This is a genomic window from Belnapia sp. AC561 (assembly GCF_979252845.1).
In genome coordinates this window covers 112,283-157,064 of the sequence record NZ_CEEDBP010000011.1, presented here as the reverse complement: position 1 = coordinate 157,064, position 44,782 = coordinate 112,283, and the positions used below count along the sequence as shown (strand labels likewise).

Annotated in this window: 44 protein-coding genes (1 of these 44 only partly in view); 25 read left to right on the top strand and 19 right to left on the bottom strand. The window is 69.8% G+C overall.

Annotation, left to right across the window (positions count from 1 at the left end):
- Both AC0IW9_RS11945 and AC0IW9_RS11940 read left to right on the top strand, forming a co-directional pair.
- Positions 1-199, top strand: a 199-nt coding sequence (locus AC0IW9_RS11945; RefSeq protein WP_471648471.1) for a hypothetical protein, incomplete at its 5' end; no start/stop codon positions are given.
- Positions 200-1,709: 1,510 nt separating this feature from the next.
- Positions 1,710-2,174, top strand: coding sequence for a cupin domain-containing protein (locus AC0IW9_RS11940; protein WP_471648470.1), 465 nt, complete (start codon positions 1,710-1,712; stop codon positions 2,172-2,174).
- A gap of 77 nt (positions 2,175-2,251) precedes the next feature.
- Here AC0IW9_RS11940 and AC0IW9_RS11935 read toward each other — a convergent pair whose 3' ends face one another.
- Positions 2,252-3,181, bottom strand: coding sequence for a 3-hydroxyacyl-CoA dehydrogenase (locus AC0IW9_RS11935; protein ID WP_471648469.1), 930 nt, complete (start codon positions 3,179-3,181; stop codon positions 2,252-2,254).
- 94 nt (positions 3,182-3,275) lie between these two features.
- On the opposite strand from AC0IW9_RS11935, the gene AC0IW9_RS11930 reads away from it, so the two are divergent.
- The 5 genes from AC0IW9_RS11930 (at position 3,276) to AC0IW9_RS11910 (ending at position 7,466) form a co-directional block, all read left to right on the top strand.
- Positions 3,276-3,551 (top strand): hypothetical protein, encoded by a 276-nt coding sequence (locus AC0IW9_RS11930; protein WP_471648468.1) that lies wholly within the window; start codon positions 3,276-3,278, stop codon positions 3,549-3,551.
- On the top strand, positions 3,551-4,339 hold the full coding sequence (locus AC0IW9_RS11925; protein WP_471648467.1) for a hypothetical protein: 789 nt from the start codon (positions 3,551-3,553) through the stop codon (positions 4,337-4,339). The genes AC0IW9_RS11930 and AC0IW9_RS11925 overlap by 1 nt, the downstream gene beginning before the upstream one ends.
- Entirely contained in the window at positions 4,336-5,439 is a 1,104-nt protein-coding gene (locus AC0IW9_RS11920; RefSeq protein ID WP_471648466.1) for a toxic anion resistance protein, read from the top strand. Before AC0IW9_RS11925 ends, AC0IW9_RS11920 begins: the two co-directional genes overlap by 4 nt.
- A 78-nt stretch (positions 5,440-5,517) precedes the next feature.
- Positions 5,518-6,495, top strand: coding sequence for a Bug family tripartite tricarboxylate transporter substrate binding protein (locus AC0IW9_RS11915; protein ID WP_471648465.1), 978 nt, complete (start codon positions 5,518-5,520; stop codon positions 6,493-6,495).
- 5 nt (positions 6,496-6,500) lie between these two features.
- Complete coding sequence (locus AC0IW9_RS11910) at positions 6,501-7,466, top strand: tripartite tricarboxylate transporter substrate-binding protein (protein ID WP_471648464.1); 966 nt, start codon at positions 6,501-6,503, stop codon at positions 7,464-7,466.
- Here AC0IW9_RS11910 and AC0IW9_RS11905 read toward each other — a convergent pair.
- Positions 7,463-7,909: a hypothetical protein gene (locus AC0IW9_RS11905; RefSeq protein WP_471648463.1), complete on the bottom strand. Its 447-nt coding sequence runs from the start codon at positions 7,907-7,909 to the stop codon at positions 7,463-7,465. The two genes, AC0IW9_RS11910 and AC0IW9_RS11905, sit on opposite strands and share 4 nt — an antisense overlap.
- A 241-nt stretch (positions 7,910-8,150) precedes the next feature.
- On the opposite strand from AC0IW9_RS11905, the gene AC0IW9_RS11900 reads away from it, so the two are divergent.
- The 3 genes from AC0IW9_RS11900 to AC0IW9_RS11890 are packed head-to-tail and all read left to right on the top strand — an operon-like array spanning position 8,151 to position 11,409.
- Positions 8,151-9,212, top strand: coding sequence for an alcohol dehydrogenase (locus AC0IW9_RS11900; RefSeq protein ID WP_471648462.1), 1,062 nt, complete (start codon positions 8,151-8,153; stop codon positions 9,210-9,212).
- Entirely contained in the window at positions 9,209-10,609 is a 1,401-nt protein-coding gene (locus tag AC0IW9_RS11895) for a cytochrome P450 (protein ID WP_471648461.1), read from the top strand. Before AC0IW9_RS11900 ends, AC0IW9_RS11895 begins: the two co-directional genes overlap by 4 nt.
- On the top strand, positions 10,606-11,409 hold the full coding sequence (locus tag AC0IW9_RS11890) for an SDR family NAD(P)-dependent oxidoreductase (protein ID WP_471648460.1): 804 nt from the start codon (positions 10,606-10,608) through the stop codon (positions 11,407-11,409). Before AC0IW9_RS11895 ends, AC0IW9_RS11890 begins: the two co-directional genes overlap by 4 nt.
- A gap of 6 nt (positions 11,410-11,415) precedes the next feature.
- On the opposite strand, the gene AC0IW9_RS11885 is transcribed toward AC0IW9_RS11890, so the two are convergent.
- Together AC0IW9_RS11885 and AC0IW9_RS11880 are read right to left on the bottom strand one after the other, a co-directional pair.
- Positions 11,416-12,057, bottom strand: a complete 642-nt coding sequence (locus tag AC0IW9_RS11885; protein WP_471648459.1) for a nitroreductase family protein — start codon at positions 12,055-12,057, stop codon at positions 11,416-11,418.
- Between the two features lie 17 nt (positions 12,058-12,074).
- Positions 12,075-12,587, bottom strand: coding sequence for a cupin domain-containing protein (locus tag AC0IW9_RS11880; protein WP_471648458.1), 513 nt, complete (start codon positions 12,585-12,587; stop codon positions 12,075-12,077).
- Positions 12,588-12,689: 102 nt separating this feature from the next.
- Here AC0IW9_RS11880 and AC0IW9_RS11875 point away from each other — a divergent pair, with 102 nt between their 5' ends.
- Positions 12,690-13,289 (top strand): cysteine dioxygenase family protein, encoded by a 600-nt coding sequence (locus tag AC0IW9_RS11875; protein WP_471648457.1) that lies wholly within the window; start codon positions 12,690-12,692, stop codon positions 13,287-13,289.
- Between the two features lie 177 nt (positions 13,290-13,466).
- Here the strand turns inward: AC0IW9_RS11875 and AC0IW9_RS11870 are convergent, their stop codons facing one another.
- Positions 13,467-14,201 (bottom strand): hypothetical protein, encoded by a 735-nt coding sequence (locus AC0IW9_RS11870; RefSeq protein ID WP_471648456.1) that lies wholly within the window; start codon positions 14,199-14,201, stop codon positions 13,467-13,469.
- A gap of 204 nt (positions 14,202-14,405) precedes the next feature.
- On the opposite strand from AC0IW9_RS11870, the gene AC0IW9_RS11865 reads away from it, so the two are divergent.
- Positions 14,406-14,666 carry a DUF3297 family protein gene (locus AC0IW9_RS11865; protein ID WP_471648455.1) on the top strand — a complete coding sequence of 87 codons (261 nt, stop codon included), beginning with the start codon at positions 14,406-14,408 and terminating at the stop codon, positions 14,664-14,666.
- A 69-nt stretch (positions 14,667-14,735) separates the two neighbouring features.
- Here AC0IW9_RS11865 and AC0IW9_RS11860 read toward each other — a convergent pair whose 3' ends face one another.
- The 12 genes from AC0IW9_RS11860 to AC0IW9_RS11805 all read right to left on the bottom strand — a co-directional run bounded on the left by AC0IW9_RS11860 (position 14,736) and on the right by AC0IW9_RS11805 (position 27,558).
- Positions 14,736-15,728 (bottom strand): branched-chain amino acid ABC transporter permease, encoded by a 993-nt coding sequence (locus tag AC0IW9_RS11860; RefSeq protein WP_471648454.1) that lies wholly within the window; start codon positions 15,726-15,728, stop codon positions 14,736-14,738.
- Between the two features lie 3 nt (positions 15,729-15,731).
- The gene (locus AC0IW9_RS11855) at positions 15,732-16,616 is read right to left on the bottom strand and encodes a branched-chain amino acid ABC transporter permease (RefSeq protein WP_471648453.1); all 885 of its coding nucleotides are present in this window, start codon (positions 16,614-16,616) and stop codon (positions 15,732-15,734) included.
- A 35-nt stretch (positions 16,617-16,651) separates the two neighbouring features.
- Positions 16,652-17,878: an ABC transporter substrate-binding protein gene (locus tag AC0IW9_RS11850; protein ID WP_471648452.1), complete on the bottom strand. Its 1,227-nt coding sequence runs from the start codon at positions 17,876-17,878 to the stop codon at positions 16,652-16,654.
- 19 nt (positions 17,879-17,897) lie between these two features.
- Entirely contained in the window at positions 17,898-19,127 is a 1,230-nt protein-coding gene (locus AC0IW9_RS11845; RefSeq protein ID WP_471648451.1) for an ABC transporter substrate-binding protein, read from the bottom strand.
- A 22-nt stretch (positions 19,128-19,149) separates the two neighbouring features.
- Positions 19,150-20,379: an ABC transporter substrate-binding protein gene (locus AC0IW9_RS11840; RefSeq protein ID WP_471648450.1), complete on the bottom strand. Its 1,230-nt coding sequence runs from the start codon at positions 20,377-20,379 to the stop codon at positions 19,150-19,152.
- A 62-nt stretch (positions 20,380-20,441) separates the two neighbouring features.
- Positions 20,442-21,665: an ABC transporter substrate-binding protein gene (locus AC0IW9_RS11835; RefSeq protein ID WP_471648449.1), complete on the bottom strand. Its 1,224-nt coding sequence runs from the start codon at positions 21,663-21,665 to the stop codon at positions 20,442-20,444.
- 14 nt (positions 21,666-21,679) lie between these two features.
- A complete protein-coding gene (locus AC0IW9_RS11830; protein ID WP_471648448.1) occupies positions 21,680-22,420 on the bottom strand; it encodes an ABC transporter ATP-binding protein in 741 nt (246 codons plus the stop codon).
- Positions 22,413-23,189 carry an ABC transporter ATP-binding protein gene (locus AC0IW9_RS11825; protein ID WP_471648447.1) on the bottom strand — a complete coding sequence of 259 codons (777 nt, stop codon included), beginning with the start codon at positions 23,187-23,189 and terminating at the stop codon, positions 22,413-22,415. The genes AC0IW9_RS11830 and AC0IW9_RS11825 overlap by 8 nt, the downstream gene beginning before the upstream one ends.
- A 166-nt stretch (positions 23,190-23,355) precedes the next feature.
- Complete coding sequence (locus AC0IW9_RS11820) at positions 23,356-23,940, bottom strand: amino acid synthesis family protein (RefSeq protein WP_471648446.1); 585 nt, start codon at positions 23,938-23,940, stop codon at positions 23,356-23,358.
- Positions 23,941-24,080: 140 nt separating this feature from the next.
- Positions 24,081-25,247 carry a radical SAM protein gene (locus tag AC0IW9_RS11815; RefSeq protein ID WP_471648445.1) on the bottom strand — a complete coding sequence of 389 codons (1,167 nt, stop codon included), beginning with the start codon at positions 25,245-25,247 and terminating at the stop codon, positions 24,081-24,083.
- A gap of 131 nt (positions 25,248-25,378) precedes the next feature.
- Complete coding sequence (locus AC0IW9_RS11810; RefSeq protein WP_471648444.1) at positions 25,379-26,362, bottom strand: lysylphosphatidylglycerol synthase domain-containing protein; 984 nt, start codon at positions 26,360-26,362, stop codon at positions 25,379-25,381.
- Positions 26,359-27,558: an amidohydrolase family protein gene (locus AC0IW9_RS11805; RefSeq protein WP_471648443.1), complete on the bottom strand. Its 1,200-nt coding sequence runs from the start codon at positions 27,556-27,558 to the stop codon at positions 26,359-26,361. The genes AC0IW9_RS11810 and AC0IW9_RS11805 overlap by 4 nt, the downstream gene beginning before the upstream one ends.
- An 87-nt stretch (positions 27,559-27,645) precedes the next feature.
- Between AC0IW9_RS11805 and AC0IW9_RS11800 the strand changes: the two genes are divergently transcribed.
- The 7 genes from AC0IW9_RS11800 (at position 27,646) to AC0IW9_RS11770 (ending at position 36,296) form a co-directional block, all read left to right on the top strand.
- The gene (locus AC0IW9_RS11800; RefSeq protein WP_471648442.1) at positions 27,646-28,071 is read left to right on the top strand and encodes a MarR family winged helix-turn-helix transcriptional regulator; all 426 of its coding nucleotides are present in this window, start codon (positions 27,646-27,648) and stop codon (positions 28,069-28,071) included.
- Positions 28,072-28,137: 66 nt separating this feature from the next.
- Positions 28,138-29,010, top strand: coding sequence for an FAD binding domain-containing protein (locus tag AC0IW9_RS11795; protein ID WP_471648441.1), 873 nt, complete (start codon positions 28,138-28,140; stop codon positions 29,008-29,010).
- Positions 29,007-31,691: a molybdopterin-dependent oxidoreductase gene (locus tag AC0IW9_RS11790; RefSeq protein ID WP_471648440.1), complete on the top strand. Its 2,685-nt coding sequence runs from the start codon at positions 29,007-29,009 to the stop codon at positions 31,689-31,691. Before AC0IW9_RS11795 ends, AC0IW9_RS11790 begins: the two co-directional genes overlap by 4 nt.
- Entirely contained in the window at positions 31,688-33,163 is a 1,476-nt protein-coding gene (locus tag AC0IW9_RS11785) for a 6-hydroxynicotinate reductase (protein ID WP_471648439.1), read from the top strand. The genes AC0IW9_RS11790 and AC0IW9_RS11785 overlap by 4 nt, the downstream gene beginning before the upstream one ends.
- Positions 33,148-33,993, top strand: a complete 846-nt coding sequence (locus AC0IW9_RS11780) for a UPF0280 family protein (RefSeq protein WP_471648438.1) — start codon at positions 33,148-33,150, stop codon at positions 33,991-33,993. Before AC0IW9_RS11785 ends, AC0IW9_RS11780 begins: the two co-directional genes overlap by 16 nt.
- 60 nt (positions 33,994-34,053) lie before the next feature.
- On the top strand, positions 34,054-35,130 hold the full coding sequence (locus AC0IW9_RS11775; protein WP_471648437.1) for a mandelate racemase/muconate lactonizing enzyme family protein: 1,077 nt from the start codon (positions 34,054-34,056) through the stop codon (positions 35,128-35,130).
- Positions 35,127-36,296 (top strand): benzoate/H(+) symporter BenE family transporter, encoded by a 1,170-nt coding sequence (locus AC0IW9_RS11770; protein WP_471648436.1) that lies wholly within the window; start codon positions 35,127-35,129, stop codon positions 36,294-36,296. Before AC0IW9_RS11775 ends, AC0IW9_RS11770 begins: the two co-directional genes overlap by 4 nt.
- 7 nt (positions 36,297-36,303) lie before the next feature.
- Here AC0IW9_RS11770 and AC0IW9_RS11765 read toward each other — a convergent pair whose 3' ends face one another.
- Positions 36,304-37,278, bottom strand: a complete 975-nt coding sequence (locus AC0IW9_RS11765) for a Bug family tripartite tricarboxylate transporter substrate binding protein (protein WP_471648435.1) — start codon at positions 37,276-37,278, stop codon at positions 36,304-36,306.
- Positions 37,279-37,339: 61 nt separating this feature from the next.
- On the bottom strand, positions 37,340-37,816 hold the full coding sequence (locus AC0IW9_RS11760; RefSeq protein ID WP_471648434.1) for a glycine zipper domain-containing protein: 477 nt from the start codon (positions 37,814-37,816) through the stop codon (positions 37,340-37,342).
- Positions 37,817-37,985: 169 nt separating this feature from the next.
- Between AC0IW9_RS11760 and AC0IW9_RS11755 the strand changes: the two genes are divergently transcribed.
- From AC0IW9_RS11755 to AC0IW9_RS11730, 6 genes are all read left to right on the top strand, one after another.
- Positions 37,986-38,555 carry a chromate transporter gene (locus tag AC0IW9_RS11755; protein ID WP_471648433.1) on the top strand — a complete coding sequence of 190 codons (570 nt, stop codon included), beginning with the start codon at positions 37,986-37,988 and terminating at the stop codon, positions 38,553-38,555.
- Entirely contained in the window at positions 38,548-39,084 is a 537-nt protein-coding gene (locus AC0IW9_RS11750; RefSeq protein ID WP_471648432.1) for a chromate transporter, read from the top strand. Before AC0IW9_RS11755 ends, AC0IW9_RS11750 begins: the two co-directional genes overlap by 8 nt.
- Before the next feature lie 88 nt (positions 39,085-39,172).
- A complete protein-coding gene (locus tag AC0IW9_RS11745) occupies positions 39,173-41,239 on the top strand; it encodes a 3-hydroxyacyl-CoA dehydrogenase NAD-binding domain-containing protein (protein WP_471648431.1) in 2,067 nt (688 codons plus the stop codon).
- Positions 41,240-41,358: 119 nt separating this feature from the next.
- On the top strand, positions 41,359-42,561 hold the full coding sequence (locus AC0IW9_RS11740) for an acyl-CoA dehydrogenase family protein (protein WP_471648430.1): 1,203 nt from the start codon (positions 41,359-41,361) through the stop codon (positions 42,559-42,561).
- Between the two features lie 5 nt (positions 42,562-42,566).
- A complete protein-coding gene (locus AC0IW9_RS11735; protein ID WP_471648429.1) occupies positions 42,567-43,709 on the top strand; it encodes an acyl-CoA dehydrogenase family protein in 1,143 nt (380 codons plus the stop codon).
- 117 nt (positions 43,710-43,826) lie between these two features.
- On the top strand, positions 43,827-44,782 hold the 5' portion of the coding sequence (locus tag AC0IW9_RS11730; RefSeq protein ID WP_471648428.1) for an ABC transporter substrate-binding protein. It continues 262 nt past the right edge of the window; the window shows 956 of its 1,218 coding nt (coding positions 1-956); it begins with the start codon at positions 43,827-43,829; the stop codon falls past the right edge of the window.

Sequence of the window (44,782 nt, the reverse complement as noted above, 5' to 3'; positions counted from 1 at the left end):
CGGCGGCGGCGGATTGGAAGATAGGTTCGATAGACAACATGCAAATTCCCGATTCAAATTTTATGTGAAAAGCGACACAGGAAATGTGAATAAAACCTATTTCTTAGACATTAAACGACAAGCCAAATGCAAATTTTGCCAGCGCATCGCAAATGCATCCGACACTTCAAACCAGCTACCATCATTTCCTACACCGTGATTTGCGCCCATGCATGAGCATTGACACTCATGGCCGACTGCATTCATACAAGCAGAGGCGCATTTTTCTATCTCTCGAAAAGGCTGTATCACATAGACCTTACCATATTTATGTAAGCTCCTATTGACTAGATCATTGAACCAAGATTTTGGGACCTCCCAGTAGTTTCCTTCCTTAATCCATTCCGGTGATAGTCTGTTATCGGATTTAATCCAGTTTCTATTCGTGACCTCGTATGGAACTCGAAATCTAATTTTTTCTCCCTTACCTCCTCGCCTAAGAAATACCGGTATCAGTTTTTGCTCCCAGATCTCAGATAAATTTGCGTCGGAATGTTTCATAACGCAGCATTCTCCGCCAAACTACGCTTACCAATATACCATTTTCGTTATGTCATCAATATGATACTTCTAATCAAAAAGCGCTTCGCTACGCAAATTTGGAAAATGCAGACTATTAAGCGGACGCATCACAAATTTGTGATGCATTAACTTGCATCGCCTGCATCTTCTAAATTATAGATTAGTCATCCAGATGACTTCGGTCTTCTTTGATGAAGCCTGATGCTCAGTGCAGGGCCATCCGTGTTTAGGGATGAGTTTGGAGGCCTCAAATGGGGCCTAATTCGCAACAGAGGTTTTTGCAGATGCTTATCCTTCAAACGTTTGCGTATTTCAGGCGGAAACCGAATAGGCCCCAAGCTAGGCGTCACATCGATCGAACAGCATTTGGCTGATATTATCTTTATGCCGCATTGACAGCAACCATCTTTCCTAACATGAGTATCAGGAATACCAGAAACCACAACAACCTTGCTGTGTTTCAGGCAATATTTGCAGCGAATAATTAATATTTCCTCGGTCATTGTAGCCCTCTTCGGTGATAACAATTAATATATATCGCATTATATCCACTAAGACAAATAATATTTATATCTTTTTAATAGAGCCGCGTAAACGTTTTCCGTTTTCCGCCACCATTCGTGTAGTTCTCTGCAAATAACTGTCATTTGCAGAGAACTAAAACCCAGGCTTTTGGTGTTACTACAGAAAAAATAAATACGTATACAATAATGGAATGACTTTGCTGATCGTAGTAATTTTATTTCATTTAACTGCATTTTTCTGCACTCAATATCATTTTCAGATATAGCATCTGGGCTTTTTAGAATAAAATTAATAGTGCTATAAGTTTAAATAAAAAATTGCATTTGCCGTAAATGTCCTCAAGCATAAACCACTCGAACTAACACCGGTCCAGGCCGGGTTCCGGCCTAGTAGGTGGGTCCGGGAGGGCAAAGCCCTCCTGGCCGTGGCTGCCCCTGCCCCGGTGGATGCCCGGGTCAAGCCCGGCCATGACGTGTTGCGACTTACCCCTCGTGTTGCGGCCATGCCGCGAGAATCGACGAAGCGACCGGAGGCCAGCACGCCTCAATCCTCCCACCCCCCTATTCTCATGCCAACGAAACCAATTTACCGTCCGCTTCGGCAAGCCAACGAAGGAGGACGCCGTGCCTGGGACTGCCGACGCCAGAAGCCTCTGGTTCCTGAATGGCCATGTCACCGTGCATCTCGCCATGGCGGATCACGCGGGTGGCTTCTCCCTCACCGAGCACCGGATGCCCCACGGCTTCGGGCCGCCCTATCACGTGCACCACGAGGAGGATGAGACCTTCTACCTGCTGGAGGGCGAGCTCCGCTGCAAGCAGGCGGAGACCATCCGGCAGGCCAAGGCCGGCGATGTCGTCCACCTCGCCCGCGGCATCCCGCACGGGTTCCGGGTGCTGTCGCCGGGTGGCGCGCGGGTGCTGATCGTCAGCACCGGTGGCTTCGAGGCGATGATGCGGGCCTGCTCGGTAGTCGCCCCCTCGGTGAGCCTGCCCGAGCCCCGCGAGCCGACGCCGGAGATGCAGGCCCGGCTGGCGCAGATCTGCGCCGAGAACGGGATCGAATTGCTCGGCCCGCCGATCGACTGAGCGAACCCGGACCGGTCCAGGCCGGGTTCCGGCCTGGTGGGTGGGTCCGGGAGGGCAACGCCCTCCCGGCCTTAAACCTACCCCCCCTGCCCCTTCTTATGCGCCACCAGCGCCATCAGCCGCCGGTCCCGCCAGCCGCTCCGCCCGGCGATCCCCTCCAGCGGCAGTGCTGCCCGCCGGTCCTCCGTCACCCGCTCCACGGTCGCCGCGTCGTAGTCGTAGGGGGTCTGTTCCTCGGTGATGCCGCCCATCAGCGGGCCGAAGCGCTCGACGTAATCCGCCACGCCGCCGGGGGCGTTGAGGTCGATGGTCTCGAAGGGCCCCATGAAGGACCAGCGCAGGCCGAGGCCGTCCTTCACGCAGGCGTCCACGTCGGCCGGGGACATCACCCCGTCCCGCACCAAGCGGAAGGCCTCCGCCACCAGGGCCGCCTGGAGGCGGTTGAGGACGAAGCCGCGGGTCTCCTTCAGCGCCACCACCGGGACCTGGCCGACGCGGTCCATCAGGGCGCGGGTGCGGGTGATGACGGCCGGGTCGGTCCAGGGGGCGCCGACGAGTTCGACGAGGGGGATGAGGTAGGGCGGGTTGACCGGGTGGGCGACCAGGCAGCGGCCGCGGCCGCGCAGATTGCCGGTGAAGTCGCTGGCCGGGATGCCGCTGGTGGAGGAGGCGAGGATGGTCTCCGGCGGGCAGAGGCGGTCGAGCTCGGCAAACAGGTCCTGCTTGGGGCCGAGGCGTTCGGGCCCGTTCTCCTGCACGTGGGTGGCGCCGGCGACGCAGGCCTCCAGCGTCTCGGCCGCGGTGATGCGGGCGGCGATGGCGGCGGGGGCCTCGGTGACGAGGCCGGCGGCATGGAGGTCGGCCAGGCTTTCGGCGATGAGGCCGAGGGCGGCGTCGGCCACGCCGGGCGCCTTGTCCCAGAGGGAGACGGTCAGGCCGGCGCGGGCGAAGACCATGGCCCAGGCCCGGCCGATGAGCCCGGCGCCGACGACTGCGATGTGATCCATTGTGGTTCCCCCGTTGCGTTCCGTTGCATCCGGCCGCTTGATCCTGGCCCCGCCGGGGGCGATGTAACGGCCTGAGATGATGGAACGCAATGCGATGACGGCTGACAGTCCACCGGGCGGTCCTTGGGGCCGTCCTGCCGCGCCGCAGCCCGGCGCCGAGGGGGATGGCCGGTTCACCGGCCGGCTGGGGAGCAGCCTGGCCGGACGGTTGCGGGCCGGGGGCCCAGGGGATGGTGCGGGGGGTGGCGCGGGCGGCCTGCCGCTGACGACGCCGCTGGTCTGGGCCTGGGGTGGCGTGCTGCTGACGGCCTCGACTTGGCTCGTCGGCGTGATCGCGCTGTTCCGCGGCTTCGCCGGGCTGTTCGACTGATGGTGGCGGAGGTCGCGCGCGGCGCCCTGGGCGCCTGGGTCGGGTTGCGGACGCGCTGGCGGGGCCTGGCGCTGCCGATCTTCGCCTCGCCGCTGCTGCCCTCGGCCTTGCTCTTCGCCATCGGGGACGACGACCGGGCGGCGCTGGGCTCGGTGCTGGGCTTCGGGGCGAGCCTGCTGGCGGCGCGGGTGCTGCGGCGCGGGCGGTCGGGGGATGCGAAGCGCGCCTCCTGGCTGATGGCGGTCGGCACCGGGCTGGCGGCGAGCATGGCGGGGGAGATGGGCAGCGTGATGCCCTTCGTCTTCGGCGCCGGGGCGCTGTTCGGCACGCGGATGATGTACCAGGCGCTGCCCGAGGTGGCGCCGCCCCCGCCGCCGCCGCAGCCGGAACCCGCGGTGGTGCCGGCGGCGCCGGACCGGGCCGCGGGCGTGGTGGCCGAGAGCCGGGCGCGGCTGGCGCGGATCGAGGCGGTGGCGGAGCGGCGGGCGGACCCGAAGCTGCGCGGCGTGGCGGCGGCGATGGAGGGGGTGCTGGACGACCTCTCCCAGCATCCCGACCGCCTGCCACAGGCGCGCCGCTTTCTCGCCGTGCATCTGGACGGGTTGGAGCGCATCACCGCGCGGCTCGAGGCCGGGGCGGCGGCGCCGGAAGGCCTGCCTCCCCTGCTGGACGAGCTGACCCGGACCGCGGGGGAATTGCGGGAGAGGCTGTCGCGGGAGGAGAGCGCGGCGCTCGAGATCCAGGTGAAGGTCCTGTCGGACCGGCTGCGCGAGGAAGGCTACCGATGAGCAATACGATCCAGACGACGCCCGAGGTTGCCTTGGAGCCGGTGCTGCCGCCGCGGGAGGCGGAGGTGGCGAAGCTGGCGGCGCGGCTCGACATCGCCGATCCCGCCAGCATCCTGCGCTTCGGGCAGGAGGCGCAGAACCGCGCGACGGTCGCCGCCGATGCGATGCTGGAAGGCGCCAAGAACCGCGAGGCGGGCGAGGCGGGCGTCACGCTGTCCACGCTGATCGGCACGCTGCGCGGCTTCGACATGCGCGGCCTGGGCGACAAGGTCGGCTTCTTCGCGCGGCTCTTCGGCAAGGCGCGGGCGGAGACGGCGAAGGTCCTGCAGCGCTACGAGACGATCAAGGGCCAGGTGGAGGCGGTGGGCGACAAGCTCGACACGCACCGCACCCGGCTGCTGGAGGATGTGGAGAAGCTGGAGCGGCTCTATGCCGCGACGCTCGAGTGGTTCCATGCGCTGGGCGACCACATCGCCGCCGGCGACACGGTGCTGAAGCGGGTGGATGGGGAGGCGATCCCGGCCATGACGCGGGAGGTCGAAGGTGGTGATTCCACCGCGGCGCAGAAGCTGCGCGACCTGCGCACGGCGCGGGACGAGCTGGAGCGGCGGGTGCACGACCTGCGGCTGACCCGGCAGGTGGCGATGCAGGCGCTGCCTTCGATCCGGCTGATCCAGGAGAACGACAAGGCGCTGGCGGCGAAGATCCAGAGCGTCATCGCCAATACGGTGCCGCTGTGGCGACAGCAGCTGGCCCAGGCGCTGGCGATCCAGAACATGCGGGAGGCCGGGCGCAGCCTGAAGGACGCGACCGACCTGACGAATGAGTTGCTGACCGGCAATGCCGAGCGGCTGCGCCAGGGCAATGCCGAGGCGCGGGTGCAGATCGAGCGCGGCGTCTTCGACATCGAGGCGGTGAAGAAGGCCAATGCCTCGCTCGTCGCCACCATCGAGGACAGCCTGCGGATCGCCAACGAGGCCCAGACGCAGCGGGTGAGCGCGACCAGGGAGCTGGAGAAGGCGGAGGGCGAGATCCGCCGGGTGCTGGTGGCGGCCCGGGCGAGCGGCGGGCGCGGGCAGGAGCCGGCGAAGCCCTTCTGAGGGGTGCTCTCGGTTTCGGGCCTTGACGCCGGGGCCGCCCTCGCCTCCTAGGGCGGGAAAACCGGGAGCTTCCATCCAATGATCACGCGTCGCGCCGCGCTTGCCAGCGGCCTCGTGCTGGCCGCGCCCACCCTGGCTCTGCCGGCCCTGGCCCAGACAACCTGGCCGAGCGGGCCGATCCGGCTGGTAGCCCCCTTCCCGCCCGGCGGCAGCGTCGATGCCATCTCCCGCCTGCTGCAGCCGCATCTCAGCGCGGCGCTCGGCGTGCCCGTCGTGGTGGACAACAAGGGCGGCGCCTCGGGCTCGATCGGCACGCGGGAAGTCGCGCGCTCGGCGCCCGACGGCAATACCTGGGTGCTGGTCTTCGACACCCATGCGGTGAACCAAGCGCTGATCCCGAACCTCGGCTTCGACACCCAGAAGGACCTGGCGCCGGTGCTGCTGATCGGCACCGCGCCGATGCTGATCACCGCGCACAAGTCGCGGCCCTGGCGGGATTTCGCGCAGCTGGCCGCGGCGGCCAAGGTGAAGCCGGATACCATCAGCTACGGCACCATCGGCAATGGCTCGCTCGCGCATCTGACGATGAAGCTGGTGGAGCGGGAGACCGGCACCAGCTTCGTCCATGTCCCCTATCGCGGCGGCGGGCCGCTGGTGACGGCTTCCGCCACGGGCGAGGTCGACCTGCCGACGGCGACCGGCACCGTGCTGGCCTCGCAGATCCAGGCGGAGACGATCCGGCCGCTGGTCAGCACCGGCTCCCGCCGGGCCAGCGTCGCGCCCGGCGTGCCGACGCTCGCGGAGCTGGGCGTGCCGGTGACCGCCGATGCCTTCTGGGGCGTGCTCGCCCCGGCGGGGACGCCGGCGCCGATCCGGGCGCGCTTCGAGGCGGCGCTGCGCACCGCGCTGGCCGTGCCGATGGTGCGGGAGCGGCTGACCGATACCCTCGGCGTCGACCTCGACCCGCAGGGCGGGCCGGAATTCGGCGCCTTCCTGGCCAAGGCGATCGAGACCTGGGGCAAGGTGGTGCGCGACAACGGCATCCGGCCGGATTGAGCGCGATGTTCCGTCGCAGCCTGCTGGCCGGCCTCGCCGTGCCGGCCATCGCCCGGGCGCAGGGGCAGGTCCCCTCCTGGCCGGCGGGGCCGATCCGCATCATCGCCCCCTTCCCGCCCGGCGGCAGCGTGGACACCATCGCCCGGCTGCTGGTGCCGTCGCTGCAGGCGAGCCTCGGCGTGCCGGTCGTGGTCGAGAACCGCTCCGGCGCGGCGGGGGCGCTGGGCACCCAGGCGGCGGCGCGGGCGGCGCCCGATGGCAATACCTGGGTGCTGGTCTTCGACAGCCATGCGACGGCGAATGCGCTGAACCCGAATGCCGGCTTCGATGCCCGGCGCGACTTCGCCCCGGTGATGCTGCTGGCGACGGCGCCGATGCTGCTGACGGCGCCGGCCGGGCGGCCCTGGACCACGCTGGCCGAGGTGGCCGCGGCGGCCAGGGCGAAGCCCGATACCATCACCTATGGCACCGTCGGCGCCGGCAGCCTGGCGCATCTGACGATGGAGGTGCTGCAGCAGCGCGGCGGCTTCAGCCTGGTGCATGTGCCCTATCGCGGCGGCGGGCCGCTGGCGACGGCGGCGATCGCCGGCGAGATCGATCTCGCCATCGCCTCCCGCGTCGGGCTCGGCGGCCAGGTGGGCAGCCGGCTGCGGGCGCTGGCGCAGACCGGGGCGCAGCGCTCCGCCTCCCTGCCCGACCTGCCGACGGTGGCCGAATCGGGCTTCCCGGGATTCGAGGCGGCGGCCTTCTGGGGGATGCTGGCGCCGGCCGCGGTGCCGGCGCCGATCGTCGCGCGCTTCCAGGCGGCCCTGGCCGCGGCGCTGGCCGAGCCGGTGGTGCGCCAGCGGCTGGTGGAGGGCCAGGGGGTGGATATCCGTGGCGCCGGCCCGGCGGAATTCGCCGGCTTCCTGGACCAGCAGGTGGAGACCTGGGGGGCGATCGTGCGGGCGCGGAATATCCGGCTGGACTAGGCGTCCCGCGTCGCCTTCCGGCCCGCGGTGCCGGAGCCCGGCCCCTCGGCCCGGCGGTCCTGGGCGGCGCCGCCGAGGTCGGACAGGGCACGGGCCAGCATCGCCGCGCCGACGCGCGGGATGAACAGCGAGGTCGCCGCCGCCCGCGCATGGCGGAACTGCAGCAGGATGCGGCCATCCTTGGCGACGGTCGCCATGCAGCCGGCGGTATCCAGCGGCGGCTTGTCGGCCGAGGTGACGGCGACGCCGAGCGGGTCGCCCTGCGCGATGCGCAGGCGATGGGCATCGTCGGCGGCGCCGCGCAGGTTCAGCAGCAGCTTCTCCACCAGCAGCAGCGGCAGCTCGAGCGCGAGCGGCCCTTCCTCCGTGGTCAGGCTGATCCGCAAGCTGTCCGGGCTGATGGTGATGTCATCCGAAAGGCCGATCACGCTGCGGTTCTTCATGGACTGGCCCTGACCTTCTGTGCCGGATCACCGGCTCGAAGATTGTATACAGTTAACGGGCAGCGGCCACGCGGAATCTGGCAGAAAAAAGGCAATAGCGGCAGCGGCGCCGGCAGGTGTGACATTGGCGCCGCGCTTCACGCCGGGACGCAGCGTCCGGCGGCCGGCGCCAAGCCGCCTTGACCGCGCGGCGCGTCCGCTGTCCCATCGCGCCCTATCCGCTACCAAGGGAGAATACGTCATGCGCGCCTGGGCCGTGGTCGAAACGGGCAAGCCGTTGCAGGAAATCGAGCTGCCGACGCCGGAGCCCAAGGGCGCGGAAGTGCTGCTGGAAGTGACGCATGCCGGCGTCTGCCATTCCGACCTGCATATCTGGGAAGGCGAATACGACCTCGGCAGCCGCGGCAAGATGCGGCTGACCGACCGCGGCGTGAAGCTGCCGCTGGCGATGGGCCACGAGATCGTCGGCCGGGTGGTGAAGCTCGGGCCGGATGCGGCCAACCAGGGCAGCAAGGTCGGCGACATCCGCGTCGTCTTTCCCTGGGTCGGCTGCGGCAAATGCGCGGTCTGCCAGCGCGACGAGGAGAACATGTGCCTCAACGGGCGCAGCCTCGGCGTCTACCAGAACGGCGGCTATGCGACGCACGTGCTGGCGACGCACGTGAAGCACCTGATCGACATCGAGGGCGTCGATCCCTCGCTGGCCGCGACCTATGCCTGCTCGGGCGTCACGGTCTATTCCGCCATCAACAAGCTGCTGCCGATGGAGCCGGACGAGCCGATCGTGGTGGTCGGCGCCGGCGGGCTCGGGCTGAACGCCATCGCCATCCTGAAGGCGCTCGGCCACAAGCGGATCTGCGTGGTCGACGTCAGCGAGGAGAAGCTGGCGGCGGCCAAGGCGCAGGGCGCGACGGATACCGTCCTGGCCGGCGCCGAGGGCACCACCGACCGCATCGTCAAGGCCTGCGGCGGGCCGGTGGCCGGCGTGGTGGACCTGGTGAACGGCACCCAGACCGCGCGCTATGCCTTCGATGCGCTGCGCAAGGGCGGCAAGCTGGTGCAGGTCGGGCTGTTCGGCGGCGAGCTGGGGATCCCACTGCCGCTGATGCCGATCAAGGCGCTGACCATCCAGGGCAGCTACGTCGGCAACGTGAAGGAGCTGCGGGCGCTGATCGACATCGCGAAGAAGGGGCTGATCCCCTCCATCCCGGTCGAGAACACGCCGCAGCGCAATGCCGATGCGGTGCTGCACCGGCTGAAGGAAGGCAAGATCACCGGCCGCGTGGTGCTCGTCGCGGAGTGAGCGGCGGCGGGACGAAGCCCTTCGTCCCGCCTTATCCGCCCAGGCCGGAGCGGCTGCCGCAATGGCGGGTGCTGATCCGCGAGGGGCGGCGGAACAGCCTCTCGGTCCTGCCGCGCATCGCCTATGAGCGGGACCTGCTGACCACCCGGGTGCTGAGCCGCGACATCGTGCTCGTCAACAGCCCGGCGACGGTGCAGGAAGCCTTCGTCGACAAGCACGAGGTCTTCCAGCGGAAAAGCCCGCAATTCCGCTTCGCCCTGGTGCCGCTGGTCGGCGACAGCATGTTCGCCAGCGACGGCGCGCTGTGGCGCGAGCGGCGGCGGCTGATGGCCCCCGTCACCCACGCCTCCCGCCTGGCGGAACTGCTGCCGCCGGCGACCGAGACCGTCGCGGAATGGCGGGCGGAGTGGGCGCGGCTGCCGGCGGGCACGCCGGTCGACGTGCTGGCGGCGATGGGGCAGCTCGCGGCGGCGATGATCTGCCGCAGCCTGTTCGGCCGGGCGCTGGGGCGGCAGGCGGCGGGGGCCATCGTCGCCGGCTTCGCCGAGTACCAGGCGGTGGTCGACTTCGCCGATCCGCTGTCCCTGCTCGGCCTGCCGGACTGGCTGCCGCGCTGGCGCGGCGGCCGGGTGCGGGCGGCGATCCGGCGCATGCATGCGGTGGTCGATGCGCTGATCGACGAGGTGCTGGCGGCGGCCCCCGGGGAGCAGTCGCTGATCCGGGCGATGCTGCAGGCGGGCGCGGGTTCGATGGACCGGGCGGCCTTCCGCAACGAGGCCATCGTGCTGTTCATCGCCGGCCACGAGACCACGGCGAACCTGCTGGCCTGGGCCTGGTACCTGCTGTCGCAGGACTCCGCCAGCGAGGCGCGGCTGCGGGCGGAGGCGGCGGCGGTGCTCGGCGGGCGGACGGCGGGGCTGGCGGAGGTGCCGAAGCTGGTCTTCACCCGGGCGGTGGTGGAGGAAACCTTGCGGCTGTTTCCGCCGGTGCCGATCCTGTCGCGGCAGGCGCTGGCGGATGATTCCATCGGCGGACGGCCGGTGCGGCGCGGCGCGGTGGTGGTGGCGATCCCCTGGCTGCTGCACCGGCGGCCGGCGCTCTGGGCGCAGCCGGATGCCTTCGTGCCGGAGCGTTTCATGCCGGGCCGGCCGCGGCCGCCGCGGCATGGCTACATCCCCTTCAGCACCGGGCCGCGCATCTGCACCGGCCAGCAATTCGGCCTGGCGGAGGCGGTGATCGCGCTGGCGAGCCTGGCGCAGGACGGGCGGCTGCGGCTGGCGCCGGGGGCGGTGGTCATGCCGACCGCGAAGCTGACCTTGCGGCCGGGGGAGCGGCTGCCGATGCTGCTGGAACGCGATGCGGAACCATGCATCCGAGGGGAAGGACGCCAGGCATGAACAGGCTGGATGGAAAGGTCGCGCTGATCTCGGGCGCGGCGCGCGGCATCGGCGGCGAGACGGCACGGCGGATGGCCGAGGCCGGCGCCCGGGTGGTGGTCGGCGACCTGCTGGACGAGGCGGGGGAGCAGACCGTGGCGGCGATCCGCGCCGCCGGCGGACAGGCGGAATACGTCCACCTCGACGTGACGCGGGAGGCGGATTGGACGGCGGCGATCGAGCGCGCCACCGGGCGGTTCGGCAAGCTGGACGTGCTGGTGAACAATGCCGGCGTCTTCATCGGCAAGTCGATCGAGGAGATCAGCCTCGAGGAATGGCACCGGCTGGTGGCGGTGAACATGACGGGCGTCTTCCTCGGCACCCGCATGGCGGTGCCGGCGCTGCGGGAGGCGGCCAAGGGCGCCGAGCATGGCAGCACCATCGTCAACCTGGCCTCGATCGCCGGGCTGGTGGGCTCGCAGCTCGACCCGCTCTATTCGATGACCAAGGGGGGCGTGACGCTCTTCACCAAGTCGGCGGCGCTGGAGTTCGGCCGGAAGGGCTACCGGATCCGGGTGAACTCGATCCATCCGGGGGTGATCGAGACCGAGATGGGCGAGCAGACCTTCGCGGCGCGGGCGCGGCGGACCGGCAGCAACGATACCGCGCCGGTGCGCCAGGGCGTGGCGGAGAGCGTGCCCTGGGGCCGGCTGGGCGTCGCGCTCGACATCGCCAAGGGGATCGTCTTCCTGGCCTCGGACGATGCCGGCTACATGAATGGCGCCGGGCTGGTGGTGGACGGCGGCTTCACCGCCGCCTGAACGGGCCTAGCCTTCGAGGGCATCCCAGTTCTCGCCCCAGCGGTCGAGAAAGGTGATGTCCCGGAGCGGGCCGCGGCCGACCGGGCCGAATTTCCCCATCGGCCAGCCGATGGGGAGGATGGCGTAGGAATGCACGCCGGGGGGCAGGCCGAGCGCCGCCTCGGCTTCCTTCTCGTACAGCAGGTGCCGCGTCGTCAGCGTGGCGCCGAGGCCGAGCGCGCGGGCGGCGAGCAGCATGTTCTGCACCGCCGGATAGACCGAGGCGCCGGACCAGCGGCTGGGCTTTGCCTCCTCGAGGCAGGCGACGATCCAGACCGGCGCCTCGTGGAAATGCTCGGTCAGGTATTCGACCGCGGTGTGCTGGCGGTGGTAGCGCTCCGCCGTGCTGCCGGGGGGCGGCGCGCTGGCGGCGTAGCGGGGGCCGACCACCTCGTCGAAGGCCTTCTTGTACCAGACCTGGACGGCCTGCTTGATGGCCGGGTCCTTGATGACCAGGAAGCGCCACTTCTGGGTATTGCCGCCATTGGCCGCCGCGGCGCCGGCGCGGAGGATCCGGGCGATCATCTCATCCGGCACCGGGTCCGGCTTCAGCCGCCGCATGGCGCGGGTGCCGTGCAGGATCTCGAAGATGTCGGTCGGCTCGGCCATGGCGCGGTCCCCCTTTGTTACGCCGAAAAGTCTCCCACGGAGGGGGGCGGTTCGGAAGGCCAGGGGCCGCCGGTGACCGGGTCGGTGACGGGGTCCTCGACCATGTCGATGGCCGAGAGCGCTTCGGCGTGCTGGTCCTCGGTGCCGGTGAATTCCTCCGGCACGGCGCCCGGCGGATAGGCGCCGACGACCAGCAGGTCGGCGCTGGCACCGAGGTTGCGGTGGCCGACGCCGGCGGGCAGCACCACCACGTCGCCGGCCCGCAGCGCGAGCGTCGGGCCCGCGGCGCCGCCGAGCTGCACCCGGACCTCGCCGCGGGCGATGGCCAGCGCCTCATGCGCATTCGGGTGGTAGTGGTGATAGGGGTGGATGCCGTTGCGCCAAGCGGGCGGCCAGCCGTGGCGGGCGAACAGGGCCTCGGCGGTGGCGGGATCGCCCGGCGGCAGGGCGGCGCGGTAGAGCAGCACCGACAGCCGGGGGTTGTTCGGGATGCTGCCGTCATCGGCGAAGCGCAACACTTCGGGTGTCATCCGCGGCCTCCTCAACTTGCGCCCGATCAAAGCCGGAGCATGAAGGATCGTTCCAATTGGTGCCACCCCATGTAGTCTCGGGGGCCTGAGGGAGGGACTGACATGTCAGGGCTTATCAGGTTGCGGCATTTCATCCAGGACATGACCCGGCTGGCCGACCAGGGCGCCGACGAGCGACGCTGGCTGACCGAGGGCGCCGATCTGCTGGCGGGGCTGGTCGCGGTCGACGACTGGCTGCCGGCGGAGATGGCCGAGGCCGGGCCGAGCTACCGGCAATACCTGCTGCATTGCGACCCGGCGGAGCGCTTCTGCATCGTGAGCTTCGTCTGGGGCCCCGGGCAGCGGACGCCGGTGCACAACCACACCATCTGGGGCCTGGTCGGCATGCTGCGGGGCGAGGAGGTCTCGACCGAGATGCGGCCGGGCGCGGCGGGCCAGCCGATGCAGCCGGGCCAGGTGGACCGGCTCTCCCCCGGCCAGGTGGTGGCGGTCAGCGCCAATACCTATGACATCCACGTGGTGGAGAATGCCTATACCGACCGCACCAGCATCAGCATCCATTGCTACGGCGGGAATATCGGCGCGGTGGCGCGCAGCGTCTTCGACCCGGCGACGAGTGCCACGAAGCGCTTCATCTCCGGCTACCACAACGAGCGGGTGCCCAATGTCTGGGACCGCAGCAAGGAACTGGTTCCGGCCTGAGCGCACAGGGGCCTGGGCGCGGAAGTCCCGGCGGGCCGAGGCCCACCAGTCCGGAACAAGAGCCCGGCGGGCCGAGGCCCGCCAGTCCGGAACAAGAGCCCGGCGGGCCGAGGCCCGCCAGTCCGGAAAAAAGCCCGGCGGGCCGAGGCCCGCCGGGTCGGGTTCACCGCAGCGGCGTCAGATGAACCAGTGGCCGGTCGCCTCGAAATTGGCGGTGACCTGGGCGCCGATGGCATCCCAGTCCACGATGCCATTGGTATCGAGGCCGAGGGCATCGACCGCGGCCAGCACATCCGCCGCCGGGGCGACGGCCATGAGCTCGCCGGAGGCGACGGGCAGCGCCAGCTTGTAGCCGGCGGTGCCGTCGACCTCGCCGGTGGTGCCGGCGCCCTGGACTTCGGTGGTGGTCATGCCGTGCAGCACCACCTCCTTGGCCTCGAGCGGGCTCAGGCTGGCAAGGACCGCCTGGGCATTCGGGTCTTCCGGGGAGAAGTGGAAGACCTCGTGATAGGCGAGCACGCCATCGGCGCCGACGGTCGGGAAGACCGAGGCGTCGCTGTGGTCGTGGCCGGCGGTGCCATGGTCATGCGCGGCGGTGGCGGGGTCGAGGGTCAGGTTGAGCTGGATCGGGCCGTAGCTGACCAGGCCTTCGCCGAGCTCGACGAAGCCGTCGCCATCGGCATCGAGCTTGATGGTCGGCGACTTGGAATTGGTGCCGTCCTCGAAGCCGTGGATGTGCTGGATATGCATCTGGCCGGGCTCCAGGCCGGTCGCCTGGATATCCACCGTCAGCGTGCTGGCGTTCTGGTCGAGCAGCAGGACGGCGCGGCCCTCGATCCCCGAATTGTTCAGGGCGGTGAAATCGGTGGAATAGAGGGTGAAGCCGTCGCGGACATAGGTCTCGTGTGCCATCTGCGTCTCCTTGGGCCCATGCGGGACCAATGGCGCTACGGCGCCCGGACAGGTGCCGGATGCGTGACGATCATGACTTTTCACGTGATTCCGCCTCACGCACGTTCCGGCCCTGGCGTGCCGAGGGCGATTGGCCTGCCGGCCCCGGCTGGCTATGACAGCGCCACGCCACCCACCCAGCCGGAAAGGCCAGAGCCGATGCCCATGGACGAGACTTCGACCGCAACCCCCGCCGCCCTGCCCGACCGGCTGGCGACCAATCCGAAGAGTCCCTTCCACAACCCGGAGCTTCTGGCCCGTGGGATCGGCATCCGCTTCAACGGGGCGGAGAAGACCAATGTGGACGAGTATTGCGTCAGCGAGGGCTGGGTGCGGCTGACGGTGGGCAAGAGCGTCGACCGGCACGGCAATCCGATGACGATCAAGCTGAATGGCAAGGTGGAGCCGTACTTCCGGGAGGAATGAGAAAAAGGCCGGGAGACATGGTCTCCCGGCCCCCCCTACATGGTCAGACCCAGTCGCGGCCTTGCGTTCCTAGAGCTTGACCTTCAGCAGCGCGCCGATCTCGCCGACGATGCCGCGGCGGAAGGCGAGCACGCAGACCACGAAGATGACGCCCTGGATCACCGTCACCCAGGCGCCCAGCTCCGCCAGGTAGTTCTGCATGGCGACGATGACCGCGGCGCCGATCACCGGGCCGAAGACGGTCCCGAGGCCGCCGACCAGGGTCATCAGCACCACCTCCCCCGACATCGACCAATGCACGTCCGTCAGCGTGGCGATGCCGAAGACCAGCGACTTGGTGGCGCCGGCGACGCCGGCCAGCGAGGCCGAGAGGATGAAGGCCATCAGCTTGTAGTCGTCGGTCCGGTAGCCGAGCGAGGTGGAGCGCGGCTCGTTCTCCTTGATGGACTTCAGCACCATGCCGTAGGGCGAATGGATGATCCGGTGGATCAGCAGGAAGCCCAGCAGGAAGACCGCCGCCACCACCCAGTACATGGTCAGGTCGGTATCGAGCGAGACGACGCCGAAGAGCTTGCCGCGCGGGATGGCCTGGATGCCGTCCTCGCCGCCGGTGAAGGGCGCCTGGACGCAGAAGAAGTAGATCATCTGCGCCAGGGCCAGGGTGATCATGGCGAAGTAGATGCCCTGGCGGCGGATGGCGACCCAGCCGGCGACGGCGCCGAGCCCGGCGGCGACCAGCCCGCCGGTGATGATCGCCAGTTCCGGGGTCATCCCCCAGGCCTTGGCGACATGGCCGGCGATATAGCCGCCCATGCCGAAATAGGCGGCATGGCCGAAGCTCAGCAGCCCGACATAGCCGATCAGCAGGTTGAAGGCGCAGGCAAAGAGGGCGAAGCAGAGCAGCTTCATCAGGAATACGGGGTAGAGGAAGAAGGGGGAGATCGCCAGGAAGGCGACCATGATCCCGAGGGCGCCGAACTGCGCCTTGGAGAAGCCCCAGATCCCATGATCCTCCCGCACGGGGGCGGGAATGGCGCCGGCGGTGATGCTGGTATCAGGCATGGATCAGGCCCTCCCGAAGAGGCCGGCGGGGCGTGCGACGAGCACGATCGCCATGATGACGAAGACGACGGTGGCCGAGGCCTCCGGCCAGAAGACCTTAGTCAGGCCCTCCACGATGCCGAGGCCGAAGCCGGTGATGATGGAGCCGATGATGGAGCCCATGCCGCCGATGACCACCACCGCGAAGACCACGATGATGAGGTTGGTGCCCATCTGCGGATTGACCGAGTAGATCGGCGCCGCGAGCACACCGCCGATGGCGGCGAGGGCCACGCCGAAGCCATAGGTGAGCGTCACCATGCGGGGCACGTTGACGCCGAAGGCCTGGACCAGCGGCGCATTCTCGGTCGCGGCACGCAGGTAGGCGCCGAGCCGGGTCTTCTCGATCAGCAGCCAGGTGGCCAGGCACAGCACGAGCGCCGCGACCACGACCCAGCCGCGGTAGATCGGCATGTACATGAAGCCGAGGTCCCAGGCGCCCTGCAGCTCCGGCGGGATGCGGTAGGGCAGGCCCGAGGAGCCGAACTGGTTGCGGAAGATGCCCTCGATGATCAGGCCGACGCCGAAGGTCAGCAGCAGGCCGTAGATATGGTCCAGCTTATAGAGCCGGCTGATCATCAATCGCTCGAGCACCACGCCGGTGAAGCCGATGATGAGCGGCACCAGCAGCAGGGCCCACCAGTAGTTCAGGCCCAGCCATTCCAGCAGCATCCAGGCGGCGAAGGCGCCCATCATGAACTGCGCGCCATGGGTGAAGTTGATGATGTTGAGCAGGCCGAAGATCACCGCGAGCCCGAGCGACATCATCGCGTAGAAGGCGCCGTTGATCAGCCCGAGCAGCAATTGCCCGAACAGCAATGGCGCGGGGATGCCGAAGATATCGTCCATGCGGGTCAGCGGTCCTTAGAGTTCATGGAGAGCGGTCAGCTGCGGACCAGCGGGCACTGGCCTTCCGCGAGGGGGCGGAAGGCTTCGTCACCCGGCGTGGTGGCCACCAGCTTGTACAGGTCCCAGGGGTTGGTCGAGGCGGCCGGCGCCTTCACCTCGAAGAGGTAGCCGGGATGGAGCTTGCGGCCATCGGCGCGGATGGTGCCGGGGCCGAAGGCGTCGTCGTCGCAGGGCATCGCCTTCATGCGGGCCACGGCATCGACGCCGCTGGCCCTGGCGGCGGCGACGCCCATGTCGGCGACCGCTTTCAGGTAGTGCAGCACGGCGCCGTAGCAGCCGGCCGGCACCATGGCCGGCGGGCGGTCCTGGTTCTTCGCCCGCACCCGCTGGGTCAGCGCCCGGGTGCGGTCGTTCAGGTCCCAGTAGAAGGCCTCGGTCAGCAGCAGCCCCTGCCCGCTCTCGAGGCCGAGCGACTTGATGTCGACCACGCCCATCAGCAGGGCGGCGAGCTTCATCTGCCGGTGCAGGCCGAATTCGCGGGCGCCCTTGATGCAGTTCACCGTATCGGTGGAGGCATTGGCGAAGCCGAGCACCTTGGCCCGGCTGGACTGCGCCTGCAGTAGGAAGGCGGAGAAATCGGTGGTCGCCGGGAAGGGATAGCGGGCAGAGCCGACCACCCGGCCGCCCTGGGCCCTGACGAAATTGCCGGTATCGCGTTCCAGCGCATGGCCGAAGGCATAGTCGGCGGTGATGAAGTACCAGCTGTCGCCGCCCTGCTTGACGATGGCGGCCCCGGTGGACTTGGCCAGCATGTAGGTGTCGTAGGTCCAGTGGACCGTGTTCGGGCTGCACTGGGTGCCGGTGAGGTCGGAGGTGGCGGCGCCCGAGTTCAGGTGGACCTTGTTCTTCTCCCGCGCGATCTGGTTGACCGCCAGCGCCACCGAGGAGGTCGGCAGGTCGACGATGGCATCGACGCCCTGGTCGAACCATTGCCGGGCGATGTTGGCGCCGACGTCGGGGCGGTTCTGGTGGTCGGCCTGCAGCACCTCGACCTGGAAGCCCTGGGGCGCGAAATCCTGCACCGCCTGCTGGGTGAGGACGACGCTGCCCGGGCCGGTGGTATCCCGGTAGGGGCCGGACATGTCGGTGATGACGCCGATCCGGATCGTGTTCGCCGCCTGGGCGCGCGCCGATCGGGGGCCAGCCAGAGACGCGGTGGCGGCAGCCCCCGCGGCGAGCAGATCACGTCTCTGGATGGCCATCGTCTCTCTCCCTGGTTTCTTAGCTGCGGATCAGGCTGCACCCACCCTCGTTCATGGGGCGGAAGGCTTCCTCCGCCGGGGTGGTTTGCAGCAGCTTGTAGTAGTCCCACGGCGCCTTGCTCTCGGCCGGGGTCTTCACCTCAAACAGGTAGCTGGGGCAGAGCTTGCGGCCATCCTCGCGGATGCGGCCCGGCCCGAAGGCGTCGTCGTCGCAGGGCATCGCCTTCATGCGGTTGACGACCTCGATGCCGGAGGCCTTGGAGGCGGCGACGCCCATGTCGGCGACGGCCTTCAGGTAGTGCAGCGCCGCCGAGTAATTGGCGATGGAGGCCATGTTCGGCTTGATGTCCTTCAGCCGGGGCTTCAGCCGCTCGGTCACCGCGCGGGTGCGGTCGTTGAGGTCCCAGTAGAAGCTTTCCGTCAGCACCAGCCCCTGCGCGGTGTTGAGGCCGAGGGCATGGACGTCGGGGAGGAACATCAGCAGCGCCGCCAGCTTCACGCCGCGCCGCGTGACGCCGAACTCGGCCGCCTGCTTGATGGAGTTGACAGTATCGGCGCCGGCATTGGCCAGGCCGATGACCTTGGCGCGGGAGGCCTGCGCCTGCACCAGGAAGGAGGAGAAGTCGGAGGTCGAGGGGAAAGGATAGCGCACCGCGCCATTCACCTTGCCGCCGGCCGCCTTGATGAAGGCGGTCGCGTCGCGTTCCAGCGCATGGCCGAAGGCATAGTCGGCGGTGATGAAGAACCAGCTGTCCCCGCCGGCCTTCACCATGGCGCCGCCGGTCGACTTGGCCAGCATGTAGGTATCGTACATCCAGTGCACCGTATTCGGGCTGCACTGGGCGCCGGTCAGGTCGGAGGTGGCCGAGCCAGTGTTGATATAGGCCTTGTTCTTCTCCCGGGCGACGTTGTTCACCGCGAGGCCGACCGAGGAGGTCGGCACGTCGAGGATGAGGTCAACGCCCTGGTCGTACCACTGCCGGGCGATGTTCACCCCGACATCGGGCTTGTTCTGATGGTCGGCCGAGAGGACCTCCACCGTGAAGCCCTTGTTGCCGAATTCGGCGACCGCCTGGCGGGTGCATTCCACGCCATAGGGGCCGCTGATGTCGCGGTAGGTGCCGGACTGGTCGTTCAGCACGCCGATGCGGATGGTATTGGCGGCCTGCGCCCGGCCGAGCCTCGGCAGGGCCGGCATCATCGTGGCGCCGAGGGAGGCGGCGAGCAGGCTGCGACGGGTTGCGGTCATCACGATGGCCTCCGGCGTGGCGTCAGGTGCGGACCAGGGCACAGCCGCCCTCGTTCAGGGGGCGGAAGGCCTCCTCGGCCGCCGTGGTCTGCAGGACCTTGTAGTAGTCCCAGGGCTTCTTCGATTCCGCCGGGGTCTTCACCTCGAGCAGGTAGCTCGGGCAGAGCTTGCGGCCATCGGCGCGGATGGAGCCGGCGCCGAAGGCATCGTCGTCGGTCGGCATCGCCTTCATGCGGTTGACCACGTCGGTGCCCGACGCCTTGGCCGCGGCGACGCCCATGGCCTGCACCGCCTTCAGGTAATGCAGGGTGCCGGAATAGCAGCCGGCATGGATCTGGTTCGGATAAAGGTTGGGCATCTTCGGCAGGACGCGCTGGGTGAAGGCGCGGGTGCGGTCGTTGAGGTCCCAGTAGAAGCTCTCGGTGCAGACCAGCCCCTGCCCGGTCTCGAGCCCGATCGAATGCACGTCGGTGATGAACATCAGCAGCGCGGCGAGCTTGGTGCCGCGCTTGGTGATGCCGAACTCGGCGGCCTGCTTGACGCAGTTGATGGTGTCCGAGCCCGCATTGGCGAAGCCGATGACCTTGGCGCGGGAGGATTGCGCCTGCACCAGGAAGGAGGAGAAGTCGGAGGTCGCTGGGAATGGCGTGCGCACCTGGCCGAGGACGCGGCCGCCCGAGGCCTTGACGAAATTCCCCGTGTCACGCTCCAGCGCATGGCCGAAGGCGTAGTCCGCGGTGATGAAGAACCAGGTATCGCCGCCCGCCTTCACCATGGCGCCGCCGGTCGACTTCGACAGCATGAAGGTGTCGTAGGACCAATGCACCATGGTCGGGCTGCACTGCGCGCCCGTCAGGTCCGAGGTGGCGGAGCCGGTGTTGATGTAGGCCTTGTTCTTCTCGCGCGAGACATTGTTCACCGCGAGGCCGACCGAGCTGGTCGGCACGTCGAGGATGAGGTCGACGCCCTGGTCGTACCATTGCCGGGCCAGGTTCACGCCGACATCGGGGCGGTTCTGGTGGTCGGCGAAGATCAGCTCGACGTTGAAGCCCTGCTGGCCGAATTCGGTGATGGCCTGCTGGGTGCAGGCGACCGAGCCCGGGCCGGTATTGTCCTTGTAGGTCCCGGACATGTCGTTCATCACGCCGATGCGGATGGTATTCGCGGCCTGAGCACGGGTCAGGCGCGGCAGGCTGGTCACCGCGGCGGCGGTCGCTCCGGTGCCCAACAGGGCGCGGCGGGTCATCTGCATCTTGGTTCTTCCCCTGTTGGCGCCGCGCGGTCTTTGCCGCGCGGTTTAGGCGTGGCGCGGCTTCAGCTTCGGACGAGCGGGCAGCCCCCTTCGGCCAGCGGGCGGAAGGCCTCGTCGATCGGCGTGGTCTGCAGCAGCTTGTAGTAGTCCCAGGCGCCCTTGGACTCCGCCGGGTTCTTCACCTCGAACAGGTAGGCCGGGTGGATCTTGCGGCCATCGGCGCGGATGGAGCCCTGCCCGAAGCAATCGTCGTCGGTCGGCATCGCCTTCATGCGGGCAACCGTCGCGGCGCCATCGGCCTTGGCCGCGGCGACGCCCATATCGGTCGCGGCCTTCAGGTAGTGCAGCGCGGCGCTGTAGCAGCCGGCATGCGACATCGCCGGCATGTTGCCGGCCATGTGCGGCTTCACCCGGTTGGTGAAGGCGCGGGTGCGGTCGTTGAGGTCCCAGTAGAAGGTCTCGGTCAGCACCAGCCCCTGCGCCGCGGGCAGGCCGAGGGCATGGACGTCGTTGATGAACATCAGCAGCACGGCGATCTTGGTGCCGCGCCGGGTGATGCCGAACTCGGCGGCCTGCTTCACCGCATTCACCGTATCGGCGCCGGCATTGGCGAGACCGATGATCTTGGCGCGCGAGGATTGCGCCTGCACCAGGAAGGAGGAGAAATCGGTGTTGCCGAGCGGCGCCCGGACGTTGCCGAGGACGCGGCCGCCGGAGGCCTTGACGAAATTGCCGGTGTCGCGTTCCAGCGCATGGCCGAAGGCGTAGTCGGCGGTGACGAAGAACCAGGTATCGCCGCCGGCCTTGACCATGGCGCCGCCGGTCGACTTCGCCAGCATCCAGGTGTCGTAGGTCCAGTGGACGGTGTTCGGCGTGCACTGCGCGCCGGTGAGGTCGGCGGTCGCGGCGCCGGAGTTCAGGAAGACCTTGTTCTTCTCCCGCACCACGCCGTTCACCGCGAGGGCGACGGCGCTGTTGGGGACGTCGATGATGACGTCGACGCCGTCGCGGTCGATCCATTGCCGGGCGATGTTGCTGCCGACATCGGGCTTGTTCTGGTGGTCGCCGGCGACGACCTCGACGGTGAGGCCGCTGCGGGCGCCGAAATCCTGGATCGCCTGGCGGACCGCGGCGACGGAGGTCGGGCCGGAGATGTCCTTGTAGACGCCGGATTGGTCGTTCAGCACGCCGATCTTCAGGGTATTGGCTTGCGCCCGGGCGCCGCGCCCCAGCAGCAGGGGGGATGCGGCGGCGGCGGTCAGCAGGCTGCGGCGGGCGAACGACATGCGGGGGATTTTCCTTAGACGCCGAGGTATTCGTGCAGGCGGCCGAGCGAGGCCGTCAGTTCGTCGTTGCGGACCATGTCGACGACGCGGCCATGTTCCATGACGTAGTGGCGGTCGGCGACCGTCTGGGCGAAGCGGAAGTTCTGCTCGACCAGCAGCACGGTGAAGCCGCGCGCCTTGATCTCGCGGATCATCCGGCCGATCTGCTGGACGATGACGGGGGCGAGGCCCTCGGTCGGCTCATCGAGCAGGAGCAGCTTGGCGCCGGTGCGCAGGATGCGGGCGATGGCCAGCATCTGCTGCTCGCCGCCCGAGAGCTTGGTGCCCTGGCTGTTCGCGCGTTCCTTCAGGTTGGGGAACAGCGTGTAGATCGTATCCAGGTCGAGGCCACCGGGCTGCACGACCGGCGGCAGCAGCAGGTTCTCGGTGACGTTGAGGCTGGCGAAGATGCCGCGCTCCTCGGGGCAATAGCCGATGCCGGCGCGGGCGATGAGGTCGGAACGCTGGCCGATCGTCTCCGTCCCGGCGTAGCGGATGCTGCCGGTGCGGCGGCCGACCAGGCCCATGATGGCGCGCAGCGTGCTGGTCTTGCCGGCGCCGTTGCGGCCGAGCAGGGTGACCACCTCGCCCGGATGCACGTCGACATCGACGCCGTGCAGCACATGGCTTTCGCCGTACCAGGCCTGGAGGTCGCGGATTTCGAGCAGGGCGGCGCCGGTCTTCGCGGTGCGGGCCGGGGCGATGGCTTCAGACATGCGCCGGGGCTCCTTCAGCATTGGCTTCGGTGCCGAGATAGGCGGCGATGACATCCGGGTTGCGGGAGACGGCGGCATAGTCGCCTTCCGCCAGCACGCTGCCGCGAGCCAGCACGGTGATGCAGTCACACAGGCCGGAGACGACCTTGAGGTTGTGCTCCACCAGCAGCACGGTGCGGCCGACCGAGACGCGCTTCACCAGCGCGACGATGCGGTCCACGTCCTCATGCGTCATGCCGGCGGTCGGCTCGTCGAGCAGCATCATGGTCGGGTCGAGCGCGAGGGTGGTGGCGATCTCCAGCGCGCGCTTGCGGCCATAGGGAAGCTCCCCGGCATTGATGCGCGCATAGGTGGTGAGGCCGACATCCTCCAGCAGTTCCATGGCGCGGTCGTCGAAGGCGCGCAGCAGGCTGTCGGAGCGCCAGAAATCGAAGCTGCCGCCGCGCTGGCGCTGCAGCGCGACGCGGACATTCTCGAGCACCGTCAGATGCGGGAAGACGGCGGAGATCTGGAAGCTGCGGACGAGGCCGAGGCGGGCGACTTCCGCCGGCTTCATGCCGGTGATGTCCTTGCCATCGTATTTGATCTGGCCGCGCGTGGGCGCCAGGAACTTGGTCAGCAGATTGAAACAGGTGGTCTTGCCGGCACCGTTCGGGCCGATAAGGCCATGGATGCTGCCACGGCGAATCTTCAGGGATACGTCGCTGACGGCGACGAATCCCCGGAATTCCTTGGTCAGCCCAATCGTTTCCAGGATGGAATCAGTCACCCGGATCGCTCTCCCCGCAGCGGTCGCCCCGGGAAATCCCGGGGGCCGTCATTGCGGCTAGGTATGGCCGGGAGAGCGGCCGGATGCAAGGCGTGTGGCGGGTTTCCGACCGAAACAGGGCGGTTTCAAGGTCACAAGCCCGGTTGGTCGGTTTTGGTCGAGCGACCTAGCGCAGCCCGTCCTGGCCGACGATCTCCGCCGTGGTCAGGCCGCCGATGCGCGGGCTGGGGCGGCCGCCATCGGTCAGCGCGAGGCAGACCAGGATCTCGTTCGCGCGGGGGGCATCGGGCAGGCGGGCCTCGATGGCATCGAAGTGGCTGCGGACGAAGGCGGCATCCTTGTGGCCGAGCGGCACGTCGATCCCGGTGCCGGGGCCGCCGGACTTCTTTGCCGAGGGGATCAGCGCGGGACCCTTGCCGAGCGCGGCGCGGACCGGGGCGCCCATCTTCGGGTGCAGCAGCGCGGCGGCGTGTTCCAGCTCACCCCCCTCCCCCACGATGGCGGCCTTGCCGAAGCTTTCCACCTGCTCGCCCGGGATGCCGAGGGCGGCGATGGCCCGCGCCGCGAGCAGGGCGCCCAGCTCCTCGCCCTGGGCGACCAGCTCGGAAAGGTCCTCGACGTAGCGGCCGGCGAAGGGGTTCTCGATGACGGCGCAGGCGATGACGCGGCGGATGGGGCGCGGGAGGTCGCGGCCCATCTCGCGGTGGGTCTCGTCGAGGAGGATGGCGAGCTTGCGGATGATGGCGGGCATTGGGTTTCAAGGAAGGTTGGGGAGGGGAAAGTATTCCCTCCCCAAACCCCACCTTTCCTTTCTGTTCTTAAAGAATAGAAATAGATGAGGGGTTGGACGCACTGCGTTCAACGGGAGAATACCTTCTCCCCAACCTTGCTTCAGTTCCGCCCGGCCAGCTTCGCCAGCCGCGCCCCATGCCCGATCACCGCGCCGAGCGAGCCGAGGTTCCGCCCATCCGCCAGGGCCGCGAGGCCGGCGCCGATCTTGCCTTCCTTGAAGCGGGCGAAGGCATCGCCGATCGAGATGCTGAAGTGCAGCATGATGCTGGCATCGCGGTAGCAGTCGGTGGTGCAGGCCTGGCAGGGGTCGCGCATCACCTTGTCCGGGGTGAAGTCCCAGACCTTGGAGATGGGGGCCTTCCAGTCCTCGCAGCGCCAGAGGTCATAGTTCCAGTCGAGGTAGAAGTACTTGTAGCCGGCATGGCAGGTGAAACGCTCGCCCTGGCCGGTGAGGCGGCGCCGCATGTCGGCGATGGCGGCGCGCGGGTTGTGCACGGGGATGACGGCGCGGGCCTTCTCGACGCCCTCGAAGGCGGTCAGCAGCTCGGCCTGGGACATGTCGACGAGGTCGCTGTCCTCGGAATAGACCAGGGAGGAGGAGCCGAGGGCGGCCTTCCGCGGGTAGGAGAAGGTGACGGCGGCGAAGCCCAGCTCCTTCAGGAAGTGGCCCAGCGCCTCGTAGTCCTTCACCAGCCGGGTCATGGCGACGCTGGCGATGGGAGTGACGCCCTTGGCGGCGAGCCGGGTATTGGCGTCCTTGATGCGGGCGCAGACGCCCTTCAGGCCGCGGTTCTCCTCATGCAGGTGAGCATGTTCGCTGTCGATCGAGATGAAGATCGTGGTGATGCCGCTGGCGGCGATGGCATCCACCTTGGGGGGCAGCAGCCAGCCGTTGGTGACCATGGTGGGCTGGACGCCCTGGGCCGTCGCCTCGCGGACCATCTCGATGATGCGGGGGTGCAGCAGCGGCTCGCCGCCCATGAAGGTGGCGAAGCGGACATTGCCCTTGGCCCGCATATGGGCGAGGGCCTTGGGGAAGAGGTCGGCGTCGAGCCAGCTGCGGTGCTTCACGAAGCCCTTGTTGTGGGCGAAATTGCAGAAGTCGCAGGTGGCGTTGCACATGTTGGTGACGGAAAAATTGCAGATCGCCGGGCCGCCCTGGGGGATCAGCCGCAGCAGGTCCATCACGCTGGCGGTCTTCGGGTCGCGCGGCTTGGCCGGGGCGGTCGCCGTATCCATGACGAGCGGCGCCAGATCGGCTGTCATTGCGTCGGAAGCCTTGCTGGCCATCAACTAATCCCTTTGCGGCCCGGTGGCGCCCGATCGATCCGGGGCGGCATTCCACGGGGCCAATGCGGTGGTGTCCAGGACCCATGTGGTGAGCATGGCGGGTTTCCCTAGCGCATAGCCCTGGTTTCGGCCCGCTGCCAAGCGATAAGGCCGGGCAGGCTGAGGCAGACCTCCCGCGTGCGGCGGACCAGGGCGACGGCGAGCGCCGCGCCGGGGGGCACGCCGACCAGGGCGGCGGCGCCGATGATGGCGCCTTCCTGCACCGCCAGCGCCCCCGGCAACATGAATCCGACGTTCCGCAGCGCCTGGGCGAGGCTTTCGATCACCAGAGCATCGGCCAGCGACACGGGATGGCCGAGCAGGGCGAGGACGCCGGCGATCTCGAGCGCGCCGAGCAGCCAGGAGCCGGTGTGCCAGAGGGTGGCGAGCGCCAGGCGCGGCCAGTCGGCATGGAGTTCGAGGATCGACTGCTGCAGGCCATGGATCCAGCCCGGATCGATGGCGGGCCAGCGGCGCGAGAGGCGGGTCAGGCCCCGCTCCAGCAGGGCCAGCGGCAGGTGGCGCTGGAACAGCAGCATGGCGGCGGCCCCGGCGAGGGCGATGCCGAAGCCGGCGGCGGCGAAGCCGAGCAGGCCGGGGCCATCCCCGACGCCGAGCAGCAGGGCGACGCCGGCCAGGGTGAAGAACAGCTGGGAGACGGCCTCCAGCGTCAGGTCCACCGTGGCGGTGGCGCCGGCCAGCGGGCCGGGCACGTCGCGCCGGGTGAGCAGCCGGGCGGCGGCGGCCTGGCCGACCAGGGCCCCGGCCGGCAGCAGCGCATTGGCCGATTCGCGGAACCAGCGCAGCATTGCCATGGTACCGAAAGCCGGGCGCCGCTCGGGCGGCAGCAGGGCGCGCCAGGCGGCGGCCGTCAGCAGGATCTGCGGGATATGGACCGCCGCCGAGATGGCGACGGCGGCCGGCAGGTCAGCGAGAATGGCGCCGAGCCCGGGCAGCTCGCCGTAGTTCAGCGCGACGACCAAGGCGAGGACCAGCGCCCCCAGCAGCACCCCGTTGCGGATGCCGCTGTTCCAGCTTGCCGGATTGCTCAATGCCCGAGGACTTCCGGGACGCGCTCGGCGGGCGGCGTGTTGCGGCTGCGGCCGCAGCGCATCACGCCGTCGATCATCACGCCGCCGATGCCGGGGATGTCGCCGAGCTCGATGCTGTGCAGCAGGTCCCGCCCGGCGGAATGCTGGGCGCGGTCGAGGAAGACCAGGTCGGCGGCGCGCCCCACCTCGATCAGCCCGCTGTCGAGGTTGCGGATGCGGGCGGTATTGCCGGTGGCCAGCGCGATGGCCTGGGCCGCGGGGATGCCGCCGATCGAGGAGAGCAGCGAGATCATCCGCAGGATGCCGAGCGGCTGCACGCCGGAGCCGGCCGGGCTGTCGGTGCCGAGGATGACACGGTGGAGCACGCCGAGGTCACGCGCCGCCTGGACCGCGGCGATCGCCACGCGCTCATTGCCGTTGTGGACGATCTCGATGGCGCGGGTCGAGCGCTCGCAGAGCTCGCAGACATGCGCCTCGGACAGCGAGGTATGGCCGCCGTTGATATGGCCGATGATATCGGCATCGGCTTCCAGCACCGTATCGCGGTCGATGTAGCCGCTGCCGGGGACCGAGGGTCCGCCGGTGTGGATGGTGGACTGGATGCCGTACTTTCGGGCCCAGGCGACCATCTCCCGCGCCTCGTAGCCGGCCTTGACGCTGCCGAGGCCGACCTCGCCGAGCAGGGTGACGCCGGCGGCGGCCAATTCGGCGAAATCGGCCTCGACCATGCCCTTCTCCAGCACCGGCGCGCCGGCCAGCACCTTCACCCCGGCGGGGCGGAGGTTGTGGAAGCTGCGCTGGGCGAAGATGGCATGGGCCTTGAGGCCGATGATGTCGCGCGGGCGGCCGGGGGAATGCACCTCCCCGGCCGAGATCATGGTGGTGACGCCGCCGTTGAGGAAGCTCTCGACCCAGCCGATCTGGTTCTGCCGCGGCGTCCAGTCGCCCAGCACCGGGTGGACGTGGCTATCGACCAGGCCGGGGGAGACGGCGCCGCCATGCGCGTCGATGGTGGAATCGACCGGGCCGCGGGCGGCGAGCTCGGCGGCGCGGCCGATGGCGGCGATGCGGCCATCCTCGATCAGGATGGCATCGGCCCCGAGCACCGGTGCGGCGAGGTCGCCCGAGAGCAGCAGGCCGATGTTGCGGACCAGGATGCGGCCGGCCGCGGGGCCGGAGGTTTGTTCCACTGCCATCGTCGGGTCCCCTGCTGCGACGGGGGAGACTCTAGCCCCCGGCCGGTCGTAAGCCTAGAAACGAAACGCAGCGGCGGAGGCGCGCCCGTGGACGACCCGGACGAGTATGTGCTGGAGGAGCAGGTCGGCCACCTGCTGCGCCGGGCCTATCAGCGGCACCTGGCGCTGTTCCAGGGGATCATGGGGGAGGATGGGCCGACCTCGATGCAATTCGCCGCGCTGCATGTGCTGTGGAAGCGCGGGCCGCTGTCGCAGAACCTGCTCGGCCGGGCGCTGGCCATGGACCCGCCGACGGTGAAGGGCGTGGTGACGCGGCTGATGGCGCGCGGCCTGGTGGAGCGGGGCCGGGATGCGGCGGATGCCCGGCTGCTGCGGGTGGCGCTGACCCCGGCGGCGCGGGCGGCGCTGCCCGCCTGGGTCGAGAAGGCGCGGGCGGTGACGGCGGCGACGCTCGCGCCGCTGTCGCGCGAGGATGCGGCGCGGCTGGGGGCGATCCTGGCGAAGCTCGGGTGATTTCGGTTGTGACCGCGGCATGACGGTCGCTAGACTTGTTAGTGTGCACATGATCGGGGCGCCCGCATGACCGCCTATCACCGACCCGGGACGCTGGCCGAGGCGCTGGCCCTGCTGGCGGCGGCCGAGACGCCGCCCCTGCTGCTGGCCGGCGGGACGGATGTCTTCCCGGCGCGGGCGGGGGCGGCGGCCTGGGGCCGGGCGCCGGATGGCCGGGCGGTCCTGGACCTCTCGGCCATCGCCGGGCTGGGGGGCATCGAGGATCGCGGCGACCACCACCGGATCGGTGCGGGGGTGACCTGGGCGGGGCTGCGGGATGCGGCGCTGCCGGGCTGGTTCGACGGGCTGCGGGCGGCGGCGGCCAGGGTGGGCGGGGCGCAGGTGCAGAACCGCGGGACCCTGCTCGGCAATCTCTGCAATGCCTCGCCGGCGGCGGATGGGGTGCCGCCGCTGCTGACCCTCGATGCCACGGTGGAGCTGGCGAGCCCGCGCGGGCTGCGGCGGCTGCCGCTGGGCGCCTTCATCCTGGGCAACCGGCGGACGGCGCTGGGACGGGATGAGCTGGCACTCGCGGTGCTGGTGCCGAAGGCGGGCGCCGGGGCGGTCGCCGGCTTCGAGAAGCTCGGCGCGCGGGCCTATCTGGTGATCTCCATCGTGATGGTGGCGGCGGTGATCGAGGCGCCGGGCGGGCGGATCGCCCGGGCGCGGCTGGCCGTCGGCGCCTGCTCCGAGGTGGCGCAGCGGCTGGCCGGGCTGGAGGCGGCACTGGAGGGCGTGGCGCTGGCCGAGGCGGCGCGGGTCGTGCAGCCGGCGCATCTCGCCGGGCTGGCGCCGATCGGCGACATGCGGGCGACGGCGGCGTATCGGCGGGAGGCGGCGGCGGTGCTGCTGCGGCGGCTGCTGGCGCGGCTGGCGGCGCCGCTGCGGGTGGCGGCATGACCCTGCTGGTGAACGGCACGGCGCGGGATGTCGCCGCGGCGCCGGAGACGCGGCTGAGCACGGTGCTGCGCGAGACGCTCGGCCTGACCGGGACCAAGTCCGGCTGCGATGCCGGGGATTGCGGCGCCTGCACGGTGCTGCTGGATGGGAGGCAGGTGTGTGCCTGCCTGGTGCCGCTGGCCCAGGCGGAGGGCAGTGCGGTGCTGACGGTGGAGGGGCTGGCGGCGCTGCCGCTGGGCGCGGCGCTGCAGCGGGCCTTCCTCGCGCATGGCGCGGCGCAATGCGGCTTCTGCACGCCGGGGATGCTGCTGGCCGCGATGGAATTGCTGGGCGTGGAAACGCAGCCGAGCATCGGGCAGGTCGAGGCGGCGCTGGGCGGCGTGCTCTGCCGCTGCACCGGGTATCGCAAGATCATCGATGCGGTCGTCGCGGCGCATTCCTTCCTCGACGCGCCCGCGGTGGTGGCGCCCGCAGCAGGTGCGGCGGTGGGGGCGCGGATGGAACGCGCCGATGGCCAGCCGAAGGTGGATGGCGGCGAGATCTATGGCGCGGATGCGGCGCCGGCCGATGCGCTCTGGCTGCGGCCGGTCCGCAGCCCGCATGCGCATGCGCGCTTCACCCTCGGCGACCTGTCGCCGCTCTACGCGCTGCATCCGGGGCTGGTGCGGGTGCTGACCGCGGCGGACGTGCCCGGGCGGAACGGCTTCGGCATCTATCCCGACATCAAGGACCAGGCGGTATTCGCCGATGGGCTGGTGCGCTATCGCGGCGATACGGTCTGCGCCCTGGTCGGGGACCGCGCGGCGGTCGAGGCCATCGCGGTGGCGGAGCTGCCGATCGCCTGGGAGGTACTGCCGGCCCTCGAGGATCCCGGGGCGGCGCTGGCCGCGGGCGCCCCGGCGCTGCACGACCGCTGGCCGGACAACGTGCTGACGACCGGGCGGCTGGTCTGCGGCGATGCCGGGGCGGCACTGGCGGGCGCGGCGCATGTCGCCGCGGGCGAGTGGCGGACCGGCTTCGTCGAGCATGCCTATATCGAGCCGGAGGCGGGCTGGGCCCGGCGCGTCGGCGACCGGATGGAGGTCTTCGCCTCCACCCAGGCGCCCTACATGGACCTCGAGGAAGTGGCGGGGGTGCTGGGCATCCCGCACGCCGCGGTGCGGATCGTGCCGACCGCCTGCGGCGGCGGCTTCGGCGGCAAGCTCGACGTGGCGGTGCAGCCTATGATCGCGGTCGCCGCCTGGCTGCTGGGGCGGCCGGTGCGGGCGGCCTGGACGCGCGGCGAGAGCATGGCCAGCAGCACCAAGCGGCATCCCGCGCGCATCGCGGCGCGGGCCGGCTGCGATGCCGAGGGGCGGCTGGTCGGCTTCGAATTCGAGGGCGTCTACGACACCGGCGCCTATGCGAGCTGGGGACCGACCGTCGCCGGGCGGGTGCCGGCGCATTCGACCGGGCCCTACCGGATGCCCCATGCGCGCAGCCGGGCGCGGGCGGTGCTGACCAACAACCCGCCCTCCGGCGCCTTCCGCGGCTTCGGGGTGCCGCAGGCGGCGATCGCGCAGGAGGCGCTGTGGGACCGGCTGGCGGATGCGGCCGGCATCGACCGGCTGGAATTCCGCGTCATCAATGCGCTGCGGCGCGGCGATGCGACGGCGACCGGGCAGGTCATCGCCCATTCGGTCGGGCTGGTGGAATGCCTGGAGGCGCTGCGGCCGCGCTGGCAGGCGCTGCGGGCCGAGGCGGCGGCGGCGAATGCGCGGGGCGGGCCGCTGCGGCATGGCGTCGGCGTCGCCTGCATGTGGTACGGCATCGGCAATACCGGCATGTCCAATCCCTCGACCATGCGGGTGACGCTCGGCCCGGATGGGCGGCTGGTGTTCCATAACGGCGCGGTGGATATCGGCCAGGGCAGCACCTCGGCGCTGCTGCAGATCGTGGCGGACGCGGTGGGGTTGCCGGCCGGCGACTTTGTGCTGGTGCTCGGCGATACCGACCTGACGGCGGATGCGGGCAAGACCAGTGCCTCGCGCCAGACCTTCGTCAGTGGCCGGGCGGCGATGGAAGCGGGGCTGGCGCTGCGGGATGCGATCCTGCTGCGGGCCAATGCGGGGCCGGAGGCGCGGCTGGCGCTCAGCGGCGGGCGGTTGCTGGTGGATGGCAGGGCGATCGCGCTGGAGGCGCCGCTGGAGGGGATCGGGCGCTTCGATCCGCCGACCGTGCCGCTGGATGCGGATGGCCAGGGCGCGCCCTATGCGACCTACGGCTTCGCCGCGCAGCTCGCGGCGCTGGCGGTGGATACCGAGTTGGGCACCGTGCGGCTGGACCGCATCGTCGCGGCGCATGACGTGGGGCGGGCGATCAACCCGACCCTGGTCGAGGGGCAGATCGAGGGCGGCATCGCCCAGGGGATCGGGCTGGCGCTGCTGGAGGAATACCTGCCGGGGCGGACCGAGAACCTGCACAACTACCTGATCCCGACCATCGGCGACGTGCCGGTGATCGAGTGCATCCTGATCGAGGATCCGGAGCCGCTCGGCCCCTACGGCGCCAAGGGGATCGGCGAACCGGCGCTGGTGCCGACGGCGCCGGCGATCTTCTCGGCCATCCGCGATGCGACGGGGGCGGAGATCACCCGGGTCCCTGCCCTGCCCCATCGGGTGCTGGAGGCACTAAGGAAATGAGCGACCGGACCGCGATCTTCGGCGCGCGCGAGGGCAACGAAGGCATCGTGCGCTGCGATGCCTGCCCGGTGCTCTGCCGCATCCGCCCGGGCCGCGCCGGCGCGTGCAGCCGCTATGCCAACCGGGACGGGGCGCTGGTGCGGACCGATCCGCTGGTGCTGATGGAACGGACCGTCGATGCGGGCGGGGCGACGGTGCCCTTCCTCGAGGGCTCCGAGGATTGGGCGGGCGGGCTGGCGCCGCCGACCTTCGTCACTGCGATCGGCGCGGGCACGACCTATCCGGACTACAAGCCGGCGCCCTTCATCGTCGGTTCCTCGCACCGCGGCGTCGATACCGTCACCGTGGTGACCGAGGGGATCTTCAGCTACTGCGGGCTGAAGGTGAAGATCGACACCGACCGGCATCTGGGGGCCGAGACCGCCGCGGTGCGGGTCGATGGCGAGCAGATCGGGCACGTCACCACCGCCGAATACGGCAGCCAGATGCTGAGCCTGGGCGGGGTGCGGCACCTGACGGGCGGCTCCAAGCGCGAGGGCAACGTCACCTGCGCGGCGATGCTGGCGCTCTGCAACAAGCAGGCGGTGGAGGTCGCCATCGACGGCGGGCCGAAGCTGGTGCTGCAGGCAGGCGCGGCGCCCATCGTCGACGGCACGCCGGAGCGGCGGATGCGGGTCGGCTGCGGCTCGGCCGCCATCGGCATCTTCGCCCAGCAATGGCATGGGCATGTGGATGAGGTGATCGTGGTCGACGACCACATCACCGGCGTCCTCAGCGAGCATCAGGCGGGCAAGTGCCTCGACGTGCCGCCGAGCGGCATCCGGGTGCGCGGGCGCCGCTCCACGCCGGGGCGGTATTTCCAGGTGGCGCATCCGGGCAACGGCTGGGGCGGCACCGATATCACCGACCCGCTGGCGGTGATCGAGAGCATCGATCCGAAGACCGCCTGGCCGGGGCTGCGGCTGCTGCTGACCAGCACCACCGGCGAGGATTCGCTCTACTGCGTGCTGGACGATTCGTTGCGGCCGGTGCCCGTTCCGGCACCGGAGGCGGTGGCGCGGACGGTCGAGCGGATCGGCGAGAATTGCGAGCCGGCGCTCACCTCCATCCTCTTCATGGCTGGTGCGGGCGGATCGTTGCGGGCCGGTGTGACCGAGAATCCCGTGTTGCTGACCCGCGAGGTGCAATCCTCCCTCGTGCGGGTGACGATCGGCGGGGCACCGTGCATGCTCTGGCCGGGGGGTGGGATCACCATCATGGCGGATGTGCTGCGGATACCGGATAATGCTTTCGGCTACGTGCCGACACCGGCCCTGGTGGCGCCGATCGAATTCACCCTGCGGGCCGATCTCTATGCCCGGCTCGGCGGGCATGTGGACCATGCGGTGCCGCTCGAGACCCTGCTGGCCGAGTATGGCGGCGGCGCCCGGCACCAGGGCTGGATCGCGGGGAACCCATGGCCGCTGCCTTAGCCCTGCTGCCGGACGGCCGGCTGCACCTCCAGGAAGGGCCGATCGACCTGGTGATCGGGCTGGAGGGAACGCGCGCCGCCATCGCCGAGGCGGCGACCAAGGCAACGGCGCGCTTCGAGGGGCTGCTGGCCGGGCTGGTGGCCGAACTGCCGCTGCTGCGCCAGCCCCTGGGGGCGGACCGCCCGGCGCTGCGGGGCGCGGTGGCGCGGCGCATGGCGGATGCGGTCTGGCCCTTCCGCGCCGGCTTCATCACGCCCATGGCGGCCGTCGCCGGGGCGGTGGCGGAGGAGGTCCTGGCGGCGCTGGCCGGCACCCGCGGGCTGACCGCGGCGCATGTGAACAACGGCGGCGACATCGCCGTCTATCTGGCGCCGGGGGCCAGCCTCCGGGTCGGGGTGGTGCAGCGGCTGGCGCTGGCCCTGCCGGAGGCGCTGATCCGGCTGCGGGCCGGTGACGGGGTGCAGGGCATCGCCACCAGCGGCTGGCCGGGGCGGAGCTTCTCGCGGGGGATCGCCGATGCGGTGACGGTGCTGGCCGGCAGCGCCTCCCAGGCGGATGCCGCGGCGACGGTCATCGCCAATGCGGTGGATGCGGCGCATCCGAGCATCCGCCGGGTGCCGGCGCAGCAGCTCGATCCCGACAGCGACCTCGGCGCCTTGCCGGTGACGGTCGCGGTGGGGCCGCTGCCGGAGGATGTGGCGGCGGCGGCGCTCGATGCCGGGGAGGCGCGGGCGGAGACGCTGCTCTCGGCCGGGCTGATCCAGGGTGCGGCGCTGGTGGTCGGCGACAGCGTGCGGGTGGTGGGCGGCAGCCTGGGATATTGGCTCTAGGCCTTCCGGCCGCCGGCCAAGGCTGCGAGACTTGGCGCCACGCCCGAGGGAAGCCCGTTCATGCGCATCACCGCCGTCACCGGCCGGATTCTGAGTACGCCCTTCAGCTATGGCAATCCGTCCGGGCCGGGCGGCAACCTGCATCTGCGGGAGATGGATACGCTGCTGGTCCGGGTCGAGACCGATGCCGGCCTGGTCGGCTGGGGCGAGGGCTTCGGCTTCACCCTGGTCGGCACCACGCTGGAGGCGCTGACCGGGCTGCTGGCGCCGGCCTGCCTCGGCGAGGATACCCGGGACATCGCCGCGCTGATGCGCAAGCTGCACCGGCGCTTCCATAATTTCGGCCGCAACGGGGCGATGAGCTTCGCCCTCGCCGGGCTCGACATCGCGCTCTGGGATATCGCGGCCCAGGCGGCGGGGCTGCCGCTGCATGCGATCCTGGGCCGCGGCAACCGGGACCGGGTGCCGGCCTATGCCAGCCTGCTGCGCTACGGCGACCCGGATCTGGTCGGCAGCGCCGTGGTGACGGCCGTGGCGCGGGGCTACGAGCGGATCAAGCTGCACGAGGTGGACCTCGCCTGCATCCGCGCGGCGCGGGAGGCGGCGCCGGCCGAGATCCCGCTGATGCTCGACATCAATTGCGCCTGGGACACGGTGCCGGAGGCGGTGGCCTTCTGCCGCGCGGTCGCCGGCTGGAACGTCCGCTGGGTGGAGGAGCCGGTCTGGCCGCCGGAGGACTTCCCGGCCATCGCCGCGGTGCGGGCGGCGGGCGGCGTCGGGATCTCGGCCGGGGAATGCCTGGGCGAGCCGGCCAGCCTCGGCGCCATGATGGCGGCTGGGGCCGTCGATGTCGTGCAGCCGAGCGTGACCAAGATCGGCATCAGCGGCGTGCTGGCGGTGCAGGCGCTGGCGGCGCGGCATGGCGTGGCGGTGGTGCCGCATTGCCCCTATTTCGGCCCGGGGCTGCTGGCCAGCCTGCATCTGCTGGCCGCGGCGCCGGTGGAGGAGCCGCTCGAGGTCTATTTCGCCGATCTCGCGGCCCCACCCTACCCCGCCCTGATCCCGCGCCGGGGCTACGTCGCGGTGCCGCAGGGACCGGGGCTCGGGCTGGCGCTGGATGAGGTGGCGCTCGCTTGAGCGAGACGCGGATGGGCCTGTCTTGGCCGGCGCTGGCGGCCGGGCTGCTGGCGGGCTTCGTCGGCTTCGCCTCCTCCTTCGCCGTGGTGCTGCAGGGGCTGCGGGCGATGGGGGCGGATGCGGCGCAGGCGGCCTCCGGGCTCATGGCGCTGTCCATCGCCATGGGGCTCTGCGGGATCGTGCTGAGTGTCTGGCGGCGGATGCCGATCAGCGTCGCCTGGTCGACGCCGGGGGCGGCGCTGCTGGCTTCCTCCGCCATGCCGGAGGGCGGCTTTCCGGTGGCGGTCGGGGCCTTCCTGATCTGCGGCCTGCTGCTGGTTGTGGCGGGGCTGTGGAAGCCGCTGGGCCGGGCCGTCGCGGCGATCCCGGCGCCGCTGGCCAATGCCATGCTGGCGGGGGTGCTGCTCGGGCTGTGCCTGGCGCCGATGCGGGCGGTGGCTGAGGCGCCGGCGATGGGGCTGGCGATCGTCCTCGCCTGGGCGCTGGTCGGGCGGGTGAACCGGCTGCTGGCGGTGCCGGCGGCGGTGCTGGTGGCGGGCGGGCTGATCCTGGCGACGGTCGCCCTGCCGGAGGGCATCCTGGCCGCCGCCGGGCCGGTCCCGGTCTGGGTCACGCCGGTCTTCACCCTGCCGGCGGCGATCGGCATCGCCCTGCCGCTGTTCATCGTGACCATGGCCTCGCAGAACATCCCGGGCATGGCGGTGCTGGGGGCGAATGGCTACCGGCCGGCGCCGGGGCCGCTGTTCACGGTGACCGGGGCCTTCAGCCTGCTGGGGGCGCCGCTCGGCGGCCATGCGGTCAACCTTGCGGCGATCACCGCGGCGCTCTGCGCCAACCCGGATGCGCAGCGGGACCCGGCGCGGCGCTGGTGGGCGGCGGTGGTCGCCGGTCTGGTCTATGTCGGCTTCGGGCTGCTGGCGGGGGCGGCGGTCGCCTTCGTCGGCGCGGCGCCGCCGGTGCTGATCCAGGCGGTGGCGGGGCTGGCGCTGCTCGGCCCCATCGGCAGCGCCATGCTGGCGGCGCTGGCGGCGCCGGAGACGCGGGAGGCGGCGCTGCTGACCTTCCTAGTCACCGCCTCCGGCCTCAGCGGCTTCGGGGTCTCCGGCGCCTTCTGGGGGCTGCTGGCGGGCGGGGCGATGCTGCTGCTGCATCGCCGCCGGGGGTAGCGGGCGGTCAGTCGGTGCGGATATTGGCTGCCTCGGCGATGCGTTTCCAGATGGCGGATTCGCGGGCGATGGTCTCGCCGAAGGCGGCCGGGGTGGTCCAATTGGCGGCGGCCCCCTGGGCGGCGAGGTTGTCGCGCACCTCCGGCGTCTCGCTGGCGGCTTTCAGCACGGCGGAGAGACGGTCGCGGATCGGCGCCGGGAGGTTGGCGGGGCCGAGGATGCTGTACCAGTTGTCGGCCAGCAGCTCGGGGTAGCCGACCTCGGCGGTGATCGGCAGCTCCGGGGTCGCGGGGTGGCGCTGGCGGCTGGCGAGGACCACGGCGGTCAGCGCGCCGCTGCGGATATGCGGCATGATCACCGGCAGGTCGGCAAACAGCAGCTGGATGGAGCCGCCGAGCAGGTCGGTCACCGCCGGCGCCGCGCCGCGATAGGGCACCACCGTCACGTCGAGCCCGGTCTGGCTGCGGAAGAGCTCGGCCGCGAGATGGGAGATGCCGGCCGAGCCGGCGGTGCCGATGTTCAGCTTGCCCGGATTGCGGCGGCCGTATTCGAGCAGCCCGGCCATGTCCTTCACGCCGAGCGAGGGCGTCGCCACCAGCGCCTCCGGCACCAGGGTGAGGATGCTGAGCGGGGTGAAGTCCTGCGGCACCCGGTAGGGCATGCTGGAACTGACATGCGGCAGGATGACCAGCGGGCCGCTGCTGGTGACGACCAGGGTATGGCCATCGGGCGCCGCCTTGGCCGCGGCATCGACGCCGATGGTGCCGCCGGCGCCGCTGCGGTTCTCGATCACCACCGGCTGCTTCAGCATGGCGGACATGGGCTGGGCATAGAGCCGGGCGATGATGTCGTTGGGGCCGCCGGGGGGATAGGGAACCAGCAGGCGGATGGGGCGGTTCGGCCAGTCCCCGGTCTGGGCGCGGGCCAGGCCGGGCAGCGACAGGCCGGCGGCGGCGGCCAGCAGGTGGCGGCGGTGCATCATTGGCGTTTCCCCCAGGTTTTCCCGGGATGATGCGGCGGCGGGCCGCATCCGCCAAGGGTGGCTACCAGCGCGGCTGCGGCTCCGCATAGGGCTTGTCGGGATAGGGTTCGTAGGACTGCGGCTGGTAGTAGGGCTGCTGCTGGGTGTCCGGCTGCTGGTACTGCGGCTGGTACTGGGGTTGCTGGTATTGGGGCTGCTGGTACTGGGGTTGGTATTGCGGCTGCTGGTATTGCGGCTGGGCGTAGTAGCCCTGCGCCGCCTCCGCATTCCGCTGGTCGGCGGAATTGCCGAGCACGCCGCCCACCAGCGCCCCCGCCGCGGCACCGCCGATGACGGCGCCCGGCCCGCGGCCGATGACCGCGCCGAGCAGCCCGCCGGCCGCCGCGCCGCCCACGGCGCCGACCGCGGTATTGGAGGCCGGCGCATAGGCGGTGGGCGCATAGGCGGCGGGCGCGGCGTAATAGGGCACAGGCGCCGCCACCACGCAGCCGCCGAGCGGAAGTGCCGCCACGGCGGCCAGCCAGAACTTCGAGGTCATACCGCACTGTCTCCGATCCGCCGCCGTAACGCGCGGCGGCGGGGAAGGTCGCATCACGCGCCGGCGATGCGGTGGCGGCATGGCGGCGGGATGGCGGAAGCAAGGCCATGGTATCGACAGGCGAAGCCGATTGCCGGAGCATCGCGGGACCGGCAACCCAGGGGATTCGATGCCCGAGCTACCCCCCTCCCCGGGCCCGCCCCCGGCCTCGCTCAGCGAGATCCTGTGGGTCTTCACCAGCCTCGGCATGGCCAGCTTCGGCGGCGGGCTGGCGGGGTGGATGCACCGCGAGGTGGTGGAGAAGCGGCGCTGGCTGAGCGAGGAGGGATTCCTCGCCGGTGTCGCCCTGGGGCAGGTGCTGCCGGGGGCGAATAGCGTGAACCTGGCGCTTTACATCGGGCAGCAGCTGCGGGGCGTGCCGGGGGCGGTCGCCGCCTTCGTCGGCATGCTGGGGCCGCCGTTCCTGTTCATCCTCGGGCTGGCGCTGCTGTACGGCTGGGGGGTGGGCTTCGCCGGCATGGGGGTGGTGCTGGGGGGCGTCGCCGCCGCCGGCTTGGCGAATTCGGCCAATACCGGGTTGCGGACGGCGCGGCACCTGCGGGGCCTGGGCCCCTGGGCGGTGGCGGCGGGGACCTTCGTCGCGGTCGGGCTGCTCCGCCTGCCGATGATCCCGGTGGTGCTGGTGGTGGCGCCGCTCAGCATCGGTCTCGCCTGGTGGGGGCAGCGGCCCCGTGTTTGACCGCATCCTGGCGCTGCTGATGGTGTTTGCGCCCTTGTCGCTGGTCTCGCTCGGCGGCGGGCCCTCGGTCTTCGCCGAGATGCAGCGGCAGGGCGTCGAGGTGCATGGCTGGCTGACCAGCGCGCAGTTCGTCGACCTGTTCGCCATCTCCCGCGCGGCGCCGGGGCCGGGCTCGCTGATCGCGGCGCTGATCGGCTGGGAGGCGGCGGGGTTCTGGGGGGCGCTGGCGGCGGCGCTGGGGCTTTATGTCCCCTCCTCCTGCGTGCTGCTGGTGGTCGGGCATTGGTGGCGGCGGCGGGGGGATAGCCCGGCGCGGCGGGTGATCGAGCGGGGGCTGGCGCCGATCGCGGTCGGTCTCATATTCGCCGGAGTCTATACGCTGATCCGCGCGGATGGGGCCGGCTGGCTGGAGGTGGCGACCCTGCTGGTCTCCACCCTGGCGCTCTGGCGGGGGGCCAGTCCCTACCTGGTGATGGGGGTGGTCGCCGTGTTGTACGCGGGATTGTTGCAGGCCGGGGCGATCGGCTGATAGCAAGCTATCTAGTCGTGTTGACAGCGGTTGGGGCCGGCAACAGGATGCGCCGCCCTTCACACCACGAACCAAAAGAGGACCGTCCATGGCCGAAGCGCCCCAATTCGTCGAACAGGCCCGGGACGGGGATGTCTTCGTGCTGCGCATCGCCAATGCGCCGGTCAATACGCTGCGGACCGAGGTGCGGGCCGGGCTGCTGGCCGGGCTCAAGGCCGCCGCCGGCGCCAAGGCCGTGGTCATCATCGGCAACGGACGCAATTTCAGCGCCGGCGCCGAGATGACCGAATTCGGCAAGCCGCGGGTCGCGCCGTCGCTGACCGATGTCTTCGATGCGATCGAGGCCTCCCCGGTGCCGGTCGTGGCCGCCATCCATGGCAATGCGCTCGGCGGCGGGCTGGAGCTGGCGCTCGCCTGCCATGCCCGCGTCGCGGCCTCCGGCGCCCAGGTCGGCCTGCCCGAGGTGAAGCGCGGCTTCGTCCCCGGCGCCGGCGGCACCCAGCGGCTGCCGCGGATGATCGGGCTCGAGGCGCTGAAGATCATCGTCGGCGGCGAGCCGGTGACCGCCGAGCAGGCGGTGAAGCTCGGCTTCGTCGATGCCGTGGTGACCGGCGACCTGGAGAAGGCCGCGGTGGACTGGGCGCGGGCCAATGCCGGCAAGTCCTTCACCCTGGCGCGCAACCGCCAGGACAAGATCGCCGGCTATGACGCGGCCGCCTTCGATGCCGCGGTGAAGCCGCTGCTGGCGCGCTCCCGCGGGCAGGAAAGCCCGAAGGGCTGCGTCGAGGCGGTGCGGGCCGCCTTCACCATGCCCTTCGAGCAGGGCATGCAGGTCGAGCGCGAGCAATTCCAGCGGCTGGTGGCCGGGGAGCAGAGCCAGGCGCTGCGGCACATCTTCTTCGGCGAGCGCGAGGCGCAGCGCGTCACCGACCTGCCGGCCGAGACCAAGCCGCTGACGGTGAACAAGCTGGTGGTCATCGGCGGCGGCACCATGGGCGGCGGCATCGCCATGTCGGCAGCGAATTTCGGCCTGCCGGTGACCATCGTCGAGACCACGGAGGAGGCGCTGCAGAAGGGCCTCGAGCGTTGCGCACAGAACTGGCAGCGCAGCGTGACCTCCGGCCGCATGTCCCAGGCGGAGGTGGACAAGCGGAAGGCCCTGCTGACCGGCAGCACCGATTTCGAGGGCACCGTCGGCCAGGCCGACCTCGTCATCGAGGCAGTCTTCGAGAACATGCAGGTGAAGAAGGAAGTCTTCGCCCGGCTCGACAAGGCGGCCCGGCCCGGCGTGGTGCTCGCCTCCAATACCTCGACGCTCGACATCGACGAGATCGCCTCGGCGACCTCGCGGCCCGAGCTGGTGATCGGCATGCATTTCTTCAGCCCGGCCAATGTCATGCGGCTGCTGGAGAATGTGCGGGGGACCAAGACCGGCTATCCCGCCATCGCCACCGCGACCGAGATCGGCAAGCGGATCGGCAAGCTGCCGGTGCTGGTCGGCAATTGCGACGGCTTCGTCGGCAACCGGATGACCGGCAAGCGCGGCCCGCAGGTGGAGAAGCTGCTGCTGGAGGGCTGCCTGCCGGCCGACATCGACCGGGTGATGGAAGGCTACGGCATGGCCATGGGGCCGCTGGCGACGGGCGACCTCGCCGGGCTCGACATCGGCATGGCGGTGCGCAAGGCGCGCGGCACGGTGGCGCCGATCGCCGATGCGGTCTGCGCCCAGGGCCGCTTCGGGCAGAAGACCGGCAAGGGCTGGTACAACTACGACGAGAACCGCAAGCGGATCCCGGCGCCCGAGGTCGAGGCCATCATCCTCGACGTCGCCGAGAAGATGCAGGTGCGGCGGCGGACGATCGACGACCAGGAGATCCTCGAGCGGCTGCTGCTGCCGATGGTGAACGAGGGGGCGCGCATCCTCGAGGAAGGCGTGGCGGCCCGGGCCATCGATATCGACGTGATCTTCTGCAACGGCTTCGGCTGGCCGGCCTTCCGCGGCGGCCCGATGTTCTGGGCGGACCGGATGGGGCTGAAGGCGGTGCGCGACAAGCTGGCGCATTACGCCGAGGCGACGGGCGACCGGAACATGGAGCCTTGTGCGTTGATCGAGAAGCTGGCTGCCGAAGGCGGGAGCTTCGCAAAAAGCAAGTAAGGCTGGGAGAAAGTATTCTCCCAGCCCCTCATCTATTTCTTTTAGTTAACTAATAAAAATAGAGGAGGGTGCGGGAGGATACTTCCTCCCGTGCTTTCTTCTCCAGACAGGAGACCCCCATGGACCTCCGCTTCACCGATGCCGAGATCGCCTTCCGCCAGGAAGTCCGCGACTTCATCGCCCGCGAATTGCCCGCCGAGACGCGGGCGCGCATGGTCGCCGGCCGCAGCCCCACCAAGGCCCAGGTGGTCGAGTGGCAGCAGAAGCTGAACGCCCGCGGCTGGGCCGCACCGGAATGGCCGAAGGAGGCCGGCGGCCCCGGCTGGACGTTGGCGCAGCGCTACATCTTCCGCGAGGAGCTGCAGCAGGCCCCGGCCCCCTCCCCGCTCGGCTTCAACATCAACATGTGCGGCCCGGTCATCATCGAATTCGGCACCGAGGAACAAAAGAAGAAGTTCCTGCCGCGGATGCTGAACCTCGACGATTGGTGGTGCCAGGGCTTTTCCGAGCCGGGCGCCGGCTCCGACCTCGCGGGGCTGAAGACTCGCGCGGTGAAGGAGGGCGACCACTGGGTGGTCAATGGCCAGAAGACCTGGACCACCCTCGCCCAGCACGCCGACTGGATCTTCCTGCTGGTCCGCACCGACCCGGCGGCGAAGAAGCAGGAGGGCATCTCCTTCCTGCTCTGCGACATGAAGACGCCGGGGATCACCGTCCGCCCGATCATCACCATCGAGGGCGGGCACGAGGTCAACGAGGTCTTCTTCGACGACGTGAAGATCCCGCTGGAGAACCTGGTCGGCCAGGAGAACCGCGGCTGGGACTGCGCCAAGTTCCTGCTCGGCAACGAGCGCTTCGGCCAGGCCCGGGTCGGTGCGAGCCGTGAGCGCATCCGCCGCCTGAAGCTGATCGCCCAGGAGAGCATGGACGGCGGCGAGCCGCTGATGAACGACCCGGACTTCCGCCGCAAGGTGACGGAGATCGAGGTCGAGCTGAAGGCGCTGGAGATGACCGTCATGCGCGTCATCGCCACCGAGACCAAGCGCAAGGACAAGAAGCCGGACCCCGCCACTTCCGTGCTCAAGATCAAGGGCACCGAGATCCAGCAGATGTGTTCCGAGCTGCTGATGAAGGCGGCCGGCCCCTATGCCTGGGTCGATGGCGACCCGGATGAGGAAGGCGCCACCAACGACGTGGACGTGGCCCCCGATTGGGCCCTCGGCCTCGCCGGCGTCTACTTCAACTGGCGCAAGCAGAGCATCTACGGTGGATCGAACGAGATCCAGCGCAACATCATGGCCAAAGCATTCCTGGGGCTCTGAGACACATGGACTTCGACCTGACGGAAGAGCAGCGGCTCCTCCAGGACAGCGTGGCGCGCCTGCTCGGCGACAAGTACGGGTTCGAGCAGCGCAAGGCCTACATGAAGACCCCCGACGGCTGGAGCCGGGAGATCTGGGCGCAGTATGCCGAGCTCGGCCTGCTGGGCCTGCCCTTTGCCGAGGATGAGGGCGGCTTCGGCGGCGGCCCGGTGGAGACCCTGCTGGTCGCCGAGCAACTCGGCCGCGCCATCACCCTCGAGCCCTGGCTGAGCACGGTGGTGATCGGCGGCGGCTTCCTCCGCAACGGCGCCTCTGCCGAGCTGCGCGGCGAGCTGGTGCCGCAGGTGGCGGCCGGGGAGCTGCTGCTGGCCTTCGCCCAGGTCGAGCGGCAGTCCCGCTACGACCTGTACGACGTGCAGACCACGGCGAGGAAGGACGGGGACAGCTACGTCATCACCGGCCGCAAGGGCTACGTGGTGCATGGCGACAGCGCGGATACGCTGATCGTCACCGCCCGCACCGCCGGCGGCGCGCGGGACAGGAAGGGCGTCGGCGTCTTCCTGGTGGATGCCAAGGACCCCGGCGTGCAGCGCCGCGGCTACCGCACGGTGGATGGCCAGCGGGCGGCGGAGATCGAGTTCTCCGGCGCGCGGGCGACCGCGGTGCTGGGCAACCCGGAGGACGGGCTGCCGCTGGTCGACCAGGTGGTGGACGAGACCATCGCGGCGCTCGCCGGCGAGGCGGTTGGCGCCATGCAGGTCGCCCATGACATGACCATCGACTACATGAAGACGCGCCAGCAGTTCGGCCGTCCCATCGCCTCCTTCCAGGCGCTGCAGCACCGCGCGGCGGATATGCTGGTGGCGCTGGAGCAGGCGCGGTCGATGTCCTACTTCGCGGCGATCTCGGCCGAGGAGCGCAACCCGGCCGAGCGGCGGAAGGCCATGGCCGCGGTGAAGGTGCAGATCGGCCGCTCGCAGCGCTTCGTCGGGCAGCAGAGCATACAGCTGCATGGCGGCATCGCCATGACCATCGAGTATGCCTGCGGCCACTATTTCAAGCGGCTGACGGTGAACGACAGCATGTTCGGCGATGCCGATCATTATGTCCGCTTCCTGGCCGATACCGGCGGGCTGGTCGCGGCCTGAGTGCCGTCTCCGGACGAGGCCGCGGCCTCGTCCGGGACAGGGCAAATTCCGTTTGCACAATAACGGCTGGTGGGCTTCCATGCGGCCTTCGCAGTTGCAGCGACACCGGGGGCTGGCATGACGGAACGGGCGATCGGGCGCCGCCATATTCTGGCGGGCGCTGGCATGGCATTGGCGGCGCCGCGCATCGGCCATGCCCAGGCGGCTGGCCCCATCCGCATCGGCGAGATCAACAGCTACACCGCCCAGCCGGCCTTCCTGCAGCCCTATCGCAATGCCTGGACCCTGGCGCAGGAACAGGTGAATGCCGCCGGCGGGATCAACGGCCGGCCGATCGAGACGGTGTTCCGCGACGATGCCGGACGGCCCGAGGATGCGGTGCGCCTCGCCGGGGAGCTGGTGAATGCGGAGAAGGTGAGCCTGCTGGCGGGCGGCTTCCTGTCCAACGTCGGGCTGGCGCTCGGCGACTTCGCCAACCAGAACAAGAAGCTGTTCGTGGCGAGTGAGCCGCTGACCGATGCCCTGGTCTGGTCGCGCGGCAACCGCTACACCTTCCGGCTGCGGGCCAGCACCTACATGCAATCCGCCATGCTGGTGGAGGAGGCCGCCAAGCTGCCCGCCAAGCGCTGGGCGACGGTCGCGCCGAACTACGAATACGGCCAGTCGGCCGTCCGCTGGTTCAAGGAACTGTTGCTCAAGGCCAAGCCGGACGTCACCTTCGTCGCGGAGCAATTCCCGGCGCTCGGCCGGATCGATGCCGGGGCCACGGTGCAGGCGTTGGCGGCGGCCAATCCGGAGGCGATCTTCAACGTCACCTTCGGCGCGGATCTCACCAATTTCGTCCGCCAGGGATCGACCCGCGGGCTGTTCGAGAAGCGCCGCGTCGTCTCCCTGCTGACCGGCGAGCCGGAATACCTGGATCCGCTGGGCGACGAGGCGCCGGAGGGCTGGATCGTCACCGGCTATCCCTGGGACCAGATCGACACCCCGGCGCATAACCCCTTCCGCGATGCCTATCGGCGCCGCTGGAACGACTATCCCCGTCTCGGCAGCGTGGTCGGCTACGACACGGT

Bases quoted from the DNA above. Each gene is read 5' to 3' on its own strand.
- AC0IW9_RS11935 (WP_471648469.1), bottom strand. From the start codon at position 3,181: ATGGATCACATCGCAGTCGTCGGCGCCGGGCTCATCGGCCGGGCCTGG.
- AC0IW9_RS11930 (WP_471648468.1), top strand. From the start codon at position 3,276: ATGACGGCTGACAGTCCACCGGGCGGTCCTTGGGGCCGTCCTGCCGCG.
- AC0IW9_RS11925 (WP_471648467.1), top strand. From the start codon at position 3,551: ATGGTGGCGGAGGTCGCGCGCGGCGCCCTGGGCGCCTGGGTCGGGTTG.
- AC0IW9_RS11920 (WP_471648466.1), top strand. From the start codon at position 4,336: ATGAGCAATACGATCCAGACGACGCCCGAGGTTGCCTTGGAGCCGGTG.
- AC0IW9_RS11915 (WP_471648465.1), top strand. From the start codon at position 5,518: ATGATCACGCGTCGCGCCGCGCTTGCCAGCGGCCTCGTGCTGGCCGCG.
- AC0IW9_RS11910 (WP_471648464.1), top strand. From the start codon at position 6,501: ATGTTCCGTCGCAGCCTGCTGGCCGGCCTCGCCGTGCCGGCCATCGCC.
- AC0IW9_RS11905 (WP_471648463.1), bottom strand. From the start codon at position 7,909: ATGAAGAACCGCAGCGTGATCGGCCTTTCGGATGACATCACCATCAGC.
- AC0IW9_RS11900 (WP_471648462.1), top strand. From the start codon at position 8,151: ATGCGCGCCTGGGCCGTGGTCGAAACGGGCAAGCCGTTGCAGGAAATC.
- AC0IW9_RS11890 (WP_471648460.1), top strand. From the start codon at position 10,606: ATGAACAGGCTGGATGGAAAGGTCGCGCTGATCTCGGGCGCGGCGCGC.
- AC0IW9_RS11885 (WP_471648459.1), bottom strand. From the start codon at position 12,057: ATGGCCGAGCCGACCGACATCTTCGAGATCCTGCACGGCACCCGCGCC.
- AC0IW9_RS11880 (WP_471648458.1), bottom strand. From the start codon at position 12,587: ATGACACCCGAAGTGTTGCGCTTCGCCGATGACGGCAGCATCCCGAAC.
- AC0IW9_RS11875 (WP_471648457.1), top strand. From the start codon at position 12,690: ATGTCAGGGCTTATCAGGTTGCGGCATTTCATCCAGGACATGACCCGG.
- AC0IW9_RS11870 (WP_471648456.1), bottom strand. From the start codon at position 14,201: ATGGCACACGAGACCTATGTCCGCGACGGCTTCACCCTCTATTCCACC.
- AC0IW9_RS11865 (WP_471648455.1), top strand. From the start codon at position 14,406: ATGGACGAGACTTCGACCGCAACCCCCGCCGCCCTGCCCGACCGGCTG.
- AC0IW9_RS11860 (WP_471648454.1), bottom strand. From the start codon at position 15,728: ATGCCTGATACCAGCATCACCGCCGGCGCCATTCCCGCCCCCGTGCGG.
- AC0IW9_RS11855 (WP_471648453.1), bottom strand. From the start codon at position 16,616: ATGGACGATATCTTCGGCATCCCCGCGCCATTGCTGTTCGGGCAATTG.
- AC0IW9_RS11850 (WP_471648452.1), bottom strand. From the start codon at position 17,878: ATGGCCATCCAGAGACGTGATCTGCTCGCCGCGGGGGCTGCCGCCACC.
- AC0IW9_RS11845 (WP_471648451.1), bottom strand. From the start codon at position 19,127: ATGACCGCAACCCGTCGCAGCCTGCTCGCCGCCTCCCTCGGCGCCACG.
- AC0IW9_RS11840 (WP_471648450.1), bottom strand. From the start codon at position 20,379: ATGCAGATGACCCGCCGCGCCCTGTTGGGCACCGGAGCGACCGCCGCC.
- AC0IW9_RS11835 (WP_471648449.1), bottom strand. From the start codon at position 21,665: ATGTCGTTCGCCCGCCGCAGCCTGCTGACCGCCGCCGCCGCATCCCCC.
- AC0IW9_RS11830 (WP_471648448.1), bottom strand. From the start codon at position 22,420: ATGTCTGAAGCCATCGCCCCGGCCCGCACCGCGAAGACCGGCGCCGCC.
- AC0IW9_RS11820 (WP_471648446.1), bottom strand. From the start codon at position 23,940: ATGCCCGCCATCATCCGCAAGCTCGCCATCCTCCTCGACGAGACCCAC.
- AC0IW9_RS11815 (WP_471648445.1), bottom strand. From the start codon at position 25,247: ATGACAGCCGATCTGGCGCCGCTCGTCATGGATACGGCGACCGCCCCG.
- AC0IW9_RS11805 (WP_471648443.1), bottom strand. From the start codon at position 27,558: ATGGCAGTGGAACAAACCTCCGGCCCCGCGGCCGGCCGCATCCTGGTC.
- AC0IW9_RS11795 (WP_471648441.1), top strand. From the start codon at position 28,138: ATGACCGCCTATCACCGACCCGGGACGCTGGCCGAGGCGCTGGCCCTG.
- AC0IW9_RS11790 (WP_471648440.1), top strand. From the start codon at position 29,007: ATGACCCTGCTGGTGAACGGCACGGCGCGGGATGTCGCCGCGGCGCCG.
- AC0IW9_RS11785 (WP_471648439.1), top strand. From the start codon at position 31,688: ATGAGCGACCGGACCGCGATCTTCGGCGCGCGCGAGGGCAACGAAGGC.
- AC0IW9_RS11780 (WP_471648438.1), top strand. From the start codon at position 33,148: ATGGCCGCTGCCTTAGCCCTGCTGCCGGACGGCCGGCTGCACCTCCAG.
- AC0IW9_RS11775 (WP_471648437.1), top strand. From the start codon at position 34,054: ATGCGCATCACCGCCGTCACCGGCCGGATTCTGAGTACGCCCTTCAGC.
- AC0IW9_RS11765 (WP_471648435.1), bottom strand. From the start codon at position 37,278: ATGATGCACCGCCGCCACCTGCTGGCCGCCGCCGCCGGCCTGTCGCTG.
- AC0IW9_RS11760 (WP_471648434.1), bottom strand. From the start codon at position 37,816: ATGACCTCGAAGTTCTGGCTGGCCGCCGTGGCGGCACTTCCGCTCGGC.
- AC0IW9_RS11755 (WP_471648433.1), top strand. From the start codon at position 37,986: ATGCCCGAGCTACCCCCCTCCCCGGGCCCGCCCCCGGCCTCGCTCAGC.
- AC0IW9_RS11745 (WP_471648431.1), top strand. From the start codon at position 39,173: ATGGCCGAAGCGCCCCAATTCGTCGAACAGGCCCGGGACGGGGATGTC.
- AC0IW9_RS11740 (WP_471648430.1), top strand. From the start codon at position 41,359: ATGGACCTCCGCTTCACCGATGCCGAGATCGCCTTCCGCCAGGAAGTC.
- AC0IW9_RS11735 (WP_471648429.1), top strand. From the start codon at position 42,567: ATGGACTTCGACCTGACGGAAGAGCAGCGGCTCCTCCAGGACAGCGTG.